Genomic DNA, 57,671 nt, shown 5'->3' with positions numbered 1-57,671 from the left:
GCAATATCATCGGCAACCAGGTCTTTACCTGGGCATGGCGCTTCAAAGAGTGCCTGTTCGATACGGAACTGAAAGCGGCGCAGGACTACGACATTTTCCTGCGCATGGTAGTGGAATATGGCGAACCCTGGAAAGTGGATGACGCCACGCAAATTCTGCACATCAATCACGGTGAAATGCAGATCACCTCATCGCCGAAAAAATTCTCCGGCTACTTCCACTTCTATCGCAAGCACAAGGACAAGTTCGACCGTGCCAGCCGTAAATATCAGCTGTTTACCCTCTATCAGATCCGCAATAAGCGCATGAACTGGCGCACGCTGCTGACGCTCTTTTCCGTGCGAAACACTAAGCGTCTGGCCGACGGGCTGCGGGGGAAATAATGATTCTGGAAGATTGCCGCGCAAACAGCTGGAGCCTGCGCCCGTGCTGCATGGTTCTGGCGTACCGCATTGCCCATTTCTGCTCCGTCTGGCGCAAGAAAAATGTGCTCAATAACCTGTGGGCAGCGCCGGTTCTGGTGCTGTACCGCATCATCACCGAATGCCTGTTTGGCTATGAAATCCAGGCGGCGGCCACCATCGGACGACGTTTTACCATTCACCACGGCTACGCCATCGTTATCAATAAATTCGTGGTCGCGGGTGATGATTTCACCGTTCGCCACGGCGTCACTATCGGTAACCGTGGCCCGGACAGCCTGGCCTGCCCGGTGATTGGCAACAACGTCGAGCTGGGGGCCAATGTGGTGATGATTGGTGAGATTACCGTTGGCAACAACGTCACCGTTGGCGCGGGGAGCGTGGTGCTGGACAGCATCCCGGATAACGCGCTGGTGGTGGGTGAAAAAGCCCGCGTGAAGGTGTTGAAATGAATATTCTGCAATTTAACGTCCGTCTTGCCGAAGGCGGGGCGGCCGGCGTGGCGCTGGATCTGCATCAGCGTGCGCTGCAAAAAGGGTTCAATTCCCGCTTTGTGTATGGCTACGGCAAGGGCGGTAAAAAAAGCGTCAGCCACGATAACTATCCGCACGTCCTGAAGCAGACCCCGCGTCTGACATCGGTGGCCAACATCGCGCTGTTTCGTCTGTTCAACCGCGATCTGTTCGGCAATCTGAATAACCTCTACCGCACCGTGACGCGCACCCCCGGCCCGGTGGTTCTGCATTTCCACGTTATGCACAGCTACTGGCTGAAACTTGAAGAGGTGGTTGCCTTTTGTGAGAACGTGCAGGCGCACAAGCCGGACACCACGTTTGTCTGGACCCTGCACGATCACTGGAGCGTTACCGGACGCTGCGCGTTCACCGATGGCTGCGAAGGCTGGAAAACGAACTGCCAGAAATGCCCGACACTCAGCAACTATCCGCCGGTGAAAGTGGATCGCGCGCACCAGCTGGTGGCAGGAAAACGTCAGCTGTTCCGCGACATGATGGCCCTCGGCTGCCACTTTATCTCCCCGAGTCAGCACGTGGCGGATGCCTTTAACAGCCTGTATGGCGTCGGGCGCTGCAAGATTATCAATAATGGCATTGATGTGGCGACCGAAGACATTCTGGCGGAACTCACGCCGGTGGCAGTAACGCCGGGTAAGCCGAAAATTGCGGTGGTTGCGCACGATCTGCGCTATGACGGCAAAACCAATCAACAGCTGGTGCGCGACATGATGGCGCTCGGCGACAAAATTGAGCTGCACACCTTCGGCAAATTCTCGCCGTTTGAAGGGCCGAACGTGATTAATCACGGCTTTGAAACGGATAAACGCAAGCTGATGAGCGCCCTGAACGGTATGGACGCGCTGGTGTTTAGTTCTCGCGTGGACAACTACCCACTGATTTTGTGCGAAGCGCTCTCCATCGGCGTGCCGGTGATCGCCACCCACAGCGACGCCGCGCGCGAAGTGCTGGAGAAATCAGGCGGCAAAACCTTCAGCGAGCACGAGGTGCTGCCGCTGGTGCAACGACCAAAAGCCGAGATCGCGCAGGCTGTTTTTAACACCAGCCTGGAATCGTTCCGCAACCGCAGCCGCAAGGCTTACAGCGGTGAACAGATGCTGGAGGAGTATGTCTCGTTCTATCAGAATCTGTAGCTACCTGCTGTTGCCGCTGATCTATCTGCTGGTTAACGTCAAAATTGCCCAGTTGGGCGAAAGCTTCCCGATCACCATCGTGACTTTCTTACCGCTTTTGTTGCTGCTCTATGTCGACAAAATTAGCGTGAAGAAACTGATGATTGCCCTGGGGCTGGGGTTTGGCTTAACGGCATTTAACTACATCTTTGGTCAGTCGCTGGATGCCAGCAAGTACGTCACCTCCACCATGTTATTTGTCTATATCGTCATTATTATTGGCATGGTGTGGAGTATTCGGTTTAAAACTATTTCGCCGCACAATTATCGGAAAATCCTTAGGTTCTTTTATATTGCCGTTGCGTTCATTGTTATGCTTGCCGCCATGGAAATGGCGCAAATTATTTTCACCGGCGGCAGTAGCCTGATGGAGATGATTTCGAAATATCTGATTTACAGTAATAGCTATGTTCTGAACTTCATTAAATTTGGTGGCAAACGCACCACTGCGCTTTATTTTGAACCGGCGTTTTTTGCTCTGGCACTAATCTCAATTTGGCTCAGCATCAAACAGTTTGGTATCAAAACCCCTAAGACCGATGCTATGATTCTTGCAGGGATTGTTCTGTCAGGCTCTTTCTCCGGGGTAATGACATTTATCTTGTTTTACCTGCTGGAGTGGGCCTTTCAGTACCTGAATAAAGACGCGATTAAGAAAAAACTACCCCTGGCTATCATTTCATTAGCCGTATTTTTAGTGGGTATTGTTTTTGCATTCCCCTACATCGCCACGCGTCTCGGTGATTTAGGTACGGAAGGTTCGTCATCATATTATCGTATCATTGGGCCACTGGTGATGGTGGGGTATTCATTAACCCATATTGATGGCGTAGTCAGATTTGGCTCACTTTACGAATATGTTGCATCATTCGGAATCTTTAACGGTGCGGATGTCGGTAAAACCATAGACAATGGGCTGTATCTGTTAATTATTTACTTTTCCTGGTTCGCCGTGCTGTTAACAGCATGGTACCTGTTTAAAGTGTTCAAAATGATGATTAACGCGTTTGGTGATAATCAGAATTTCCGTGTGCAGCTTTATCTTTTTACGCCGGTGTCGCTGTTTTTTACCGGGTCAATATTTAGCCCGGAATATGCATTCTTAATTGTCTGTCCGTTTATTCTGCGCAAAGCGCTTAATATTACGAACGTATGACGAAACGAGGTGGTTTATGTTTCTTAGCGTCATTACAGTCGCTTTTCGCAATCACGAAGGGGTCGTCAAAACCTGGCGTTCGCTGCGCAATCTGGCCCGCGATCCCAGCCTCACGTTTGAATGGATTGTGGTTGACGGCGGCTCTGACGATGGCACAGCGGAGTTTCTGGAAAAACTCAACGGTGAGTTCAACTTACGTTACATCAGCGAGAAAGATAAAGGCATTTACGATGCGATGAATAAAGGCATCGACATGGCGCAAGGGCACTATGCGATCTTCCTCAATTCCGGTGATGTTTTCCACGACGATGTGGCATTGTTTGCCCGTCAGCTGTCGCGCCAGAAAGAAGAAGCCATGTTTATCGGTGATGCGCTGCTCGATTTCGGCGATGGCACAAAAATTCGTCGTAGCGCCAAAAGCGGCTGGTATATCTACCACAGTTTGCCTGCCAGCCATCAGGCGATTTTCTTCCCGACGGCGGGCCTGAAAAAGCACCCGTACGATTTGCAATATAAAGTGTCATCTGATTATGCACTGGCCGCCAGTCTGTATAAATCCGGTTATCCGTTCCGTCGAATTAAAGGGCTGGTATCGGAATTCTCGATGGGGGGTGTGTCAACCTCGAATAATCTGGAATTATGCCAGGATGCTAAAAAAGTCCAGCGCAACATATTGCGCGTACCCGGCTTCTGGGCGGAATTATCCTATTTATTACGTCTGAAAACGACGGGCAAAACGAAAGCCTTATATAACAAAGCCTGAATATAAGGAAAGGTGATGCAGGATCTCAGTGGTTTTACCGTCCCGAAAGGTTTTCGCGGTGGAAATGGAATAAAAGTGCAGCTGTGGTGGGCGGTACAGGCAACATTATTTGCCTGGTCACCGCAGGTGTTGTATCGCTGGCGAGCCTTTTTGCTGCGTTTATTTGGCGCAAAAATTGGCAAAAATGTGGTTATTCGCCCGTCCGTGAAAATTACTTATCCATGGAAATTAACCCTCGGTGATTACGCCTGGGTGGGTGATGACGCGGTGTTATATACCCTGGGCGATATTACGATTGGCGCCCACTCTGTGGTGTCACAAAAGTGTTATTTGTGTACCGGCAGTCACGATTTTATGAGTCAGCATTTCGAGATTAACGCCACGCCTATTGTGATTGGCGAAAAATGCTGGCTGGCGACAGATGTTTTTGTTGCACCTGGTGTTTCTGTTGGCGATGGCACCGTTATTGGCGCCCGCAGCAGCGTTTTTAAATCGCTACCGGCAAATAAGATTTGCCGTGGCAACCCCGCAGTGGTGATACGCGAACGCGTTGAAACTGATTAAATTCGATAAGTAGAGGAATATAAACATGTCTAAAGTCGCTCTCATCACCGGCGTTACCGGGCAGGATGGTTCTTATCTGGCGGAGTTTCTGCTGGAGAAAGGGTATGAAGTTCACGGCATTAAACGCCGCGCTTCTTCGTTCAACACCGAGCGTGTGGACCACATCTATCAGGATCCGCATGCTGCAAACCCGAAATTCCATCTGCATTACGGCGACCTGACCGACAGCTCCAACCTGACCCGTATCCTGCAGGAAGTGCAGCCGGATGAAGTCTACAACCTGGGCGCAATGAGCCACGTGGCTGTCTCCTTCGAATCCCCGGAATACACCGCAGATGTCGATGGCATGGGCACGCTGCGCCTGCTGGAAGCTATCCGCTTCCTGGGTCTGGAAAAGAAAACCCGTTTCTACCAGGCATCCACCTCTGAGCTGTACGGCCTGGTGCAGGAAATCCCACAGAAAGAGACCACGCCGTTCTACCCGCGCTCTCCTTACGCTGTCGCGAAACTCTACGCTTACTGGATCACCGTGAACTACCGCGAATCCTACGGCATGTACGCCTGTAACGGCATTCTGTTCAACCACGAATCCCCACGCCGTGGCGAAACCTTCGTAACCCGTAAAATCACCCGTGCGATCGCTAACATCGCGCAGGGCCTGGAATCCTGCCTGCACCTCGGCAACATGGACTCCCTGCGTGACTGGGGCCATGCGAAAGACTACGTGAAAATGCAGTGGATGATGCTGCAGCAGGACAAACCGGAAGATTTCGTGATTGCCACCGGCGTGCAGTACTCCGTGCGTCAGTTCGTTGAAATGGCAGCCGCACAGCTCGGTATCAAACTGCGCTTTGAAGGCACCGGCGTTGAAGAGCGTGGAGTGGTGGTTTCTGTGACCGGTCACGATGCACCGGGCGTGAAACCGGGCGATGTGATTGTTCAGGTTGACCCGCGTTACTTCCGTCCTGCGGAAGTGGAAACCCTGCTCGGCGACCCAACCAAAGCACACGAAAAACTGGGCTGGAAACCGGAAATCACTCTGCAGGAGATGGTCTCTGAAATGGTTGCCCACGATCTCGAAGCAGCGAAAAAACACTCCCTGCTGAAGTCACATGGCTACGAGGTTGCCATCGCGCTGGAGTCCTGAGTCATGACCAAACAACGTATTTTTGTCGCCGGTCATCGTGGAATGGTGGGATCGGCCATCGTTCGCCAGCTGGAACAGCGCGGCGATGCTGAGCTGATTCTTCGCACCCGCGACGAGCTGAATCTGCTGGACAGCCAGGCGGTGCAGCAGTTCTTTGCTAACGAACGCATTGACCAGGTGTATCTGGCGGCGGCGAAAGTGGGCGGCATTGTCGCCAACAACAGCTACCCGGCGGATTTCATCTACGAAAACATGATGATCGAGAGCAACATCATTCACGCGGCGCATCTGCACAACGTGAATAAGCTGCTGTTCCTCGGCTCATCCTGTATCTACCCGAAGCTGGCCAAACAGCCAATCGCTGAGAGCGAGCTGCTGCAGGGCACGCTGGAAGCGACGAACGAGCCGTATGCCATCGCCAAGATTGCCGGGATCAAACTGTGTGAGTCCTATAACCGCCAGTATGACCGCGACTATCGCTCGGTGATGCCAACCAATCTGTACGGGCCGCACGATAACTTCCACCCGAGCAACTCGCACGTGATCCCGGCGCTGCTGCGCCGCTTCCACGAAGCGACCGCCGCCAACACGCCTGATGTGGTGGTGTGGGGCAGCGGGACGCCGATGCGCGAATTCCTGCATGTGGATGACATGGCTGCCGCCAGCATTCACGTGATGGAACTGGATCGCGAGGTGTGGGCTGAAAACACCCAGCCGATGCTGTCGCACATCAACGTTGGCACCGGCGTGGATTGCACCATTCGCGAACTGGCGCAGACCATCGCCCAGGTGGTGGGCTACAAAGGCCGCGTGGTGTTCGACGCCACTAAGCCCGACGGCACACCGCGTAAATTGCTGGACGTGACGCGTCTGCACCAGCTCGGCTGGTATCATGAAGTGTCGCTCGAACAGGGACTGGCCAGTACGTACCAGTGGTTCCTGGAAAACCAGCATCGCTTCCGGGGGTAATCATGTTTTTAAGTCAGGAAGATTTTGCCACGGTAGTCCGCTCCACTCCGCTGATCTCCATCGATTTGATCGTGGAGAACGAACGCGGTGAGTTTCTGCTCGGTAAACGCACCAATCGCCCGGCACAAGGATTCTGGTTTGTTCCGGGAGGACGCGTGCAAAAGGATGAGACGTTAGACACTGCGTTTGAACGTCTCACCCTGGCGGAGCTGGGGCTGCGTCTGCCGATGGCGGCAGGCCAGTTTTACGGGGTTTGGCAGCACTTCTATGACGATAACTTTTCCGGCACCGATTTTAGCACCCATTACGTGGTGCTCGGTTTTCGCCTGAAGGTGAGTGAGGCAGACCTGCGTCTGCCTGATTCTCAGCACGACGATTACCGCTGGCTGGAACAGGCCGCGCTGCTGGCCAGTGACAACGTTCACGACAACAGTCGCGCCTACTTCCTGGCGGAATGTCAGGCTGAGGTGCCGGGACTATGAAGATTTTGGTCTACGGCATCAACTACTCGCCGGAGCTAACCGGTATCGGTAAGTACACCGGTGAGATGGTCGAATGGATGACCCGTCAGGGTCACGAGGTGCGGGTCATTACGGCCCCGCCTTACTACCCGGAATGGAAAGTTGGCGAGCGTTACTCCAGCTGGCGCTATCGCCGCGAGCAGGGTGACGCGACCGTCTGGCGCTGCCCGCTGTATGTGCCGAAACAGCCCTCGACGCTAAAACGCCTGCTGCATTTGGGAAGCTTTGCTCTGAGCAGTTTCTTCCCGCTGATGGCCCAGCGTCGCTGGAAGCCGGACCGCATTATTGGCGTGGTGCCGACGCTGTTTTGCACGCCAGGCATGCGCCTGCTGGGCAAACTCTCTGGCGCACGCACTCTGCTGCACATTCAGGATTATGAAGTCGACGCGATGCTCGGCCTCGGTATGGCCGGGAAAGGCAAGGGCGGGACAATCGCGAAACTGGCCAGCGCCTTTGAGCGCAGCGGCCTGCATAACGTCGATTACGTCTCAACCATCTCGCGCTCGATGATGAACAAAGCGCAGGAGAAGGGCGTCCCGGCGCAGAAAGTGATCTTTTTCCCGAACTGGTCCGAAGTGGCGCGTTTTCGCGACGTAACGGAGAGCGATGCACTGGCGTTACGCACCCAGCTTGGTCTGCCTTCTGATCAAAAAATCATTCTTTACTCAGGCAACATCGGGGAAAAACAGGGGCTGGAAAGCGTTATCGACGCCGCGCAGCAGCTTCGCAATCACCCGTGGATGTTTGTGATTGTCGGGCAGGGCGGTGGCAAAGCCCGGCTTGAGAAAATGGTCAGCGAACGCGGCCTGAACAATGTGAAATTTTTCCCGCTTCAGTCTTATGAGGCGCTGCCAGCCCTGCTGAAGATGGGCGACTGCCACCTGGTCGTGCAAAAGCGCGGCGCCGCAGATGCGGTTCTGCCCTCCAAGCTGACCAACATTTTAGCCGTCGGTGGCAATGCGGTGATCACCGCCGAGCCGGAGACCGAGTTAGGCCAGCTGTGCGACAGCTATCCGGGGATCGCCGTTTGCGTTGAACCGGAATCGGTAACGGCGCTGGTCGCCGGAATTGAACAGGCTCTCGCGATGCCAAAAGAGAACACGGTGGCACGTGATTATGCCGAACGCACGCTCGAAAAAGAGAACGTGCTTAGCCAATTTATTGCAGATATACGGGGATGAATAATGAGTCAGAATAAATTGTACCCGGTCGTGATGGCGGGTGGCTCCGGTAGTCGTTTGTGGCCGCTGTCCCGCGTGCTCTATCCCAAGCAGTTCCTCTGCCTGAAAGGGGAACTCACCATGCTGCAAACGACGGTGTCTCGTCTGAACGGCGTGGAGTGCGAAAGTCCGGTGGTGATTTGCAACGAGCAGCACCGCTTTATTGTCGCCGAACAGCTGCGTCAGCTGAACAAGCTGACGGAAAATATCATTCTGGAACCGGCAGGCCGTAATACTGCCCCGGCGATCGCCCTGGCGGCACTGGCCGCGCGACGCAGCAGCCCGGATTGCGATCCGCTGATGCTGGTGCTGGCGGCTGACCATGTGATTCAGCAGGAAGACGCCTTCCGTAACGCGGTGCGCGCCGCCATTCCTTACGCCGAAAGCGGCAAACTGGTGACCTTCGGCATCGTGCCGGATCTCCCGGAAACCGGCTACGGCTATATCCGTCGCGGCGATGTAACGACCGGAGAAGGCGACAGCGTGGCCTTTAACGTGGCGCAGTTTGTCGAAAAACCGAATCTGGAAACTGCTCAGGCCTATGTCGGCAGCGGCGAATACTACTGGAACAGCGGGATGTTCCTGTTCCGCGCCGGGCGCTATCTGGAAGAGCTGGAAAAATATCGCCCGGATATTCTCCGCGCCTGCGAAAAAGCGATGGCGGTGGTAGACCCGGATCTCGACTTTATCCGCGTGGATGAAGCGGCGTTCCTCGCCTGCCCGGAAGAGTCCGTGGATTACGCGGTAATGGAACGCACGGCGGACGCGGTGGTGGTGCCGATGGATGCGGGCTGGAGTGATGTCGGCTCCTGGTCCTCTCTGTGGGAAATCAGCGCCCATACGGCGGAAGGCAACGTCCATCATGGCGATGTTATCAGCCATAAAACCGAAAACAGCTATGTCTATGCGGAATCCGGCCTGGTCACCACGGTTGGCGTCAAAGATCTGGTGGTTGTACAGACCAAAGACGCGGTGCTGATTGCCGACCGAAACTCCGTCCAGGACGTCAAAAAAGTCGTTGAGCAGATTAAAGCCGATGGCCGTCATGAGCATCACATTCACCGCGAAGTGTACCGTCCGTGGGGCAAATATGACTCCATCGACGCGGGCGATCGCTATCAGGTGAAGCGCATTACCGTGAAACCGGGCGAGGGGCTTTCTGTGCAGATGCATCATCATCGCGCGGAACACTGGGTGGTGGTCGCGGGGACGGCGAAAGTCACCATTGATGGTGAGATCAAACTGCTTGGCGAAAACGAATCTATCTATATTCCGCTGGGCGCGACGCACTGTCTGGAAAACCCAGGGAAAATTCCTCTCGATCTGATCGAAGTGCGATCCGGCTCCTATCTGGAAGAAGACGATATTGTCCGGTTCCAGGATCGGTACGGGCGGGTTTAGCACCGGTTAACAATGTCCGGTGGCACTGCGCCATCCGGCAAATAACGACAACGATAATTTTTGGCCACTTTCTGGTCAGGGCCGACTGTAGCCTGAAGAAGGGTAAAAACATGAATAAGTTAACCTGTTTCAAAGCCTACGATATTCGCGGCAAATTGGGTGAAGAGCTGAATGAAGATATCGCGTGGCGCATTGGCCGCGCGTACGGCGAATACCTGAAACCGAAAACCATTGTGCTCGGCGGCGATGTGCGTCTCACCAGCGAAGCGCTGAAACTGGCGCTGGCAAAGGGGCTGCAGGACGCCGGTGTGGATGTGCTTGATATCGGCCTGTCCGGCACCGAAGAGATCTATTTCGCCACCTTCCACCTGGGCGTGGACGGCGGCATCGAAGTCACCGCCAGCCATAATCCGATGGATTACAACGGCATGAAGCTGGTGCGCGAAGGCGCGCGTCCGATCAGCGGCGACACTGGGCTTCGCGACGTGCAGCGTCTGGCGGAAGCCAACGACTTCCCGCCGGTGAACGANGCCGCGCGCGGCAGCTATCAGCAGATTGATCTGCGCAACGCGTATATCGACCATCTGCTGGGGTATATCAACGTGGCAAACCTCAAGCCGCTGAAGCTGGTGATTAACTCCGGCAACGGCGCGGCCGGTCCGGTGGTGGACGCCCTTGAAGCCCGCTTTAAGGCGCTGAANGTGCCGGTCACCTTTGTGAAAGTCCACAACACCCCGGATGGCAACTTCCCGAACGGGATCCCGAACCCGCTGCTGCCAGAGTGCCGCGACGATACCCGCAACGCGGTAATCGAGCACGGCGCGGATATGGGGATTGCCTTTGACGGCGATTTCGACCGCTGCTTCCTCTTCGATGAAAAAGGCCAGTTTATCGAGGGCTATTACATTGTCGGCCTGCTGGCTGAAGCCTTCCTTGAGAAAAACCCGGGGGCGAAAATCATTCACGACCCGCGTCTCTCCTGGAACACCGTCGATGTGGTCAGCGCTGCGGGCGGCACGCCGGTGATGTCGAAGACCGGTCACGCGTTCATTAAAGAGCGCATGCGCGAAGAAGACGCCATTTACGGCGGCGAGATGAGCGCCCACCATTACTTCCGTGATTTTGCCTACTGCGACAGCGGGATGATCCCGTGGCTGCTGGTGACCGAGCTGCTGTGCCTCAAGGGGCAAACCCTGGGCGAACTGGTGCGCGACCGCATGGCGGCGTTCCCGGCGAGCGGCGAAATCAACAGCAAACTTGCGGCACCGGCAGAGGCCATTGCCCGTGTGGAAGCGTATTTCGCCCCAAACGCGCAGGAGATTGATCATACAGACGGGATCAGCATGGCATTCCCTGAGTGGAGGTTCAATCTGCGTTCGTCCAATACCGAGCCGGTGGTACGCCTGAACGTCGAATCTCGTGCGGATGTAACGCTAATGCAAGAAAAAACAGAAGAGATTCTGGCATTGCTCAGAAAGTGACAGGTTGAGGCCAAAATAGACGCCTGGTGATCATTTCTGGATTGTGCATTCAGTGTGACATAGATCGACAAAAGCTATTTATTTTGGCCAGTACTGGGTTAACATCATAGACACATTTCAAGCCGCGCATAAGTCGCGGTGACCACACCTGACAGGAGTATGTAATGTCCAAACAACAGATCGGCGTTGTCGGTATGGCAGTGATGGGGCGCAACCTGGCGCTCAACATCGAAAGCCGTGGTTATACCGTCTCCGTTTTCAACCGTTCCCGTGAAAAAACCGAAGAAGTGATTGCCGAGAACCCAGGCAAGAAGCTGGTTCCCTTCTATACGGTGCAGGAGTTTGTTGAATCTCTGGAAACGCCGCGTCGTATCCTGTTAATGGTGAAAGCTGGCGCGGGTACTGATGCTGCTATCGATTCCCTGAAGCCGTATCTGGATAAAGACGACATCATCATTGATGGCGGTAACACCTTCTTCCACGACACCATTCGTCGTAATCGTGAGCTTTCTGCGGAAGGTTTCAACTTCATCGGTACCGGCGTGTCTGGCGGTGAGGAGGGCGCCCTGAAAGGCCCATCTATCATGCCTGGCGGTCAGAAAGAAGCGTATGAGCTGGTCGCGCCTATTCTGACTAAAATTGCCGCTGTTGCAGAAGATGGCGAACCGTGCGTGACGTACATCGGTCCAGACGGTGCGGGTCACTATGTGAAAATGGTTCACAACGGTATTGAATACGGCGACATGCAGCTGATTGCTGAAGCCTACTCGTTGCTGAAAGGCGGCCTGAATCTTTCCAACGAAGAGCTGGCGCAGACTTTCACTGAGTGGAACACCGGCGAGCTTAACAGCTACCTGATCGACATCACCAAAGACATCTTCACCAAGAAAGACGAAGAGGGTAAATACCTGGTTGATGTGATTCTGGACGAAGCGGCGAATAAAGGTACCGGTAAATGGACCAGCCAGAGCTCTCTGGATCTTGGTGAGCCACTGTCTCTCATTACTGAGTCCGTGTTTGCACGTTATATCTCTTCTCTGAAAGAGCAGCGCGTTGCAGCGTCTAAAGTGCTGTCTGGCCCGCAGGCTAAACCTGCCGCTGACAAAGTTGAGTTCATCGAGAAAGTTCGTCGTGCTCTGTACCTGGGCAAAATCGTCTCTTACGCACAGGGCTTCTCTCAGCTGCGTGCTGCATCTGACGAGAATAACTGGGATCTGAACTACGGTGAGATCGCCAAGATCTTCCGCGCCGGTTGCATCATCCGCGCCCAGTTCCTGCAGAAAATCACCGATGCTTACGCGGAAAACGCAGGCATTGCTAACCTGCTGCTGGCACCGTACTTCAAGAAAATTGCTGACGACTACCAGCAAGCACTGCGTGATGTTGTTGCATACGCGGTCCAGAACGGTATTCCGGTTCCGACTTTCTCAGCTGCAGTTGCGTACTACGACAGCTACCGTGCAGCGGTGTTGCCTGCGAACCTGATTCAGGCGCAGCGTGACTACTTCGGTGCACACACGTATAAGCGCACTGACAAAGAAGGTGTGTTCCATACCGAATGGCTGGATTAATCTGATTTAACTCAGTCTGATAGCAAGGCCCGGTTATCGTTACCGGGCTTTTTTATTGTTCCTTTCCCCGTGTCTCCTCGCTTTGCACAGTCTCATGCGAAAATTGCCGAACAATTGACACTGTTATCCCGCTACGGTAGCAAGGTCTTTGCCTTGACAGTGCATAAACATAAGAGGTAAAAACCTCAACAGTTGTTTACAGCGGTGGCACTGTAGAGGCCTCCTGACACTCATACTTGAAGAAGTTGAACGAATGAAAATTACAATCTCCGGAACAGGCTATGTCGGTCTATCTAACGGTATTCTGATCGCACAAAATCATGAAGTGGTGGCGTTGGATATCGTGCAGGCCAAAGTGGATATGCTTAACCAGAAGATCTCCCCGATTGCTGACAAAGAAATCGAGGAATACCTGGCCAACAAGTCGCTCAACTTCCGCGCAACAACCGATAAAGAAGATGCTTATCGCGGTGCAGATTATGTGATTATCGCCACTCCAACGGATTATGATCCTAAGACCAACTACTTCAATACCTCCAGCGTAGAAGCAGTGATCAAAGATGTTGTGGCATTGAATCCTGAAGCCGTGATGATCATCAAATCGACAATACCTGTCGGGTTCACCCAGTCAATTAAAGAGAAACTGGGTATCGATAACGTGATCTTCTCTCCAGAATTTCTGCGTGAAGGCAAGGCTCTTTACGACAACCTCTATCCATCGCGTATTGTTATTGGTGAGCGTTCCGCACGTGCCGAGCGCTTTGCGGCGCTGTTGCAGGAGGGGGCGATCAAGAAAGATATTGATGTGCTGTTCACCGATACCACTGAAGCTGAGGCTATCAAGCTTTTCGCCAATACCTATCTGGCGATGCGTGTGGCCTTCTTCAACGAGCTGGACAGCTACGCGGAAAGCCTGGGACTGAACACCAAACAGATCATTGAAGGTGTCTGTCTGGACCCGCGCATTGGCAACCACTATAACAATCCGTCATTCGGTTACGGCGGTTACTGTCTGCCAAAAGATACCAAGCAGCTGCTCGCAAACTACCAAACGGTGCCAAACAACCTGATTTCCGCGATTGTGGAAGCAAACCGTACGCGTAAAGATTTCATCTCTGACTCCATTCTGGCGCGTCAGCCGAAAGTGGTGGGGGTGTATCGTCTGATCATGAAGAGCGGGTCAGATAACTTCCGCGCATCCTCCATCCAGGGGATCATGAAGCGTATTAAGGCGAAAGGCGTGCAAGTGATTATTTATGAACCGGCGATGAAAGAAGACGAGTTCTTCCATTCACGGGTCATTCGCGATCTGGACGCATTCAAGAAAGATGCCGATGTAATTATTTCAAACCGTATGGCAGAAGAGCTGGCGGATGTGGCAGATAAAGTTTATACCCGCGATCTGTTCGGAAGTGATTAAGCTTTGTTGCTAAACGCATCAAGAAAATGCCCGGCATTGCCGGGCATTGTCGTTTTTAGGCCTTGTAGAAATTACGGTACCAGTCGACGAAATTCTTCACGCCTTCTTTCACAGAGGTCTGAGGTTTAAAGCCAATCACCTCGTACAGCGCTTTGGTATCCGCGCTGGTCTCCAGTACATCACCCGGCTGAATCGGCATCATATTCTTATCTGCTTCAATGCCTAACGCTTCTTCCAGCGCTGTAATGTAATCCATCAGTTCAACAGGCGAGCTATTACCGATGTTGTAGACGCGATAGGGAGCGGAGCTGGTTGCTGGCGTGCCTGCTTCAACGGTCCAGTTTTCATCCGCCTGTGGAATAACATCCTGCAGACGAATAATGGCTTCGGCAATGTCGTCAATGTAGGTGAAATCACGCTTCATCTTGCCGTAGTTGTACACATCAATGCTTTTGCCTTCGAGCATCGCTTTGGTGAACTTAAACAGCGCCATATCCGGACGGCCCCACGGGCCGTACACCGTAAAGAAGCGCAGGCCGGTGGTAGGCAAGTTATAGAGATGCGAATAGGTATGCGACATCAGCTCGTTGGCTTTTTTGGTCGCAGCGTAAAGTGATACCGGATGGTCTACCGAATCATCGGTCGAGAAGGGCATTTTACGGTTAAGGCCATAAACCGAACTCGAGGAGGCGTACAGCAGGTGCTGAACCTTATTATGGCGACAACCTTCCAGTACGTTCAGATGTCCGGTAAGGTTGGCATCAGCATACGCATGCGGGTTTTCCAGCGAGTAACGCACGCCTGCCTGAGCGGCAAGATGGATGACGCGGTCAAACTTCTCGTTGGCAAACAGGGCTGCCATGCCTTCACGGTCGGCCAGATCGAGTTTGTGAAAGCTGAAATTCCCGGATGTCAGCAGATCCAGGCGCGCCTGCTTCAGGTTGACATCGTAGTAGTCGTTGAGATTGTCGATACCGACAACCTGATGCCCGGCGTCCAAAAGACGCTTACTGACGTGTGAGCCGATAAAACCCGCTGCACCAGTGACCAGAAATTTCATATCCATCCTCTTTAGAATCAAAAACTGCTATCTGTTAAGCGTAAAACCTATGACGCACATCATACCTCTAAGCGTGGAGTAAGCAAAACTTCACCAGTCGGCAGATTCTCATCGGATTCTTATAGAAAAATTATCAGTTCACGATAGACTAGCTAGATATTTTTTTGCGCTAATTTTACCGTTAAGGATTGTATGTCTCCGAACAGCAATTACGAGGTCATTCACCGGAATGACCCTGAGCAGATTGATTTCATAGATTTAGTCATGCAGCTTTGGCGTGGGAAGTGGATAATTGCTGCATTTGTTGCTATCGCTATTGTACTCGCTGTCGCTTATTTGACCTTTGCAAAGGAGAAATGGACCTCTACAGCGATTATCACTCAGCCCGATGCAGCGCAAATTGCCAGCTATACCACAGCTCTGAACATTCTTTACGGTGCTGCTGCGCCAACAATGTTAGATACTCAGTTACGTGTAGTGGGTCGTTTCAACTCGGCATTCGCTGCGTTAGCCCAATCTCTTGATAATCAAGAAGATCCTGAGAAGTTAACGATTGACGCGGCAGTGAAAGGTCAGACACTACCACTCAATGTCACGTACGTTGGATCTTCCGCTGAAGCTGCACAGAAACAACTATCTCAGTATATTCAACAGGTTGATGAGCAAACGGCGAAAGAACTGGAAGTCGATCTTAAAGACAACATTAAACAGCAAATTGCTACACTTAACGATTCCCTGCAAAACCAAGAGAAAGTGGCTCAGGAACAAAAAGACCTGCGTATCAAACAGATTGTGGAAGCATTGAAATTTGCTCAAGCGGCCAAAATTACAGCACCACAGATTCAACAAACTCAGGATGTGACTCAAGACACTATGTTCCTGTTGGGTAGCGAAGCGTTGAATTCAATGATTCAGCATGAATCGACCCGCCCTCTGGTCTTTTCTCAAGCCTATTATCAGACTAAACAGAATCTGTTAGATATTCAGAATCTTAATGTTGATCCTTCGACTATTCACGCCTATCGCTATGTGATGAAACCCAATCTACCTCTTTACCGTGACAGCCCGAGGAAATCTATTGCTTTAATTCTGGCTGTTCTGCTGGGCGGCATTATCGGTTCTGGCGTTGTGTTAGGGCGCAACGCGCTGCGCAACTATAAACCAAAAGCTTGATAATCAGATAAAAAAAAAGACCGGGTCTCCCCGGTCTTTTTTTATTTATGCCGTTTTCGCAAATTCTCAATCACCGCCGTTAAATCCAGCTCCTGATCCTGGAGCAACACCAGCAGGTGATACATCAAATCTGAGGCCTCGTTGGTCAGCTCATCGCGATCGTTTACAGTTGCGGCCAGTGCCGTTTCCACGCCTTCTTCACCCACCTTCTGCGCGATACGCTTGGTTCCGCTCGCGTAAAGTTTTGCCGTATACGAGCTTTCCGGATCGGCGGTTTTACGCGCGGCGAGCAGTTGTTCGAGCTGATACAGGAACAGCCATTGATGGCTGGCATCGCCAAAACAGCTGCTGGTGCCCAGATGGCAGGTTGGTCCGATAGGATTTGCCAGTACCAGCAGGGTGTCGTTATCGCAGTCAGGGGTAATGCTCACCACATTGAGGAAATGACCGGACGATTCGCCTTTGGTCCACAGACGCTGTTTAGTGCGCGAGAAAAAGGTGACTTTCCCGCTCTCAAGCGTCGTGCTCAGCGCATCCTGGTTCATATAGCCCAGCATCAGGACTTCGCCTGACACGGCGTGCTGCACAACCACCGGCAATAATCCGTCCGTTTTTTCCCAGTCCAGCTGAGCCCGTTGTTGTTCTGTTAACATACCCTAATCTCCACGCCCTGGTTAATCAGGAACGTTTTTAACTCGCCAATATTGATAATCTGCTTGTGGAACACCGACGCAGCAAGCGCGCCGTCGACATCCGCGTCGCGGAAGGCTTCCAGAAAGTGTTCCATCGTTCCAGCACCACCAGAGGCAATCATCGGCACGCGGCACACGGCACGCACTTTTTTGAGCTGCTCCAGGTCATAGCCATTACGCACGCCATCCTGGTTCATCATGTTCAGTACGATTTCACCTGCGCCGCGTTTTTGCACTTCCTGCACCCAGTCCAGCGTTTCCCATTGCGTCACGCGGGTGCGGTTTTCATCGCCCGTATATTGATTTACGTGATACTTGCCGGTTGCCGCGTCATACCAGGTATCAATCCCCACCACGATACACTGTACGCCAAAGCGATCCGCCAGACGGGTAATCAGCTCTGGATCTGCCAGGGCAGGGGAGTTGATGGAAATTTTGTCTGCGCCGAAGGAGAGGATCTGCGCAGCGTCTTCCGCCGATTTAATTCCGCCCGCCACGCAAAACGGAATATCGATCACTTCCGCTACGCGCTCGACCCAGCTTTTGTCGACCACACGGCCATCGCTGGAGGCGGTGATATCGTAAAAGACCAGTTCGTCTGCGCCTTCATCGGCGTAGCGTTTTGCGAGGGGGACGATGTCGCCGATGATTTCGTGATTGCGGAATTGCACGCCTTTCACCACCTGGCCATCACGCACGTCCAGACACGGGATTATCCGTTTTGCCAGCATTGAATCGCCTCCGTCACAGTAAACTTCTCTTCCAGTAAAGCGCGTCCCACGATAACGCCGCGCACGCCGGTGCCGCGCAGAGCGGCGACATCCGCTAAATCGCCAATACCGCCCGATGACTGGAAAGCCACCTGCGGATAGCGGGCGCACACTTCCTGATACAGCGAGACGTTAGAACCAGCCAGCGTCCCGTCGCGGGAGATATCCGTGCAAAGGACATGTTTCAGCCCTACGGGGAGATAAATTTCAACCAGCTCTTCCAGCGTCACGCCGGAATTTTCCTGCCAGCCGCTGACCGCTACCTGCTTGTTACCCTGCTCATCAATGCGCACATCCAGCGCCAGCACAAGCGCGTCGGGGCCAAAGCGGCGGAACCAGCCTTTAACCAGCTCCGGGTTTTTGACTGCCGTCGAGCCGACCACTACCCGCGCCACACCGGCTTCGAGCAGGGCGGCAACATCCTCTTCAGAACGCACACCACCGCCTACCTGCACTGGAACGTTAACGCCCGCGACCAGGGTTTTCAGCAGTGCGATCTGACGTTTCGCCGGATCTTTTGCGCCCGTGAGATCGACCAGGTGCAACACTTCTGCGCCCTGCGCCGCATAATCCTGCAAACGCGGCAGGGGATCGTTACCGTAGTCGCGCTGCTGGCCGTAATCGCCCTGATGGAGACGGACAACGGTGCCGTCAATTAAATCTAATGCGGGAATAATCATCACATCTCCAGGAAGTTTTTCAGCAACTGCGCACCCGCAGCACCCGAACGTTCCGGGTGGAACTGCACGCCAAAGAAATTATCTTTGTTGACCGCTGCCGTGAATGGCTCGCCGTAATTGCACTGGGCGATGGTGTACGGGTTCAGCGGCATGGCGTAGCTGTGCACAAAGTAGAAATAGGCCCCGTCTTCGATACCGCGAAACAGCCGGTCACCCGCTTTCGGGTAAACGCGGTTCCAGCCCATGTGCGGCAGCGGCAGGCCAAAGTCGGTCATCTTTGGCACATCTTCTTCGATGATGCCCAGCAGGTCCACGCCATTGCTCTCTTCGCTGCGACGCCCCAGGATCTGCATCCCCAGGCAAATGCCCAGCACCGGCTGGGTGCAGGCTTTAATCAGCTCGACCAGCTCACGCTCGTGGATCTGATCCATCGCCGCCTGCGCGGTGCCGACGCCCGGTAAAAAGAGTTTGTCGGCGCGCAGCACGACGTCCGGATCGCGGCTGACCACCGGATCATAGCCGTGGCGCGCGATGGCCGATTTCACCGAGTTGAGATTCGCGCAACCGGTATCCAGAATGACCACGTTCATCACAACACCCCTTTCGATGAAGGCAGCGTATCGCCCTCCACGCGGATCGCCTGGCGCAGCGTGCGGCCAAAGACTTTAAACAGGCTCTCGACGCGGTGGTGATCGTTTTTGCCTTTGGTTTTCAGGTGCAGCGTCACGCCCATGGTGTAGGAGAGCGAGCGGAAGAAGTGCTCAACCATCTCGGTGCTCAGATCGCCGACGCGCTGATAGGTAAAATCGGCTTTATATTCCAGGTGCGGACGGCCGGAGATATCCAGCGCGCAGCGGGCCAGACATTCGTCCATCGGCAGCACGAAGCCAAAACGGTTAATGCCGCGCTTATCGCCGAGCGCCAGCTTCAGGGCTTCGCCCAATGCAAGGCCGGTATCTTCAACGGTGTGGTGATCGTCGATGTACAGATCGCCCTTCACGTTGATCTCCATGCGGAATCCGCCATGGGTCGAAATCTGATCCAGCATGTGATCGAAGAAACCAACGCCGGTGTGAATTTTGCTGCCGCCTTCGCGGTCCAGCCACACTTTTACGTCAATCTGCGTCTCTTTCGTGTTGCGCTCGACGTGGGAGTAACGGTCACGCTTGGTGAGCTGCTCGCCAATCGTCGCCCAGTCCAGCTCATTGCGATTAAAACGCAGCCCCTGAATGCCCATGTTCTCGGCAAGCTGGATATCGGTTGCGCGATCGCCAATCACGTAGCTGTTCGCTTTATCCAGCACGCCATCAGCAAGATAGCGGTCAACCAGCTTCACTTTCGGTTTGCGGCAGTCGCAATTATCCGCTGGCAGGTGCGGGCAGATCAGCACATCGTCGAAGGTAATACCCTGCGAGGTGAGGATCTGCATCATCAGGTTGTGCGGGCCATCGAAATCGGCCTGCGGGAAGCTGTCGGTGCCCAGTCCGTCCTGGTTGGTGATCATCACCAGCTTATAGCCCGCTTTCTGCAGCTTAAGCAGAACCGGGATCACGTCAGCTTCAAAAGCCAGTTTGTCGAATCGATCGACCTGATAATCACTTGGTGGCTCAGCAATAATAGTGCCGTCGCGATCGATAAAAAGGGTCTTCTGGCTCATACTTTCTCCGCTTTCAGGGCGTCAATCACGCGCTGACTCTCTTCCCGGGTGCCCACGGTAATGCGCAGACAGCCGCTCAGGGAGGGTTGTTTGTTTTGGTCTCGTAAGATAATGCCCTGATCCCATAAAGATTTAAATATGGCGCTGGAGGCAGTGAAGCGCACCAGGATGTAATTGGTTTCCGAGTCAAAAACCTGCTCCACGCAGGGCAACGTTTTCAGGGCAGAGACGAGATACTGACGCTCCACCAGAATCTGCGCTACGCGCTCACGCATGGCGTTGATGCCCTGGGGTGCCAGCGCCTGCGCGGCGATATCGGCGACCGGCGTTGACAGCGGGTAAGGGGCGATCACTTTCATCAGCAGATCGATGACCTCTTTATTCGCCAGCGTAAATCCGCAGCGCAGACCGGCCAGTGCGAAGGCTTTCGACAGCGTACGCAGCACCACCAGATTTGGATACTCTTCCAGCCAGCCCGCCAGCGTCGCCTGAGGACAAAATTCGATATAGGCCTCATCGGCAACAACCAGCGCTTTGCCGCGCGTCATCTCAAGCAGGGTGCGGATATCCTGCGGATTAATGAGTTGGCCGGTTGGGTTATTCGGGCTGCAGACGAAAATCACTTTCACGCCGTCAAGATTCTCGGCGATGGTCGGGAGATCAAGCTGCCAGTCATCCAGCGCCAGCACGTTGCGACACGCTACGCCAAACGTTTCGGCGCTAACGCTGTACATGCCGTAAGTCGGCTGGCAATAGAGCACCGCGTCTTTGCCCGGCTCGCAGAAGGCGCGGATCAGCAGTTCGATACCTTCATCAGCCCCACGGCTGACCAGCACCTGCTCCGGCTTCACGCCCGCGTACTGGGCGTAATTCTCAATCACCGCCTTTGGCTGGCACTCCGGATAACGGTTCAGCGTCTGCTGGGAAAGCTCGAACGCGACTGCCGTCGGGAATTCATTGGCGTTCAGCCAGACATCACCATTCCCCCCCAGGCGACGAGCAGATTGATAGGGTGTCAGTCGACGAACGTTTTCGCGGGCTAATTCTTCAATGCTCATGCTTGCTCCTTCAGGGCGGCAACGCGCAGCGTCACGGCGTTTTTGTGGGCGGTCAGACGCTCGGCGGCGGCCAGCGTTTCAATCGTGGAGGCGAGGGCGGCAAAACCTTCGCGGGACAACTCCTGCACGGTCATGCGTTTCTGGAAATCAGCCAGCCCCAGGCTTGAACAGGTTGCGGTGTAGCCGTAGGTTGGCAGCACGTGGTTGGTGCCAGAGGCGTAATCGCCTGCGGATTCAGGCGACCAGTCACCGAGGAACACGGAACCGGCGCTGGTGATGCCATCGACCAGAGAACGGGCGTCGCGGGTTTGAATAATCAGGTGCTCCGGGCCGTACTGGTTAGAGATGGCGATGCACTGCTCGAGCGAATTCGCCACGATCAGGCGGCTGGCAGAGAGCGCCTGGCGTGCCGTGTCGGCTCGCGGCAGCTCTGCGAGTTGGCGTTCAACCGCTTCGCCCACGCGCTGCGCCATGTCGGCGTCCGGCGTCAGCAAAATCACCTGGGAATCGGGACCGTGTTCGGCCTGAGAGAGCAGGTCAGAGGCCACAAAGTCCGGCGTCGCGCCGCTGTCGGCAATCACCAGCACTTCCGACGGGCCCGCAGGCATGTCAATCGCCGCACCGTCCAGACGCTGGCTGACCTGGCGTTTGGCTTCAGTGACGTAGGCATTCCCCGGCCCAAAAATCTTATCGACTTTCGGCACGGATTCGGTGCCAAACGCGAGGGCGGAGATGGCCTGTGCACCGCCTGCTTTAAAGACGTCCTGCACGCCGCACAGTTTTGCCGCGTAGAGGATCTCATCGGCAATCGGCGGCGGCGAGCAGAGCACCACTTTCTGACAACCGGCGATACGCGCCGGCGTGGCGAGCATCAATACGGTGGAAAACAGTGGGGCGGAGCCACCGGGAATGTAGAGTCCGACGGAGGCCACCGGGCGTGTCACCTGCTGGCAGCGCACGCCGGGCAGGGTTTCGACGTCCACCACCTGCAGTTTCTGCGCGGTGTGGAAGGTGTCGATGTTTTTGACCGCCACGGCCATCGCCTGTTTGATGTCATCGCCAAGACGGTTGCAGGCGTCATCAATTTCTTGCGCCGTCACTTTCAGCGCACCGACGTCGGTTTTGTCAAACCTGGCGCTGTATTCACGCAGTGCGTCGTCGCCGCGGGCTTTCACGTTATCCAGGATTTCCGCCACGGTGCGGGTAATGCTGTCCGAAGCCGAAATGGCCGGGCGCGTCAGCAGTTTACGCTGTTGTTCAGTGCTGCAGGTATTCCAGTCGATGATTGTATTAAAGCTCATATCACTTTCCTTTTGCCGGATGCGCGAACGCTGACCGGGCACTGTTCGCGGAATTATTCCATCATCTTCTCAATCGGCAGCACCAGAATGGAGCTGGCACCCAGGGCTTTCAGTTTTTCCATGGTTTCCCAGAACAGGGTTTCGCTGCTGACCATATGCATCGCTACGCGCTGCTGATCGCCCGCCAGCGGCAGAATGGTTGGGCGTTCCGCGCCTGGCAGCAGAGCAATCACTTCATCCAGACGTTCGGTTGGCGCATGCATCATGATGTATTTCGATTCGCGAGCCTGAATCACACCCTGAATACGGGTCAGCAGACGGTCAATCAGCTGCTGCTTGGCATCCGGCATGTCGCCATCGCGCTGGATCAGGCAGGCTTTCGAGCGGTAAATCACTTCCACTTCGCGCAGACCGTTTGCTTCGAGGGTCGCGCCGGTAGAGACCAGGTCACAAATGGCGTCCGCCAGCCCGGCGCGTGGGGCCACTTCGACGGAACCGTTCAACAGACAAGATTTAAACTGCACGCCTTTCTGATCGAGATAGCGTTTCAGCAGGTGAGGATAAGAGGTGGCAATGCGCTTGCCGTTCAGCCCAGCCGGGCCGTCCCAGGCCTCATCCACTGCGGTGGCGAGGGAGAGACGGCAACCGCCAAAGTCCAGACGACGCAGGGTGAAATAGCGCGGGTCTTCGCCCTGCGCGCGGCGGGTCAGCAGCTCTTCTTCCAGCACGTTTTCGCCGATGATGCCAAGGTCAACCACGCCATCCATCACCAGGCCCGGAATATCGTCATCGCGAACGCGCAGGATATCGATCGGCATATTTTCAGCGAGGGCAATCAGGCGCTGCGTGTGCAGGTTAATTTTGATCCCGCAGCGGGAGAGTAATTCGCGTGAATCGTCGCTCAGGCGGCCTGATTTTTGAATAGCTATGCGTAAACGTGAGTTATCTAACATTCTGTTGTCCTTATTACCCTGTCTGGATACGGTCCAAAAAAAAGCCCCCGGAAGATGATCTTCCGGGGGCTCTCTCTTGCGTTCTCGCACCACTGGAAGATCTGAATGTCTTCCAGCACACATCGCCTGAAAGACTAGTCAGGATGATGGTGATGATGGTGGTTTTTAAAAGGAACGCGTGTCATATAAATTCTCTGTGAATGCTTATGCATCTGATGTCTTTTAACCTAAACCACATTCACGGTGTAAAGCAAGGGCTTTTTTTAATCATTAATTCATTTCATATTGATGCTATGAATTGTCAGTTCCTCAGCGCTGGCGTAGCCTTAAGTCAGACGCGTGCAAGCCAGGAGAAAACGCATGAAAAAGGTCGCAATTGTCGGTTTAGGATGGTTAGGCATGCCGCTGGCGATGTCGTTAACGGCGCGAGGCTGGCAGGTGACCGGCAGCAAAACCACGGTGGACGGCGTTGAGGCCGCGCGAATGTGCGGCATTGAGGGCGTCGAGTTACGCCTGGAACCGGAGCTGGTGTGCGATACGGACGATCTCGACAGCTTGATGAATGTGGATGCGCTGGTGATCACGCTGCCCGCACGCCGCAGCGGGCCGGGCGAGGAGTTTTACCGTCAGGCCGTGCAGGAGATTGTCGACAGCGCCCTGGCGCATCACATTCCGCGCATTATTTTCACCAGCTCGACGTCGGTGTACGGCGATGTGGAAGGCACGGTAAAAGAGAGTACCGAGCGCAAGCCCGTCACCGCCAGTGGGCGCGTGCTGAAAGAGCTGGAAGACTGGCTGCACAATTTGCCGGGTACCCAGGTGGACATTTTACGCCTCGCCGGTTTAGTCGGGCCAGAACGTCATCCGGGGCGCTTCTTTGCCGGGAAAACGGCACCGAACGGGCAACATGGCGTCAATCTTGTTCATCTTGAAGACGTGATCGGCGCAATTACGCTCCTGTTACAGGCCCCGAAGGGCGGTCACATCTATAATATATGTGCGCCCTCTCATCCGGCGCGAAGTCAGTTTTATCCCGTGATGGCCCGACAGCTTGGGCTTGAGCCGCCGCAATTTCGCGACGCATCTGGGGAAGGGCAAGGCAAAGTGATTGATGGCAATCGTATTTGTCGTGAACTGGGATTTGAGTATCAATATCCCGATCCGCTGGTGATGCCAATGGAATAACCCTGCCAGCGGGTTTGATCGCACACCGTTTTGGGGGCGACATGAAACCGCTGCTGGATGTTCTCATTATCCTCGATGCACTCGAAAAAGAGGGGAGTTTTGCTGCCGCGTCAGCGAAGCTCTTCAAAACTCCCTCGGCGTTAAGCTACACCGTCCACAAGCTCGAAAGTGACCTTAATATTCAGCTGCTCGATCGCAGCGGTCACCGTGCGCGTTTCACCCGAACAGGGCAGATGCTTCTTGAGAAGGGGCGCGAGGTGCTCCACACGGTGCGCGAGCTGGAAAAACAGGCGGTCAAGTTACATCAGGGCTGGGAAAACGAGCTTATCATCGGCGTGGATGATACGTTTCCCTTCTCGTTACTCTCTCCGCTGATCGAAGCGTTTTATCAGCGTCACAGCGTCACCCGACTCAAATTTATCAACGGCGTGCTGGGCGGCTCCTGGGAGGCACTCACTCAGGGGAGGGCGGATATCATCGTCGGTGCCCTGCGCGATCCACCCCAGTCGAGCGATTTTGGGTTTGCGCGTATCGGTACCCTTGAACAGGTTTTCGTGGTCGCTCCGCATCATCCTCTTGCTCAGGAGCCAGAGCCGATTCCGCGACGCGTCATTAAAGGCTGTCGCGCAATCGTCGTGGGCGACAGCTCGCTGCCCGAGTGCGCCGCCTCTTCGCAACTGCTCGACGATCAGGAAGCGATCACCGTTTTCGACTTTAAAACCAAGCTGGAGCTGCAAATCAGCGGCCTGGGCTGCGGGTATTTACCGCGTTATCTCGCTCAGCGATTCATTGAAAGTGGAGCGCTGGTTGAGAAGCAAGTGCTGGCGCAAACCAACAGCGAATCGGTGTGGGTGGGGTGGAATGAACAGACGGCTGGGCTTGCCAGCGCATGGTGGCGGGATGAGATTTTAGCAAATAGTGCTATCGCTGCCGTTTACACTTTACCTGAGGGCGGAATATCAACCGCTTAGTAAAAAGAAAATCGCGAAGGGGTTCTGAATCTATTGCCTTTTATGCCAAAGATGGGGCAAAATGCGCCGCTGCAAAAAAATGAGATTAACCGACGATATAAAAGGCGTCGGTTATTTTTTTTGCATGTAACAAACGCCATTTAAAAACAAAGAGGCCGGGCTTCGTACCGGATAGATACTTACTAAAATCCGACAGTTGTTGTCGCTGAGGAATCCAGAAAATGGGGCAATCTTTTGCTTACGTGGCGGTTTTCACCGTAAAGGAGAATAACCATGTCGCATAACGCTACTCCAAAAACCTCTCGCGTGGAATTACGTAAAACACTTACGTTGATTCCGGTTGTCATGATGGGCCTCGCCTATATGCAGCCGATGACGCTGTTCGATACGTTTGGTATCGTTTCAGGCCTCACTGACGGTCACGTTGCAACGGCGTACGCCTTTGCGCTGGTCGCTATTCTCTTTACTGCGTTGAGCTACGGTAAACTGGTCCGCCGTTTCCCGTCCGCTGGCTCTGCGTACACCTATGCTCAGAAATCCATTAGCCCGGCTGTTGGCTTTATGGTGGGTTGGTCATCTCTGCTGGACTACCTGTTCATGCCGATGATCAACATTCTGCTGGCAAAAATTTACTTTGAAGCGCTGGTGCCTTCCGTACCGTCGTGGATCTTCGTTGTCGCGCTGGTGGCCTTTATGACCATCTCTAACCTGCGCAGCATCAAGACCGTGGCCAACTTCAATACCCTGATTGTTATTCTGCAGATGGGCATCGTGGCGGTTATCGTCGGCATGATCATCTACGGTGTGGCACACGGTGAAGGCGCAGGTACGCTGACCAGCACCCGTCCGTTCTGGTCTGAAGGCGCACACGTGGTGCCGATGATTACTGGCGCGACAATTTTGTGCTTCTCGTTCCTCGGCTTTGACGGCATCTCTTCTCTGTCTGAAGAGACTAAAGACGCAGAGCGTGTCATTCCGCGCGCAATTCTGCTGACTGCGCTGCTGGGCGGCATGGTATTTATCGGTGCCTCTTACTTCCTGCAGCTGTACTTCCCGGATATCTCTCGCTTTAAAGATCCGGATGCGTCTCAGCCTGAAATCATGCTGTACGTGGCGGGTAAAACCTTCCAGTGGGGCGTGCTGATCTTCTCAAGCGTCACCGTACTGGCCTCCGGCATGGCCGCTCACGCAGGCGTTTCTCGTCTGATGTACGTGATGGGTCGCGACGGCGTGTTCCCGACTCGCTTCTTCGGCTACATTCATCCGAAATGGCGTACCCCGGCATGGAACGTGCTGCTGGTAGGCGCTATCGCGCTGCTGGCGATTAAATTTGACCTGGTAACCGCAACGGCGCTGATTAACTTCGGTGCGCTGGTGGCCTTTACCTTTGTTAACCTCTCCGTGATCTCTCAGTTCTGGATCCGTGAGAAGCGCAACAAAACGCTGAAAGACCACTTCAACTACCTGTTCCTGCCGATGTGTGGCGCGATGACGGTGGGTGCGCTGTGGATTAACCTGGAAGAAAGCTCAATGATTCTGGGCCTGATCTGGGGTGGTATCGGCCTGGTGTACCTGGCTTGCGTGACCAAAAGCTTCCGCAACCCGGTTCCACAGTACGAAGATATCGCCTGATCCTGAGCGATGACGAAAAAAAACCGGAGCATATGTCTCCGGTTTTTTTATGCCTGAAACCCTCAGACAATCTCTTGCGCGTACTGGTACAGCGCTTTAAGCAGCGCCTGTTTCTCCGCGTTCCCTTCATACTGCGTATACAGCATTTCCAGCTCATCGGCGTACTGCTGCAAAAACTCCGGCGTAAAGACGTTACGACGGTGCTGCAACCAGCGCTCCTGCTCGGCTTCATCGAGGGTGCCAGGGAAGTTACGTGCCCGGTAGTTAAACATCAGCTTCTCGATACGCTTATCGGCAAAGGTGATATCCAGCGCCGGTAAATTTTGTGGATCTGTCTGCAATACGATATTCATGGCAGCGCGGTCGGCATCGCTGAAAAAACCGTTATAGAGCTGCGCATCGACGTTATCCGACGGCACAAAAGGCTCGGCTTCAGCAAAGATCGCCACGACTTTTTCACGCACTTGCGGGTTGTCACGCAGCACTTTCAGGTTATCGATGCAACGCTGGCGGTTCACACCCAGCCTGTCGGCATCTTCCGGGCGCAGCGTATTCGCCTGCGCCAGCACCGGGCATTTGTTGATATGCACCAGCTTAACCGGAACGGCGGCGTTATCGCCCAGCTCACTCTTCGGCGTATATAAACGTTCGCGCAGGGCGTCGCTGTCCAGTTCAAGCAGAGGTGAAATATCGCCCGCCAGATCGACCATAATCACCGCATTGCGATTATCAGGGTGCCACGCCAGCGGCGCGACCCAACTGGTATTTCCACGCCATGCGCCGAACATGCCAGAGATATGCACCAGCGGTTTCATCTGCGGGACGTCAATCAGGGTCATCAGTTTTTGCTTGCTGCGATGGCTGAGCAAATAGTCGAACATTTTAGGCTGCGCGGTTTTCACCAGCTTCGCCATGGCGATGGTGGCGTACACATCGGCCATTGCATCGTGCGCATTGCTGTGCTCAATGCCGTTGGCGCGGGTCAGATGCTCAAGACGGAAGCTGGGTAACCCGTCGTCATTCTCAGGCCAGTTGATCCCCTCCGGGCGCAAAGCGTAGCAGGCACGCATCACGTCCAGCAGGTCCCAGCGCGAATTGCGGTTCTGCCAGCTCCAGGCGTACGGATCGTAGAAATTGCGGTAGAGGATATTGCGCGTAACTTCATCATCGAAACGGATGTTGTTATAGCCCACGACGCAGGTATTTGGCACGGTAAACAGGTCATGAACGCGACGGGCAAACTCGGCTTCGTTCACGCCTTTCTCACGCGCTTCCTGTGGCGTAATGCCGGTCACCATCACGGCCCCGGGCTGGGGCAGATAGTCGTCGGGAGGCTTACAGTAAAAAACGTCCGGCTCGCCAATGATGTTGAAATCAGCGTCGGTGCGGATCGCCGCGAACTGCGAAGGCCTGTCCAGCGACGGGCTGGTGCCAAAGGTTTCGTAATCGTGAAAGAGAAATGTGGGAAGCGCGGCGGAATCAGACACCAGTAATACCATCCTGTTAAAAAGTGACACTGCTATGGTAAACGATCGGCGGCGACACGCCGAATAAAAAGCGTTTTTCAGTGCCAGAATTGCGCGCGGCCTTCCGCTAAATCTCTGCGTTACGTCACATTTTTTTGCAATTTAAACAGGTAATGGAGCGAGAACTTCCGTAAAAAGGGCAACGATTTTAAATGACCTGAGGAAATTTCGTTGAAACGCCGTCTGTTTATTGCTGTTTCTTTACTCGCTTCGAGTATTACGTCTGCCCTGGCTGCCGATCCCATGGACTACTCGCCGCAGCCGCCGGCCATTCAGGCAGGCTCCTGGGTGCTGATGGATTACACTACTGGTCAAATTTTAACAGCGGGCAACGAGCACCAACAGCGTAATCCGGCCAGCCTTACCAAGCTAATGACGGGCTACGTGGTCGACCGCGCGATCGACAGCCATCGTATTACGCCCGATGACATCGTGACCGTCGGGCGCGACGCGTGGGCGAAAGGCAATCCGGTGTTCGACGGGTCGTCGCTGATGTTCCTGAAAGCGGGAGATCGCGTCACCGTTCGCGATCTGAGCCGTGGCCTGATTGTGGATTCCGGTAACGACGCCTGTGTCGCGTTAGCCGACCACGTCGCAGGCGGCCAACCGCAGTTCGTCAACATGATGAACGACTACGTGCAAAAGCTGAACCTGCGTGATACGCACTTTGAAACCGTGCACGGCCTGGATGCTCCGGGCCAGCACAGTTCGGCTTACGATCTGGCGGTGCTGTCGCGGGCGATTATTCACGGCGAGCCTGACTTTTACCATATGTACAGTGAAAAGAGTCTCACCTGGAACGGGATCACCCAGCAAAACCGTAACGGGCTGCTGTGGGATAAAACCATGAATGTCGACGGGCTGAAGACCGGGCACACTTCCGGAGCGGGCTTTAACCTGATTGCGTCGGCGGTGGACGGTCAGCGTCGCCTGATTGCCGTGGTGATGGGGGCAGATAGCCCGAAAGGGCGCGAAGAGCAGGCCCGCAAGCTGCTCCACTGGGGCCAGCAAAACTTCGATACCGTGCAGATTCTGCGCAGTGGAAAACAGGTCGGCACGGAGCGCATCTGGTACGGCGATAAAGAGCAGATTTCCCTCGGGACGGATCAGGATTTCTGGCTGGCGCTGCCAAAATCAGAAGTGGCGAACATCAAAGCCAAATATGTACTCGATAAAAAAGAGCTGGAGGCGCCTATCGCCGCGCATCAGCGCGTGGGTGAAATTGAGCTGTATGACCGCGATAAAGTCGTTGCACACTGGCCGCTGGTGACGCTGGAGAAGGTCAACAAGGGCGGTCTTTTCTCACGTCTGAGCGACTATCTGCACCACAAAGCCTGACGGCCCAAAGAGCAGACTGGCACTCCTGCGAGTCTGCTCACATAATAAACATCTCGCATTTGCCGGACATAACGAATCTGCTTTATAGTGTATAAATATACAGTAATAAACGGAGGCAGTATGGACTACAGCATCAAGCAGCAACCGAAACGTAAAATCGCTGGTTTTCATATGGTTGGCCCGTGGGAGCAAACGGTCAAACAGGGTTTTGAACAGCTGGCGATGTGGGTCGATGGCAACCACATCCAGCCCCTCGAATGGGTGGCGGTCTATTACGACAATCCCGATGAAGTCCCCGCCGAAAAACTGCGCTGCGATACGGCGGTGACGGTCCCGGAAGATTTTCAGATCCCCGCGAACAGTGAAGGGGTGATCCTCACGGAAATCGCTGCGGGCGACTATGCTGTCGCCGTTGCGCGTGTCGAAAACCACGATTTTGCCACGCCGTGGTATAGCTTTTTCAACAGTCTTCTTGAAGATCACCATTACCAGATCGCTCCCAAGCCGTGCTTTGAGCGCTACCTGAACGATGGCAATGTCGATGGTTACTGGGATATCGAAATGTACGTCGCGGTGCAAAATAAAGTGGGTTGAGCAGCAATCCTGTTATTTGTGTGGTTTTTCTGTCGGACGTGATGCGTCCGGCAGAAAACACAGTACAATTGTGATTTGCCGTGTAGCTGGAGAGCGGGTGTGCGTCCCGACAAATCATTAACTCCTTTTGAAATCCGTTTATACCGACACTATCGCGTTGTGCATGGTTGTCGTATCGCGCTGGCGTTTATTCTCACTTTCCTGCTGGTGAGACTGCTGCACATCCCTGAAGGGACCTGGCCGTTAATCACGCTGGTGGTGATCATGGGGCCAATCTCTTTTTGGGGAAACGTGGTTCCGCGCGCCTTTGAGCGTATTGGCGGCACCATTTTTGGCTCCGCGCTTGGGTTGATTGCATTAAAACTGGAGCTGATTTCACTTCCCGTGATGTTGCTGTGGTGCGCAGGGGCGATGTTCCTGTGCGGCTGGCTGGCGCTCGGTAAAAAGCCCTATCAGGCGCTGCTGATTGGCATCACCCTTTCGGTGGTCGTTGGCGCCCCGGCGGGGGATATGGCCACTGCGCTCTGGCGAAGCGGCGACGTCATCCTGGGATCGCTTCTGGCGATGCTCTTCACCGGCATCTGGCCGCAGCGTGCATTCCTGCACTGGCGTATTCAGATGGCGAACTACGTGACCGCGGTCAACCGTGTCTATCAGGCGGGATTTTCCCCGAATCTGGTGGAACGCCCACGCCTCGAAAAGCATCTGCAAAAAATTCTCAACGATATCGTCAAAATGCGCGGGATTATTGCTCCCGCCAGCAAAGAGACGCATATTCAAAAGTCTATCTTTGAGGCGATTCAAACGGTCAGTCGTAATCTGGTGTGTATGCTCGAATTGCAGATCAATGCCCACTGGGCGTCGCGCGCCAGCCACTTTGTGCTGCTGAATGCCCATACGCTCAAGGAAACGCAGCAGATGACGCAGCAAACGCTGTTGACTATCGCTCACGCGCTGTATGAGGGGAACCCGCAGCCGATTCTCGCCAACAGCGAGCGGTTGAATGAGATCACCGCCGAGTTAAGAGAGCTGATCAACGAACATCAGGGCGACGGCGTGGCGGAAACGCCTATCCACGGCTATGTATGGTTGAGCATGGAAATGGCGCGGCAACTGGAGCTTTTGTCGCATCTTATCTGCCGGGCGCTGCGCAAATAAAAAGCAGCTATCTCCCGTTGTGACGCCTGCTGCTTCGATTCAGCAGCGATTGGGGTTATGATAGGATCAAACGATATAGTCATTGTCATTCGCAGCGGCTGTCAGTAAGGTTATCTGCACAGTGGTTGCTTAAACGAATCCGAATCTTACATTAGCAGGGGTATCAAAATGGAAACTACTAAGCCTTCGTTCCAGGATGTTCTGGAATTCGTCCGCCTGTTCCGCCGCAAAAACAAACTGCAGCGTGAAATCCAGGACGTTGAGAAGAAGATCCGTGACAACCAGAAACGCGTTCTGCTGCTTGATAACCTGAGCGACTACATCAAGCCAGGTATGAGCGTTGAAGCCATTCAGGGCATTATCGCCAGCATGAAAACCGACTACGAAGATCGCGTAGACGACTACATCATCAAAAATGCTGAGCTGTCCAAAGAGCGTCGTGACATCTCCAAGAAGCTGAAAGTGATTGGCGAAATCAAAAACGGCGAAGCGAAAAGCGAGTAACTGTCGCGAAGATTGATACGGCCTCTCTGCGAAAGCAGGGGGGCTTTTTTTTGGGTTTTTTACAGGCCCAGAAAAGCAAAAAGCCTGCTGTAAAAGCAGGCTTTTCAAATTTGGCTCCTCTGACTGGACTCGAACCAGTGACATACGGATTAACAGTCCGCCGTTCTACCGACTGAACTACAGAGGAATCGGTTAGGAGGCTTATCTTAGCGGCGAAAAAACTTTTGTCAAACCTGATCTTACACTCAATGGCTCAACTGCTGATTCTGTCGACAGTTTGTCGTCATTCTCTACAATTTTTTGTGGAAAATACTTTGCAGGATTAGCGTTTCTCCCTCATTATTTGAAATGGAGTTTCAACTTTCTCTCGTTAAGGTCCATTTTGAACGTCACTTCCGCTCTGCGCCATGCCGTCATGCGTACGCCCTGGTATGCCAAACGTAAAAGCTATCGTGTTCTGTTCTGGCGTGAAATCACCCCTCTTGCTGTGCCTATCTTTCTGGAAAACACCTGCGTCCTGCTGATGGGCGTCCTCAGCACGTTCCTCGTGAGCTGGCTGGGTAAAGAGGCGATGGCGGGCGTGGGTCTTGCGGACAGTTTTAACATGGTCGTGATGTCATTCTTTGCGGCCATCGATCTCGGTACCACGGTGGTGGTGGCCTTTAGTCTCGGTAAACTCGACCCGAAACGCGCGCGCGAGGCGGCGAGACAATCCCTGATGATCATGACCATTTTCTCGATCATCCTGGCGGCGGTGATCCACTATTTCGGTAAAGAAATTATCGATATCGTGGCGGGGGAGGCGACCAGTGAAGTGAAAAGCCTGGCGCTGACGTACCTCGAAATGACGGTGCTGAGCTATCCGGCGGCGGCCATTACGCTGATTGGCAGCGGCGCGCTTCGCGGTGCGGGCAACACCAAAATTCCGCTGCTCATTAACGGCGGGATGAACATCCTCAATATCATCATCAGCAGCATTTTGATTTACGGGCTTTTCTCCTGGGATGGCATGGGATTTGTGGGTGCCGGGCTGGGGCTGACTATCTCCCGCTACATCGGTGCGGCTGCGATTGTTGCGGTGCTGATGATTGGTCTCAATCCCGCGCTGCGTATTTCATTGAAAAGCTACTTCCGCCCGCTGAATTTCGCCATTATCTGGGAAGTGATGGGAATCGGTATTCCTGCCAGCATTGAGTCGGTGCTGTTTAACGGCGGGAAACTGCTGACCCAGATGTTTGTCGCCGGAATGGGCACCGATGTCATCGCCGGTAACTTCATCGCGTTTTCAATCGCCTCGCTGATTAACCTGCCGGGGAACGCCCTCGGTTCGGCTTCGACGATCATCACCGGTAAACGGCTCGGCAAAGGGCAGATTGCTCAGGCGGAGCGCCAGCTGCGCCATGTGTTCTGGCTGTCAACGATTGGCCTGACGATTATCGCCTGGGGAACCGCGCCGTTCGCAGGGCTGATGGCCTCGTTCTACACCCATGAGGATGACGTTAAAGAGGTGGTTAAAATCCTCATCTGGCTGAATGCGGCCTTTATGCCGATTTGGGCGGCCTCCTGGGTGCTTCCTGCGGGGCTGAAAGGGGCGCGTGATGCGCGCTTTGCGATGTGGGTATCGATGCTGGGCATGTGGGGCTGTCGCGTGGTGGCGGGCTATGGACTCGGGATTATGCTCGGGATGGGCGTGGTGGGCGTCTGGCTGGGGATGTTCCTCGACTGGGCGGTGCGCGGCGCACTGTTCTACTGGCGAATGGTCAGCGGCCGCTGGCTATGGAAATATCCACGCATCAAGACCACGAATGCTGCTCCTGACGTGTCAGAACGGATGACAAATGTGCGAACTGAGGAATAAAGCAGCAATCGAACGATTTTCTGCAATCTGTCTTTGACAACGAAAGGTGGCGTCGATAATATGCGCCCCGTTCACACGATTCCTCTGTAGTTCAGTCGGTAGAACGGCGGACTGTTAATCCGTATGTCACTGGTTCGAGTCCAGTCAGAGGAGCCAAATTTGAAAAGCCTGCTTTTACAGCAGGCTTTTTGCTTTTCTGCGTTCAGGAAAATTGCCCGATAGCGACTTCGCTTACCGGGCAACGCGACGCGCTATCGGTTCACGCGAATCGGAGCCGTTGCTTCAAACAGCCACGGACGCGCATCGCTGTTCACCCGTGGCGATAACACGTCCCGCACCTGCTGATGGTACTCATCCAGCCACTGCTTCTCTTGCTCGGTCAGCAGCGCGAGTTCCACCTGGCTCAAATCAATCGGGATCAGTGTCAGCGAGGCAAACTTGCAGAAGCCCGGCATGCTCTCCACGATCTCCACCTGATTCTCAATGCGAATACCGTGACTGTCGGCCTGATAATAACCCGGCTCGATGGTAATGATATTCCCGGCGACCAGCGGCCACGGATTCACTTTTTTGGCGATACGCTGCGGATTTTCATGGATCAGCAACTGATGCCCTACGCCGTGACCGGTACCGTGATCGTAATCCAGCCCCAGCTCCCACAGCGGACGGCGGGCGAATGCATCGAGCTGATGCCCCTGCGTGCCCGACGGGAACTGGAGTGAAATCAGGGATAAAAAACCTTTCAGCACAGCGGTATAGTGCAGGCGCTGCTGCGGGTCCAGCTTGCTGTACGCAAGCGTGCGGGTCGCATCGGTGGTGCCGTTCTGATACTGGCCGCCCGAATCATTCAGGTAGAAATGCCCGCTGGTGATCGCTTTGTTTGATGCTGCGCTGGAGTGGTAATGACACATCGCGGCGTTACTGGCGGAGGCCGAAATCGTCTCGAAGCTCTGCTCGATAAAACCAGGCTGCTGCTCGCGGAAGACCAGCTGCTGCGCCTGCGCTTCCAGCTCGGTCAGCGGCTTGCTTGCGGCCTCGCGCTGAGGGACTTCATGAGACAGCCAGGCGAGGAAATTCACCCAGGCGGCGCCGTCCTGCTGGTGGCATTCGCGATAGCCTTCCAGCTCGACCGGATTTTTATTCGCCTTCATCAGCGTCACCGGATCGGCCTGCCAGAGGATCTCTCCCTGCGGCTCAATCGCAAAACGCAGCGCGACGGGCGCGGAATCCGCATCCAGCCACACGCGCTTGCCTTCACCCAATTGCTTGCAGCGAGTCACAAAATCATCCTGCGGCGAGACGACAATCCCCTCCAGGGCAGAGGCGGGAAGATCGCGGATTTTGTCCCCATTAACGAACCATTCCACGTCGCCCGTGCGGCTCAACAGCGCGAACGAGAGCGGAACCGGGCTGGTGGGGATGTCGCAGCCACGCACGTTCAACAGCCAGGCGATGTTATCCGGCATGGTTACTGCCAGATAATCCGCGCCGTTATCCTGTAGCAACTGCGCCACACGACGACGTTTGTCGGCGCTGCTTTCACCGCTGATTGCCACCGGCATTTCGCGGATCAAGCCTGCCGGAGCGGCAGGGCGGTCGGTCCAGAGCGTGTCGAAAGGCGATGTCTCAAGCGGGACAAATTCACAGGCGGTGGCGGCAAGCTGCTGATACTCGTTGTGGGTCATCAGCAGAGGATCAAAGGCGATGCGCACGCCTGCGCTCGCGTTGTTTTCCAGCCACTGGGCCAGCGGTTCGTTGTGCAGATGATGGATCGCAAAATCATCCATATTGACCTGCACACGGGCCTGCACCTGATAGCGGCCATCGACGAACAGCAGGGCGCGATCTTTAAGGACCAGCGCCAGCCCCGCAGAGCCGTCAAAGCCGGTCAGCCACGCCAGTTTTTCGAAATGTGGTGCGCAGTATTCGCTCTGCCACGCATCCGTGCGCGGCACGATCATGCCGTCGAGGCTGTTTTCCTGTAGCCACTGGCGAAGCGCCGTAAGGGGTGATGAGGTGTGCATGAGAAATCCTTGTTTTTAGCGGAACGGCGGCTCGTTAAAGGTACGCAGTTTGCGCGAATGCAGCTTGTCGCCTTCCGCACGCAGTAAATCAATCGCGCGGATACCGATCTGCAGATGTTCGGAAATCGCCCCCTCGTAGAAGCGGTTAGCCTGGCCCGGAAGTTTAATCTCACCGTGCAGCGGTTTATCGGAAACGCACAGCAGCGTGCCGTAGGGAACGCGGAAACGGTAGCCCTGGGCGGCAATGGTGGCGCTTTCCATGTCGATCGCCACCGCGCGGCTTAAGTTAAAGCGCAGGGAGGAGGCGGAGTAACGCAACTCCCAGTTACGGTCATCGGTCGTCACCACGGTGCCGGTGCGCAGGCGTTGTTTGACCTCTTCACCCGGCATTCCGCTCACCTGTTTGGTGGCGTCGTACAGGGCGCGCTGGACTTCGGCGATGCTTGGAATGGGGATATCTGGCGGCAGCACGGCGTCGAGAACATGATCGTCACGCAGATACGCGTGTGCCAGCACGTAGTCGCCAATCAGCTGGCTTTCACGCAGCCCACCGCAGTGGCCGATCATCAGCCACACGTCCGGGCGCAGCACCGCCAGATGGTCGCAAATGGTTTTAGCATTTGACGGGCCGACGCCGATGTTGATCAGGGTAATCCCCTGGCCGTCAGCGGTGATCAGGTGCCAGGCGGGCATCTGGTGCTTTTTCCACGCCAGATCGGAAATCGCCATTTCAGGCGCTTCGGTCTCGGCGGTGATCCAGATCCCACCCGCGCAGGAGAGCGCCACGTACGGGCTGTCCGGGTCGAGGATCTGGCTGCAGCCCCAGCGCACAAACTCATCTACATAGCGGGTGTAGTTGGTGAACAGCACAAAGGGCTGGAAATGTTCAACCGGGGTCCCGGTGTAGTGACGCAGGCGTGCCAGGGAGAAATCGACGCGTCGGGCATCGAAGTGCGACAGCGGAGAAAACTCCGCAGGATGGTAAATCCCATCGGCGGTCTCATCGCCAATCTGCGACAGCTCAGTGGTTGGGAAATGGCGCGTCAGCCCGGCGCTCATGGAACGGTCCAGCGTCAGCGCTGAGCCGTCGATGACGTACGGGTAAGGAATTTCATGCAGCGACGGCTCTACGGCGATATGGGCGCCGTAATCCTGATACAGCAGCGTCAGTTGCTCTTCCAGATAAGGGCGGAACAGGGAAGGGCGGGTAACGGTGGTGGAGTAGCATCCTGAATGGGTAAAGCGTGCGTAGGCGCGGGTTTTTGGCGTGGTGGTGGTGCCGCCGTCCCAGGTCACCGAAAGCGAGGGATAAACAAAAAGGCCATCGATTCTGGCCTTTTCATCAGGAAGCGTTCCGTTCTCAATATACTCGCTAATGGCGTTGCGCAGGGCGTTAACCGATTGATCGTACAACGCCTCCAGCTTTTCCAGAGCCTGAGCAGGTGTCAGGCTTAAGCCCTTATTATTCATGTCTGTCTCCTTGATCCACAGATGTGCGACGTCACTCGATAGTATGTCACCCACATGTGAAAAAAAAGTCAGGACATCATTCGTGAGACTCTTTCATCAGCAGCGCCGTCATCGCGGAGATCAGGCAGCCCGCCAGCAGATAGACCGCCACGCTCTGCCAGTTTCCGCCGGAGAAGGTCACGAGGGCGGCGGCGATAAATGGCGTGAATCCGCCGCCCACCACGCTCGCCACCTGATAGCCGACGCCCGCACCGCTATAGCGATAGCTTGCGCCAAACATCTCGGTGAACATCGGCTGCTGCACGCACACCACCATGTCATGGGCGACATTGGCCAGCATAATGGCGAAGAACACAATCCAGAACATTGACTGAGCTTCCAGCGCCATAAAGAACGGCCAGGCGCTGAGGCTGCCAATCAGCGCCCCGGTGATGTACACGCGGCGACGACCAAAGCGATCCGCCAGCCAGGCAAAACAGGGGATCGTCAGACAGCTGATTCCGCCGACCAGCAGACCAATATTCAGAAAAAGCTCACGCGGCAGGCCGAGGTTTTGTGTCGAATAATTGAGGGCAAAGGCGGTGACGATATACATCGTCAGCAGTTCGCACAGGCGCAGGGCGATAATTTTCATGAAGGCGCCGGGATGCTGCAGCAACGCTTCCATCACCGGCAGGCGCTTTTTCGCCACCGGCGGTTCGCTCTTCTGCTTTTCAAATTCGGCGGACTCTTCCATGCCGTTGCGGATCCACAGGGCGGCCAGCACCAGCACAATGCTGAACAGGAACGGAATGCGCCAGCCCCAGCTCAGGAACTGCTCGTCGGTGGTGAGCGAGCTTATCAACGACACCAGCCCTGTTGAGAGCAACAGGCCAACGCCATACCCCACCTGCACGCCGCTACTGTAAAAGGCTTTTTTATGTTTCGGCGCACTTTCGACGGACAACAGCGCCGCACCGCCCCATTCGCCGCCCACGGCAAAGCCCTGAATCGCGCGCAGGGTCACGAGCAACACCGGCGCCCACCAGCCGATGGTGTCGAAGGAGGGCAGAATGCCGATCAGTGCGGTGGCGATGCCCATCATCCAGACCGTGAGCATTAACATCCGTTTGCGACCCAGTTTGTCACCGAAGTGGCCGAAAATCACACCGCCTAACGGACGGAACAGGAAGCCGACGCCAAAGGTGGCAAACGCGGCGAGCGTGCCCATCGCCGGGCTGACCTGGGGAAAAAATTCGCGGTTAAACACCAGAGCGGCAGTGATGCCGTAGAGCAGAAAGTCATACCAGTCGACGACGGCACCGGCGAAGCTACCAAGAGCAGCGCGTCGGGCGCGGTTAAGCGATGGTGTCTCCTCGTTGGGGCGTTCGGAGATGAGGGTGGAGTCCATTTTTTGTCCTGTCAGTACCAAATTTCTAATTATTAGTATGCTAAAAGGTTGCTCACATCGTCCCCGTCAGAGAGACGGGAACAATGAGACTACCCCGACAGGCAGCAGGCGAAAACAATTTTATCCGTACTGGGCGGTAAAATTTCCAAAACGCGGCGAAGGAGTTTCCAGAAAGGGGTTACAGTAATACTTATCGCAGAACGATTTTGCTGAGGGAATGATGATGCACCCGATTCGGATTGTCTTACTCATTATGCTGATGTGGTTTGTGGCTCCCCTGTATGCTGAACCGGGCGTTTACGGGGAACAGCGCATTACCGGCTGGTGGAACAATCTTACCAGCGATGTCTCCCAGACGTGGAACGACCCGCAAAACTACGATCTCTATCTGCCCTTTTTGAGCTGGCACGCGCGCTTTATGTACGATAAAGAGAAAACCGATAAATACAATGAAATGCCGTGGGGCGGTGGGTTTGGCGTGTCCCGTTATAACGAAGCGGGGAACTGGAGTTCCCTCTACGCGATGATGTTTAAAGACTCTCATAACGAATGGCAGCCGATTATCGGCTACGGCTGGGAGAAGGGCTGGTATCTCGATAATGCGCGCGATTTTCGCCTCGGACTGGGCGTGACGGCGGGGATCACCGCCCGCCAGGATTTTGCCAACTATGTGCCGCTGCCGATTATTTTGCCGCTGTTCTCGGCCGGGTATAAACAGCTAAACGTGCAGTTCACCTACATTCCCGGGACCTACAACAACGGCAACGTGCTGTTTGCCTGGTTGCGCTACGGGTTTTAGCTGCGAGGCGCAGCGCCACCTCACATTAAAGGGTGATGATTTTTTTCACCACCGAGTTTGACAGGGCCAGCATCGAAATCAGCACCGAGGCGATGAACGTCAGCGCAATCAGCAGCAGTTTGGTGGTGAGCGACGTCACCGGGATCAGCGAGGTGAGCAGATGAAACACAGAGTAGTGAAGAATATACACCCCGGTCATCGTTTTGCTGACGGCGGCTAAAATGGCCTCTTTGAATTCGATATTTTTCCGAAAACGCACGCCGTTGGCGGCAATCACCAGCGCCACAATCAGGATATAAATCTGGGAGCCGGTCAGAATGAACGCGTTTCGATCCGCCTTGAACAGGGCGAAAAAGAAGTGCCGCTCATAAAACCAGGTAAACAGATAAATCACCGGAATGGCTGCAATGGCCGTTTTCACGACGTTACCCTTGCTGATCCAGGCGGAAATAACCGGGTCGAAGAAGATCTGTCCGGTGAGATAGAACAGCAGCCAGGTCCAGAGCCGGTACTGAGGGGGCAGCGAGAGCAAATGTTTGTCCGGGTAGAGTGCCGACAGCAAATCATAGCTATAGGCAAAGATCAGCAGCGCGAAGGCCACGCCAATCAACAGGTTGCGCCGCTGGCTTAGCCACTCGATCAGCGGATGGAAGGTGTAAATCACGATAAAGGTGAAAACAAACCACGGCTGGATTAAATACCCGCGCTGATACGGCTCCCACAGGTAATAGACCGTCATCCAGAACAGAAAAACCATCACCACGGCTTTGATTTTATCGAGCTGCCAGCGCGAGCCGTGGCGCGACTGGGCATCCAGATATCCCGCCACCACAAAAAACAGCGGGGTGGCGATGGTCGAGATAAAGGTGAGAAAGCCAAGGATCCAGTGGTAATCGTAATCGTAGCGATCCCAGGTGTGGTACAGCGTGAAAAACGTCACCGCCGTCATGCATCCCAGCGTTTTAATGATGTTCAGCCCTGTGGGGTTCATTGGGGTCGTTCCCTCTCCGTGGGGTGGAAACAGGCATAAATAACCGGAAGGACCAGCAGGGTCAAGACGGTTGCAAAGCCCAGGCCGAACATAATCACCACCGCCATGCTCTGGAAGAAGACATCGCGCAGCAGCGGAGCGAGCCCCAGCACCGTGGTGAAGGCGGTGAGCAGGATAGGGCGCAAACGTGACGTAGCGGCATCAACAATCGCCTGGTACTGCGCTTTGTGCTCTTTCTGCTGCTCGATCTCTTCCACCAGCACGATGCCGTTACGAATGAGCATCCCGCTCAGACTCAGCAGCCCAATGAGCGCCATAAAGCCAAAGGGAATGCCGGTGAGTAAAAAGCCCGGCGTCACGCCAATCAGCGCCAGCGGCACCGTCAGCCAGATCGCCACCGCGTTTTTCACCGAGCTAAACATCAGAATGGTGATGATAAACATCACCAGGAAACCCAGCGGCAGCGTGGTGAAAATACCCTGCTGCGCCTCGCTGGAGTTTTCCGCGTCGCCGCCCCACTCGATGCTGTAGCCGTGCGGCAACGGCAGGGCGTCAATGTCAGGTTTGACCCGCGCCAGAATATCGCCGGAGGTCTCCTGACTGAGCGGATCGGGATCGGTCTGCACCGTCAGCACCCGGCTGCGGTCCCGGCGCAGGATCAGCGGATCTTCCCACTCAAGGGCAAAGCCGCTCACCACGTTGCTCAGGGGAATATACTGCTGACGGTTTTGACTCCAGACCAGCACGTTATTCAGATGGTTTGCGTCCTGGCGCTCGCTTTCCGGCGGGCGCACGATGACCGGCAGCAGATCGGAGCCTTCCCGATACAGCCCGACGCGGCTGCCGGAGAAATTCATCTCCAGTGCGCTGTCGATATCCTGTTTATCCACCCCCAGCTCGCGCCCGGATGCCGCAACGTACTGCGGGCGAATCACTTTGCTGCGGTTTTGCCAATCATTGCGCACGCTGTCGGTAGCCGGATCGCGGGCGAGAATCGCATCCACCTGGCTTGCGATCAGGCGCAGCCGGTCCGGGTCCGGCCCTTTAATGCGCACTTCGATGGCGCTGTCGCCGGACGGGCCAAACATCACCCGTTTGGTACTGGCGTTAATTTCGGGATAGTGCCGGGCAATATCGTCGTCAACGTGGCGCGTGAGGGCGGCGATATTTCTCTGATCGTCCATGCGCACCATGATCTGCGCGTAATTGCTGTACTGGCGCTGGCCGCTGTAGGTCAGAATAAAACGCATGCTCCCCTGACCAATCGTTGAGACGGTGGTCACCACGCCGGGCTGGCCATTGATCGAGTTTTCAATCTCGCTGGTGATTTTTTCGGTCTGGGCGATATCCGTGCCGTAGGGCAGCCACAGGTCGACAAAGAAGATGGGCGTATTCGACGACGGGAAGAAGTTTTGCCGGACCGCGCCAAACCCCCAGATAGCGGCCGCCAGCAGGACCACCATCAGCGCCAGAGTAATGGCTTTGCGCTGCAGCAGGGCGTTGAGCATATGCTGATACAGGCGGTAAAACCGCTGATTATAGGGATCGGCATCCGCAGGGGCGTCAGCGGTTTTCTGCCCCTTAAACAGCCACCACTTGATCATCACCGGCGTGATGGTGAGCGCCGAGAACCAGCTCAGCAGCAGGGAGATCAGCAGCACCTGGAACAGGGATTTACAGTATTCGCCTGTTGAATCCTGGGATAAGCCAATCGGCGCAAAGGCGAGAATGGCGATCACCGTCGCGCCCAGCAGGGGCAGGGCCGAGCGGCGAATGACGTAGTTAATCGCCGTCATCAGCGTGGAGCCGCGCTGGCGTGCAATCAGCACCCCTTCGACGATCACTATCGCATTATCGACCAGCATACTCAGGGCAATAATCAGCGCGCCCAGGGAAATTCGCTGTAGCTCAATACCCCAGAGGTACATGATCAGCAACGTCCCCAGCACGTTCAGGGCCAGCGAGAGGGCGATAATGATGCCGCTGCGTAATCCCATAAAAATCAGCAGCACGCCGATCACGATTGCCAGCGCCATCAGAAAGTTAATGATAAAACCGTTCACCGAGTGGCCCACTTCGGCGGCCTGATCGTAAAACAGATCGATGTTGATGCCCGCCGGTTTTTCCGCTGACATCTGCTGCAGTTTGGCCTCCAGCGCGTGGCCCACGTCGATCACATTGACGCCCGGAATGAAGGAAACGCCCATGGTCACGGCCTGGCGGCCATTGGCATGGTAAATACTTGACGGCGAAACCGTCAGCCCGCGAGAAAGGGTGGCGATATCGCGCAGACGCGTCGCGGCCCCGACGCCGGGCGGGGTGATAATCATGTCGCCGAGTTCGTCGAGATTTTCAAATTCGCCCGTCGGATGCAGGCGAATGGATTCGCTGCCGGAAATGATCTCCCCGGCGTTGGCGATGCTGTTTACCCGCCCCAGCAGGGTTGAAATCTGCCCGAGAGTGATCCCGCGCGCCGCCATTTTGGGGAGCGAAATGTCGACATTAATTTGCTGCGGAACCGCACCGCCAATCGCCACTTTCCCGACGCCGGGGATGAGCACCAGCTCGCGGCGCAGCTGATCGGCATACTGGGCCAGCTCAGGGTTGGTAAAATTGTCGCCGGAGAGGGCAAAGAAAAAACCAAACACATCGCCGAAGTCGTCATTCACGAACGGTGTCACCACGCCCGGTGGAAACTGACGCGAGGCGTCGCCCACTCGGCGGCGCAGCTCATCCCAGATTTGCGGCAGTTCGTTGGAGTGGTAGCGCGAGGCGATATTCACGGTGATCTGCGACAGCCCGTTTGACGAGATCGAGCTGATGTTATCGAGGTAGGGCAGCTGTTGCAGGGCATTTTCCAGCGGAAGCGTGACCTCTTCTTCCACCTGCTGGGCCGAGGCGCCGGGATAGTGGGTGATGACAACCGCCGTTTTAATAGCAAACGTGGGATCTTCGAGGCGACCGATGTTCAGCAGCGCAAAAATACCGCCGACGCCCAGCAGCAGAACCGTCAGCCAGACGCGAATGGGGTTATCGATAAACTGGCGAGAGATATCCATTACAGGCCTCGCTCGCGGGTCCAGATCCGCACCGGCTGTTGGGCGTGAAGTTCGCCGACGCCCGCAGCCACCACGCGCTCTCCGGCCTTCAGCCCGTCGGTAATGATAATCCCCTGAGCGGTAACTTGTCCGACCGTGACTTTGCGATCTTCCAGCTGCAACGTATCACCCTCGCCTTTGACCACCCACACGTGCGGCTCGTTGCGCGGGCTGTTATCCGGATTGAACACCGCTTCCACCGGCACAACCAGCGCCTTGCGCCCCGCGCCCGCCGGAAGATTCGCCAGATTGACCGTCACGGTGCCGCTAACGCCGCCGACAGCCGGGAAATCATCCGGGCGCGGCATGGTTAAAATCACCTGCCAGGTGAGGGTAATACTGTCACTGCTGCCCGTATGCTCTTTATAGACCGCGCTGAATTCGCGCCCCGGCAGGGCGTTAATTTTCACCAGCGGGCGGTAATCAGCGTTACGGATATCCAGGGTTTTGAACAGGTTTTCGGGAATGCTAAACACCACGTCGAGCAGATCCGTTCGGGTCAAGGTCACGATTGGCTGCCCGGCAGCAACCACCTGATGATTACGTACCTGAACGCTTGCGGCTGTGCCTGCAAAAGGGGCGGTGAGCGTCATCTGACTCAGCTCTTCCTGGGCGATTTTTAGGGCGGCATTGGCGGAATCACGGGTGGCGCGCTGCACGTCCATCTCGGCTTTGGAGATCGCCTGGCGTCCGGCCAGCGTCTGAAAACGATCGAACTGGCGCTGGGCAAGCGTGGCCGAGGTCTGGCGGTCTCTTACCCGCTGCTGGGCTTCGCGCGCATTGAGGCTCGCCAGCTGCTGGCCCTGTTTCACAGGGGTGCCCTGGCGAATATCGAGTGTTTCAATCTGTCCGCCGCGCTTAAAGGAGAGGTCGGTGGCATCGCCGGACTCAATTCTTGCCGGAAAGACGCGCTGTTGCGCCTGGCCGGCATCCATCACCGTGGCGACTTTCACCATTCTCGACTGAGGCGGAACATCTGGTGCTTTTTGATCGCAGGCGGAAATACCAAGAATAAGGGCCGGTATAAGCGAAACGTAACGATTCACACTATTCCCCTAATAAATAAAAACGCCATTTATTACGAATACTTACCTTGAACGGTTTTATTCGGCGAAGGCGGATACCATTAGATACGTAAAGAGTCCTACGGCGGCGCTGGACACAATGGCCAGCACAATAAACAACGCGAGGCGAATCAGGCTATATCCAAACATCATTCCTCCCAGGATCTCAACGCCGGTGAGCCAGGGCGGCTCATGCAGCGTCAGTCGCAGATGTTTAAGCAAAGCATAGCCTGTGAAGCGGGAAAAGGTTAAACAGCGCCTAAAATTGGCAGGCAGATGAAATTGCTACCTTTGAATGAGATATGCGAAAGAACTCAACGTTAATTTATTATTTTTCATGAGATTAGTCAGTCGTCAGAAAATACCGAGTGTCCTGTGCTACGTTTAATAGCATCCCGTTCATTTCTTTGTACCCGGTTGTGGTGCTAATTCCCCTGTGTGTCATGACCCGTAGCGTTATTCATTACATATTCTGTTGGTAATTAAAGGATGCTCACTATGTACAGAAATATTCTGGTCCCGGTCGATGTCTATGAAATCGGGCTGGCCGATAAGGCGCTGGCTCACGCACAGTTTCTCGCCGAGGCGGCTTCCGCTGATATCCATTTACTGCATGTGATTCCAAAATTCTCGCCGGAACTGACGCGCGGGTTTATTTCCGACGCGCGAAAGATGGACGACTATATGATTAATAACGCAAAAGAAAAACTCACTGCTCTGGTGCAGAAAACCGCTTTTGCAGCCGATCGGCTCCATTTTCACGTGCGCAGCGGCAACGTGCGCGATGAGGTCACCAAACTCGCCGACGAGCTGATGGCAGAGGTGATCATTATCGGTTCGCGCAACCCGAATATTCAGACCCATTTGCTCGGCTCGGATGCGGCCAATATTGTTCGCTATGCCCACGTTCCGGTTTTTGTCGTGCGCTGAGAGCGAAAGTGACAGTGTGCGTTTTTCGTTGCAGGACTTGAGGACGGAAGAATGAATACAGAAAAACCGGTCCAGCCCTTTTACCGGCTCTCCGTAGAAGAAACCCTGGCACAAACAAACAGTACCCCAGACGGCATCAGCGGGGCGGACGCAACGGCGCGCCTGTCGCAGTACGGTGAAAATGCCCTGCCGCAGAAACCCGGCAAACCCGCCTGGCTGCGCTTTTTAGCGCACTTTAAAGATGTCCTGATCTATGTCCTGCTGGCGGCGGCGCTGCTGACCGCCGTAATGGGGCATTGGGTTGATACGCTGGTGATTCTGGGCGTGGCGGTAATCAACGCCCTCATCGGTCACATTCAGGAAAGTAATGCGGAAAAATCCCTGCAGAGCATTCGCAATATGCTCTCCAGCGAAGCGGTGGTGGTTCGTCACGGCAATCATGAAACGGTCCCGACCACCGCGCTGGTGCCGGGGGATATCGTGGTGATCCGCGCGGGTGATCGAATTCCTGCCGATTTAAGGCTGCTTGAAGCGCACAACCTGCGGGTGGAGGAGGCGATTCTGACGGGGGAATCTACCGTCGTGGAAAAAAGCACCGAGAGACTGGAAGGGGAGCTGCCGCTGGGGGATCGCACCAATCTGCTGTTCTCCGGGACCACGGTCAGTGCCGGTGGCGGCAAAGGCATTGTGGTGGCGACGGGCGGCGACACGGAGCTGGGCCATATCAACCAGATGATGGCAGATATTGAACAGCACCGCACGCCGCTGCTGGTGCAGATGGATAAGCTCGGCAAAGCCATTTTCATTATTATCCTAGTGATGATGGCGGCGCTGTTCGTCTTCAGCCTGCTGTTCCGCGATATGCCGGTTTCCGAACTCATGCTGTCGCTCATCAGTCTGGCGGTGGCGTCGGTCCCGGAAGGTTTGCCTGCGATTATCTCGATTATTCTCTCCCTGGGCGTGCAGACCATGGCGCGGCAGAAAGCCATTATCCGCAAACTGCCGACGGTCGAAACCCTGGGGGCGATGACGGTAATCTGCTCAGATAAAACCGGCACCCTGACCATGAATGAGATGACGGTGAAAGCGGTGATCACGGCGGAGAAAATCTATCGCGTCGAAGGCGATAGCTATGAGCCGATGGGGAATATTCACCCGATTGACGACCCGACACCGGTGGCGGTGACTCATGGCTCGCTGCTTGAGCGCTATCTGCGCACGATCAATCTCTGCAATGACAGCCAGCTGATGAAAGACGAACAGGGGCTGTGGAAAATCACCGGTGGCCCAACGGAAGGGGCGCTGAAGGTGCTGGCCGCTAAAGTGCCGCTGCCGCCTTTGCAGACAGAGCTGCGCAGCAAAATCCCGTTTGATTCCCAGTATAAATACATGTCGACCCTCCATCGCATCGGCGATGAAGAGATGATCCTGATTACCGGTGCGCCGGACGTGCTGTTCAGGCTGTGCCAGCATCAGCAGACGGAAAGCGGGCTGCAACCGCTGAATCAACCTTACTGGGAAGCGCAGATTGAAGAGTATGCGCGGGAAGGTTTACGTATGGTGGCGGCAGCCTGGAAGCCCGCAGGTGTTGATCAAACGACGCTGGACCATCCGGATTTGCAGCAGGGCGTGATTCTGCTCGGTATCGCCGGAATGATGGACCCGCCGCGTCCGGAAGCCATTACCGCTATTGGCGAATGCCTGCAGGCGGGCATTCGCGTGAAAATGATCACCGGCGACCACCCGCAAACGGCAATGAGCATCGGCAAAATGCTGGGAATTGGCAATGCCGGGAACGCGATTACCGGACGTGAGCTGGAGGTCATGGATGATCAGCAGCTGAGCGAAGCGGCGCAGAGCTATGATATTTTTGCCCGTACCAGCCCGGAGGATAAATTCCGCCTGGTGCAGGCGCTGCAAAGTAAGAAAGAGGTGGTCGGGATGACCGGCGATGGGGTTAACGATGCGCCTGCGCTGAAACAGGCTGACGTCGGTATCGCCATGGGTATCAAAGGGACCGAAGTGACCAAAGAGGCGGCGGATATGGTGCTTACGGATGATAACTTCGCCACCATCGCCAGCGCGGTTCGCGAAGGCCGTCGGGTTTACGATAACCTGAAAAAAACCATTCTCTTTATTATGCCCACCAACCTGGCGCAGGGCTTACTGATTATCATCGCTCTGCTTGCCGGGAACTTAATTCCGCTGACGCCGGTGCTGATCCTGTGGATGAACATGGCGACATCCGCCACGCTGTCGTTTGGCCTGGCGTTTGAGGCGGGCGAGCGGAATATCATGAAACGCCCACCGCGCAACCCGAACCTGCATGTCATGGACGGGTTTGCAATCTGGCGCGTGGTATTTGTCGGCTCGATGATCGCCGTGAGTGCCTTTGTGCTGGAAGCCTGGCTACAACCGCGCGGCTATTCACCGGAGTTTATTCGCACCGTCCTGTTGCAGACTCTGGTGACCGCCCAGTGGTTCTATATGCTGAACTGCCGTGTCTCCGACGGCTTCTCCCTGAGTAAAGGGCTGCTGGCCAATCGCGGGATCTGGATAGTCAGCGGGGTGCTGCTGGTACTTCAACTGCTGATTATCTACGCGCCGTTTATGCAGATGCTGTTCGGCACCGAGTCACTTCCGTTCCGCTATTGGGTCATTACCTTTATTATCGGCTTCGCGATGTTCCTGATTGTCGAAATCGAAAAACCGTTGACTCGCAGGTGGCGGGTGGATGCGACAGGTTAGCCCTGTGGCCGGGTAAGGTGCAGCCGCCGCCCGGTAATTTCCCTGAACGCAGAAAAGCAAAAAGCCTGCTGTAAAAGCAGGCTTTTCAAATTTGGCTCCTCTGACTGGACTCGAACCAGTGACATACGGATTAACAGTCCGCCGTTCTACCGACTGAACTACAGAGGAATCGTGTGAACGGGGCGCATATTATCGACCCCAATAACGCTTGTCAAAGGGGAGATCGATCCCTTGTGATCGTTTGCTGACAAAATCAGCAAAGTGCTTTCTTTCCCGGCAAAATGCACACTTCTGGTGCAGGCTTACCCCTTATGGGGCAGATCGTAAACCGCTGTTTCAGTAATAAAACGGAGCAGGGTGATTAGATTTCCTTATTTTCAGCCGCTTAGCGTACTCATCCGTCCTCTTTTAAAAACTGGCATCCATATTGCAAAAACTCTTTCAACAATGAGCGCCAGTACCGGCACTGTATTTTAACAGGGGGCAAAATGAACTTAAGACGACTGAAATACTTCGTAAAAATCGTCGATATCGGTAGCCTGACCCAGGCCGCGGAAGTGTTGCATATCGCGCAGCCTGCGCTGAGCCAGCAGGTGGCCACTCTGGAAGGTGAACTGGACCAGCAGCTGTTGATCCGCACCAAGCGTGGCGTGACGCCAACGGAAGCCGGTAAGATTCTCTACACCCATGCGCGCACAATTCTGCGCCAGTGCGAACAAGCGCAGCTGGCCGTATGTAACGTCGGACACACCCTGAGCGGACAGGTGTCGATTGGCCTTGCGCCAGGCACCGCCGCGTCTTCCATCACCATGCCGCTGCTGCAGGCCGTTCGCGCCGAGCTGCCGGAGGTGCTGGTCTATCTGCATGAAAACAGCGGGTCGGTTCTTAACGATAAACTGCTCAACGGTCAGCTCGACATGGCGGTACTGTACGATCGCTCACCGATTGCGGGGATCACCAGCCAGCCGTTGCTGAAAGAAGATCTCTACTTGGTGGGGACGCGCGATTGTCCGGGCCAGAGCATTGATTTAACCGCCGTGGCAGAGATGAATCTGTTCCTGCCGCGCGATTACAGCGCCGTGCGTCTGCGCGTCGATGAAGCTTTCTCTCTGCGTCGCCTGACGGCAAAAATCATCGGTGAGATCGACTCTATCTCGACGTTGACCGCCGCGATTGCCAGCGGAATGGGCGTCACGGTGCTGCCGGAATCCGCTGCGCGCTCTCTTTGCAGCGCCGCGAACGGCTGGATGGCGCGGATCACCACGCCATCCATGAGCCTGCCGCTGTCTCTGAATATGTCTGCCCGCGGCTCTCTGTCGCCACAGGCGCAGGCGGTGAAAGAGATCCTAATGTCGCTGGTCAGCCGTCCATCGCTGGAGAATCGTGAACTGCAGCTCGTGAGCTGATATTCCATAAAGGAATAAGATGCTGGTTTTTATTATTTGTTCTGCAGGTCTGCTGACTCTAACAATAGGGCTATGTCAGATGCGCCGGAGTGAATCGTGAATTTCCAGCAACTTAAAATTATCCGTGAGGCGGCCAGGCGGGACTACAACCTGACCGAAGTCGCCAACATGCTTTACACCTCTCAGTCAGGCGTCAGCCGCCACATCCGCGAGCTGGAAGAAGAGCTGGGCATTGAGATTTTCATCCGCCGCGGCAAACGCCTGCTGGGGATGACGGAGCCAGGTAAAGCGTTACTGACCATCGCTGAGCGCATACTCAACGAAGCCAGCAACGTTCGACGCCTGGCGGATCTCTTTACTAACGACGCGTCCGGGGTGCTGACAATCGCCACCACCCATACGCAGGCGCGCTACAGTCTACCGCCGGTGATCAAGGCATTCCGCGAGCTATTTCCGGACGTCCGGCTGGAGCTGATTCAAGGCACACCGCAGGAGATCGAAGTGTTGCTGCAAAACGGCGGGGCGGATATCGGTATCGCCAGTGAACGCCTGAGTAACGATCCACTGCTGGTGGCGTTCCCCTGGTTCCGCTGGCATCACAGCCTGCTATTGCCCGTCGACCATCCACTTCATCAGGTTTCGCCCCTCACGCTCGAAGACATTGTCAAATGGCCGCTGATTACCTATCGGCAGGGCATTACCGGCCGTTCGCGTATCGACGAAGCCTTTAATCGCAAAGGGCTGACGCCGGATATCGTGCTGAGCGCACAGGATTCGGATGTGATCAAAACCTATGTAGAGCTGGGGCTTGGCATCGGCCTGGTGGCGGAACAGTCCGGCGGCGAGCGCGAGCTGGGGGATTTGGTGCGCCTAGACACCCGCCATCTGTTTGATGCCAACACCGTCTGGCTGGGGCTTAAGCGCGGACAGCTGCAACGCAACTATGTCTGGCGCTTTATCGAGCTGTGCAATGCCGGTCTGTCGGTGGATGAAATTAAGCGTCAGGTAATGGAAACGGAAGAAGTGGCGATTGATTATCAGATTTGAGGGTGAAATGCGGAAAAGCAAAAAGCCTGCTGTAAAAGCAGGCTTTTCAAATTTGGCTCCTCTGACTGGACTCGAACCAGTGACATACGGATTAACAGTCCGCCGTTCTACCGACTGAACTACAGAGGAATCGTGTGAACGAGGCGCATGTTAATGGCCTCGCTATTTTGTGTCAACACTAAATTCAACTTGCTGATTCAAATGATTAATTAAGAGCCAACCTGCTGTTTTAGTGTACTTGAGAGGACGAATGTCCACCAGGTCCCGCATTTTCACGTAGACGTTGCAGCGGATCTTGCTGGTAAAAATGGCAAAAACGCTGCCACAGCGCCGGGAAGCGGGGAGCGAACAGTTCGGGTGCGCTGAAGAAATATTCCGACAACACCGCAAAACACTCTGCCGGATCGGTCGCTGCGTAGGCATCAATGCTGGCTGCGCTTTCACCCACCAGATCGATCTCATCCTGGATATTGTTCATTGCCGCATGGAGATCGTGCTCCCAGCTCGCAACTTCCCGCAGAGGGATAAATGGCACGCCGCTGGCGCGATCGCCGTTGCGGGTATCCAGCTTATGGGCGACTTCGTGAATAATCAGATTAAAACCGGAGGCGTCAAAGGAGTCCTGAATATCCAGCCAGTTGAGGATAATCGGGCCTTGCTGCCAGCTTTGTCCGGACTGCACGACGCGCTGATTATGCACCAGCCCAATGTCATCTTCCCATTCGTCGTCCACCACGAAAGGCGCCGGGTAGATCAGCACTTCATGGAAGCCGTCGAGCCACTCAAAGCCCAACTCCAGCACAGGCAAACAGAAGAGCAGGGCGATACGCGCGCTTTTAAGGGCGTCCAGCTCAAAACCCTGAAGCGGGACGAGGCGTTTTTGCTGTAAAAAACGATCGGCTAACTGAACCAGTCGGGTTTGCTCATCGGGGTCGAGACTGGCGAGTACCGGAATAGCCAGCGCCTCTTCCCACGGAAAAGTCGTGTTCGGTGCGGTTTCGTTCGATTTCCAGGGCCACTTAATCATCGCTTCGCTCGCAAACTCATCACTTGAACAAAAATGCAGGATAAGGATCTGTTAAAATGCCAAATTACCTGGCATCATGGCAACCACTATAACGGAGAGATGCCGGAGCGGCTGAACGGACTAGTCTCGAAAACTAGAGTAGGGGCAACTCTACCGGGGGTTCAAATCCCCCTCTCTCCGCCACTTCACTGCTTTATCGTCATCATTACTCATCGGACACCTTCCAGCGCCCTCATTCTGACTGAGGTCAGCATCAAGATGCACCTGAAGTTCGCAGGAGTCTAGCCTTAGTGCTTTTTCAAGTCATTGATGTTTTATGCAACTTGAGAGAGATATCTAGATTTTGGTCTATTTTAGTAATAATTTTTGAAGGCTTCTACCCCCAGCTATACCAAAGCTACCAACTTTAAATTATTTCAGCACGCCACGCCATAGCCTCTGGATAGTGTGATTATGCCGATAACTAACGTGAAGAGCTAAGTGCGCCAGTGTATTTGTTAATGTAAAGATTAAGACTGAGCTGTATTCCATTAATCGTGCTTTTTTCGAAATCATGTCATCGTCAAAGGACTGCTAAGTGGGATGGGTAAAATACCAAGAAGCATTGAACGTTAGAGTTAGCGCCGTTGGTTATCCAGTGAGGTCATACCCGATGCACTTGTTCAGGGGCGGTTACTGCCAGAGCTGTCAGTCGAACAGTGATGGAACTCTATTGAGTCTGATGATATTTAAAACCAAATAGTTGTCGATGGACTCAGCTGACGCTGATGTGGTAGAAGTTTTAACCTTGAGATAGATAAAGAGGTTTTATTATATCGCTCAGTAATAATAAAGATCATGCCTATCTGGTTCAGTCCTTGAAAGAGGATCAGAAAGGATACGATAAAAATATCTCCCTAATTCTGAGGTCAGCTTTATTGAAAATCAGTTCGGGCGGGAAGGAAACTGTGCATTGTTGTTTTAAACGGGAAGTCGCCTCAGGATTTAGGGCTGGTATACTGGCTTTGGATTTAGGAAACACCGCGACGATGAAGTAGCAGACTGAATCAATTTCAGACGGAGAGAAAGGCTATCTCTACTCGTGGGTTCTACCAAGTTAGTCGAATGAAGTGGCAAGGTAAATTGTGCTCAGAAACTGAATGCAAGCCCGAGAATGGCATGGGAGTTGAAATTTTTAACTTATAAGTGAAAAGGAGGCGCTTAGGTCTCAAGAAAATGTAGTTGTGCCCTCCTATACAGATTTCTGTACCTATCAGCTCACAGGGAAGATTGCTGCGAAGACAAATGTGACAGTTAAGTACGAGCGGAGAACTTTACCCTTATCTCAATTTAAGCTTTTCAATCAAAAGGATAGTAATTTTATCAATGACATATCAAGAAATGTTGATTATACCTCCCAAAATGTTTACATTAATCAAATATAAATATTTTCGCTGCGAGTTTTTATGTTGGTTTTTTCACAAAACGTTGTAACCATCTGGATGGTAATCGCAACTCTGTTCGTCATATTACTCTTTAACACTCGTTTTTTTGCATTTCTTGATGCCGAAAACAAAGGGCAGGAAGTTAATCTCGAACTCATTGGTCTGCGTTTTTTTCTCGCTCTAGGAGTTGTATTTCATCATTATATTTTTAGTTATAAATTTAGTGTAAGCGGATTGTGGGAAACTCGAGGTTTTGATCTTAACTGTTTTTTAGGTCCTTTTGGTGTAGGAATGTTCTTTGTAATTTCTGGGTATCTTTTTTACACAAAAATAAGTAGTGACACAAATTGGTCTAAATTATTTTTAAATCGATTTTTCAGAATTGTTCCGCTCTGCTTCGTTTCATCATTAGTCTGTATTATTATTGCGATAGGAATGGGCGGGTGGCATGTTACCGGTGATAATATCAGAGGTATGATTTATTGGTTCGATGGGGGAATATACAATAATAGGCCAAATGTATCATCGTATAAAAATGCGAGCTTGATTAATGCAGGCGTTACATGGACTTTATACTGGGAGTGGTTGTTTTACTTCTCTTTACCTGTTCTAAGTATTATAATTAAAAAAGAGAGCAAGCTACCTCTAGTGATCAGTTTGCTAATATTGTCATATTATATATTGCCTTCCTCTAATTATAATTATGCAATTTACGCCGCATTGTTTTCCTTTGGCTTTTTAGCAAAGGAGCTATCACTTAATATTAACAATAAAATAGTTCTAAACTTTGGTCCTATTGTTATTTTTGGCGGGTTATTATGGTTTTTAGGGCTGAATGTGGTAGATAATAAATTCCTGACTCTCCCGGCACTGCCTTTTATGGCTTTACTCTTTATGATCTTAGTAAATAAAGATAGTTTATTTGGATTGTTAAGGTTTAAGGGAGTTGTAAGGCTTGGTGAAATTAGTTACTCAATCTATCTTTTGCACGGTATTGTATGGTTTTGTTTTAATCAGTTTGTCGATGCGAAAACACTTAATGTAATTACTTATCTTACCGAGTCTACAATGGTATTAATACTGATTATGTTGATAAGTTCATTAACATACAAATATATAGAGATACCCTTTAATAATTATGGGAAAAGATTAAAAGACAAGATCTAATTTGGTGATAAAACACCGCTTTCGCGGTGTTTTATTAGGCGATTTTTCGAAGGTAAGGTATTTTGGATATGATATATGAAAAAACAAAGGCAGACATCAGTGAAAATGACCAAATAATACCTAAACAAAGATATGGTTTACTTTGAATATCAGGTTTAGCAATTTCCATAATCAGGAAGATAAATACCGGATGTACTAAGAATACTCCCATGGATAGCGGCGCTAAAGAATCCCAAAACTGGCTATTGCGAATGATTTTATTAGTTTTTGAAAATAATATAAATACTGCTATTGATAAGATAATTATTAAAGGTGAGGTCGGGTCGTAAAAAAATTCATACTTAGTATTGTTAGAAATGTTTATAATGTATGATCCGAAAATTGTTGTTGCCAATGAAATAAGGCCTACTAATGCTGCGAGATAAGTTGGGATCTTGTTGGAAATAATCAACCTCCCTGCTAAGAAATATGGAGCATAAAGTATAAACCAAGTTATCCAGTATGTATTTCTGATTGGATAAAAATTGATGGCTATTGTGTAAGCGCTTGAAAGTATAAACCACATCGTTATTATGTGGAATTTCTTCTTATCATTATACCTGTCAAATAAAGTATCAAATAACGGTGTTGCGAGATACATTCCTATAAGCATAAATAAAAACCACATGTGTGAATAGGGTCTGCCAGTGACAATTTTATCTATTGCCTCTGAGAGGCCGAAAGAGGGCGCTCCTTTTAATATGGCATATTTAAAAAATAAGACATAAAAAATCGACCATATCAATGTAGGTATTGCTATCCTTGAGGCTCTTTTAAGGTAAAATTCTTTTAAGTTTTGAGTTTTACCTCTTGCCACAATCAAATAACCACTGATCATGATAAAAACAGGAACTGCCCAGCGGGCTGCAGAATTAAAAATGTTTCCAATCCACCACGCTTTACTACCAACAGGGAAAGTATAAAAGTAAAAGCTTGTTGAGTGTATTAATACGATAGCCGCTACTGCCACGACGCGACAAAAATTTACCCAATTCGTCATGAGAAGGTTCCATCAATAAATAAAATCAGTAAATTATACTAATGTATACATTTATGGAAATTATTTTTTGGAGCGAAGACAACTTAATGATGGGGGTGGGAGTAAGGTATGACAACAAAGTAAACAAAAAAATAGGCCAGTTACACACCTGGCCTGACAAGATTTACTCAATCAACGCTGCGCGCAACCCGCGCACTGCTTGTTCTGGATCTGCTGGAAGAAGTCATTCCCTTTGTCATCCACCAGGATAAACGCCGGGAAGTTTTCTACTTCGATTTTCCAGATAGCTTCCATACCCAGTTCAGGCCAGGCGACACACTCCAGACTCTTAATGCTGTTTTGCGCCAGCACCGCTGCCGGGCCGCCGATGCTGCCCAGGTAGAAACCGCCGTGCTTGTGGCAGGCATCCGTGACCTGCTGGCTGCGGTTACCTTTCGCCAGCATGACCATACTTGCACCGTGCGATTGCAGTAAATCCACATACGAGTCCATACGCCCGGCCGTGGTTGGGCCTAACGAGCCAGATGCATACCCCTCCGGTGTCTTGGCCGGGCCAGCGTAATAGATCGGATGATCTTTGACGTACTGCGGCAGTTCTTCACCGTTATCCAGCAGCTCTTTCAGCTTGGCATGGGCGATATCACGCGCCACGATAATGGTGCCGTTCAGGGACAGACGGGTCGAAACCGGGTGGGCTGAGAGCTGTGCCAGGATCTCGTGCATCGGCTGGTTCAGGTTAATGCTGACCACCTCGCCTTCACCCTGTTGACGCAGTGATTCAGGAATGTACTGGCCCGGATTGTGTTCCAGTTTCTCAATCCAGATCCCGTCGCGGTTGATTTTCGCTTTGATGTTACGGTCAGCTGAGCACGACACGCCCATACCGACCGGGCAGGAGGCGCCGTGGCGCGGCAAGCGGATTACGCGAATATCGTGGGCGAAATATTTCCCGCCGAACTGAGCGCCCAGGCCCAGATTTTGCGCTTCCTGCAGCAGTTCCTGCTCCAGCTGAACATCGCGGAACGCCTGGCCGTGTTCGTTACCTTCTGTCGGCAGGCCGTCGTAGTAGCGAGTTGACGCCAGTTTCACGGTTTTCAGGGTGCTTTCAGCAGAGGTTCCGCCAATCACAAAGGCGATATGGTAAGGCGGGCAGGCCGCCGTACCCAGGGAACGCATCTTCTCGACCAGGTAATTTTTCAGTTTAGCCGGGGTGATGAGCGCTTTGGTTTCCTGATACAGATAGGTTTTGTTGGCGGAACCGCCGCCTTTCGCCATGCACAGGAACTTGTACTCATCGCCGTCGACGCTGTAGAGGTCGATCTGCGCGGGCAGGTTGGTGCCGGTATTCACCTCTTTATACATATCCAGCGCGGCGTTCTGGGAGTAGCGCAGGTTATCTTCGATGTAAGTGTTGTAGACACCCTGGCTCAGCGCGGCTTCGTCGCCACCGCCGGTCCAGACACGCTGGCCTTTTTTGCCCATGATGATCGCTGTACCCGTATCCTGGCAGGTCGGCAGGACGCCTTTGGCCGCGATTTCAGAGTTGCGCAGGAACTGTAGGGCGACATATTTATCGTTTTCGCTGGCTTCCGGGTCG

Annotated in this window: 51 protein-coding genes, 5 tRNA genes, 1 pseudogene and 1 other annotated feature (2 of these 58 only partly in view); of the genes and pseudogenes, 33 read left to right on the top strand and 24 right to left on the bottom strand. The window is 53.9% G+C overall.

The features are described from left to right. The 14 genes from wcaA to ugd form a co-directional block, all read left to right on the top strand. A protein-coding gene (wcaA, locus tag C0560_RS13370) for a colanic acid biosynthesis glycosyltransferase WcaA (RefSeq protein ID WP_100779608.1) crosses the window boundary here: on the top strand, positions 1–383 show its 3' end. Its footprint begins 460 nt before the window's first position; the window shows 383 of its 843 coding nt (coding positions 461–843); the start codon falls outside the window, past its left edge; the stop codon is at positions 381–383. Between the two features lie 2 nt (positions 384–385). Further along, the gene (wcaB, locus tag C0560_RS13365; RefSeq protein WP_100780848.1) at positions 386–874 is read left to right on the top strand and encodes a colanic acid biosynthesis acetyltransferase WcaB; all 489 of its coding nucleotides are present in this window, start codon (positions 386–388) and stop codon (positions 872–874) included. Continuing rightward, complete coding sequence (gene wcaC / locus C0560_RS13360; RefSeq protein WP_123427429.1) at positions 871–2,088, top strand: colanic acid biosynthesis glycosyltransferase WcaC; 1,218 nt, start codon at positions 871–873, stop codon at positions 2,086–2,088. The genes wcaB and wcaC overlap by 4 nt, the downstream gene beginning before the upstream one ends. After that, positions 2,063–3,283 (top strand): colanic acid polymerase WcaD, encoded by a 1,221-nt coding sequence (gene wcaD / locus C0560_RS13355; protein WP_123427431.1) that lies wholly within the window; start codon positions 2,063–2,065, stop codon positions 3,281–3,283. Before wcaC ends, wcaD begins: the two co-directional genes overlap by 26 nt. 16 nt (positions 3,284–3,299) lie before the next feature. Continuing rightward, positions 3,300–4,046, top strand: coding sequence for a colanic acid biosynthesis glycosyltransferase WcaE (gene wcaE / locus C0560_RS13350; protein WP_123427433.1), 747 nt, complete (start codon positions 3,300–3,302; stop codon positions 4,044–4,046). A 15-nt stretch (positions 4,047–4,061) separates the two neighbouring features. Beyond that, positions 4,062–4,610, top strand: coding sequence for a colanic acid biosynthesis acetyltransferase WcaF (gene wcaF / locus C0560_RS13345; RefSeq protein ID WP_248858719.1), 549 nt, complete (start codon positions 4,062–4,064; stop codon positions 4,608–4,610). A gap of 25 nt (positions 4,611–4,635) precedes the next feature. Continuing rightward, on the top strand, positions 4,636–5,757 hold the full coding sequence (gene gmd / locus C0560_RS13340) for a GDP-mannose 4,6-dehydratase (RefSeq protein ID WP_100779613.1): 1,122 nt from the start codon (positions 4,636–4,638) through the stop codon (positions 5,755–5,757). Positions 5,758–5,760: 3 nt separating this feature from the next. Further along, positions 5,761–6,726, top strand: a complete 966-nt coding sequence (locus tag C0560_RS13335; RefSeq protein WP_100779614.1) for a GDP-L-fucose synthase — start codon at positions 5,761–5,763, stop codon at positions 6,724–6,726. 2 nt (positions 6,727–6,728) lie between these two features. Next, positions 6,729–7,208: a GDP-mannose mannosyl hydrolase gene (locus C0560_RS13330; RefSeq protein WP_248858716.1), complete on the top strand. Its 480-nt coding sequence runs from the start codon at positions 6,729–6,731 to the stop codon at positions 7,206–7,208. Beyond that, positions 7,205–8,428 (top strand): colanic acid biosynthesis fucosyltransferase WcaI, encoded by a 1,224-nt coding sequence (wcaI, locus tag C0560_RS13325; protein ID WP_248858715.1) that lies wholly within the window; start codon positions 7,205–7,207, stop codon positions 8,426–8,428. The genes C0560_RS13330 and wcaI overlap by 4 nt, the downstream gene beginning before the upstream one ends. A gap of 3 nt (positions 8,429–8,431) precedes the next feature. Beyond that, entirely contained in the window at positions 8,432–9,868 is a 1,437-nt protein-coding gene (cpsB, locus tag C0560_RS13320; protein ID WP_100779617.1) for a mannose-1-phosphate guanyltransferase, read from the top strand. A gap of 110 nt (positions 9,869–9,978) precedes the next feature. Then, positions 9,979–11,349 carry a colanic acid biosynthesis phosphomannomutase CpsG gene (gene cpsG, locus C0560_RS13315; protein WP_248858713.1) on the top strand — a complete coding sequence of 457 codons (1,371 nt, stop codon included), beginning with the start codon at positions 9,979–9,981 and terminating at the stop codon, positions 11,347–11,349. Between the two features lie 164 nt (positions 11,350–11,513). Next, positions 11,514–12,920, top strand: coding sequence for an NADP-dependent phosphogluconate dehydrogenase (gene gndA / locus C0560_RS13310; RefSeq protein WP_248858711.1), 1,407 nt, complete (start codon positions 11,514–11,516; stop codon positions 12,918–12,920). 253 nt (positions 12,921–13,173) lie between these two features. Continuing rightward, on the top strand, positions 13,174–14,340 hold the full coding sequence (ugd, locus tag C0560_RS13305; protein WP_248858709.1) for a UDP-glucose 6-dehydrogenase: 1,167 nt from the start codon (positions 13,174–13,176) through the stop codon (positions 14,338–14,340). A gap of 55 nt (positions 14,341–14,395) precedes the next feature. On the opposite strand, the gene C0560_RS13300 is transcribed toward ugd, so the two are convergent. Next, a complete protein-coding gene (locus C0560_RS13300; RefSeq protein WP_248858707.1) occupies positions 14,396–15,400 on the bottom strand; it encodes an NAD-dependent epimerase in 1,005 nt (334 codons plus the stop codon). Positions 15,401–15,592: 192 nt separating this feature from the next. On the opposite strand from C0560_RS13300, the gene wzzB reads away from it, so the two are divergent. Continuing rightward, positions 15,593–16,573 (top strand): LPS O-antigen chain length determinant protein WzzB, encoded by a 981-nt coding sequence (gene wzzB / locus C0560_RS13295; RefSeq protein ID WP_123427465.1) that lies wholly within the window; start codon positions 15,593–15,595, stop codon positions 16,571–16,573. Between the two features lie 41 nt (positions 16,574–16,614). Here wzzB and hisIE read toward each other — a convergent pair whose 3' ends face one another. From hisIE to hisL, 9 genes are all read right to left on the bottom strand, one after another. Beyond that, positions 16,615–17,226 carry a bifunctional phosphoribosyl-AMP cyclohydrolase/phosphoribosyl-ATP diphosphatase HisIE gene (hisIE, locus tag C0560_RS13290; RefSeq protein ID WP_129035961.1) on the bottom strand — a complete coding sequence of 204 codons (612 nt, stop codon included), beginning with the start codon at positions 17,224–17,226 and terminating at the stop codon, positions 16,615–16,617. Then, positions 17,220–17,996, bottom strand: a complete 777-nt coding sequence (gene hisF, locus C0560_RS13285; RefSeq protein WP_100779643.1) for an imidazole glycerol phosphate synthase subunit HisF — start codon at positions 17,994–17,996, stop codon at positions 17,220–17,222. Before hisF ends, hisIE begins: the two co-directional genes overlap by 7 nt. Next, positions 17,978–18,715: a 1-(5-phosphoribosyl)-5-[(5-phosphoribosylamino)methylideneamino]imidazole-4-carboxamide isomerase gene (gene hisA / locus C0560_RS13280; protein ID WP_248858706.1), complete on the bottom strand. Its 738-nt coding sequence runs from the start codon at positions 18,713–18,715 to the stop codon at positions 17,978–17,980. Before hisA ends, hisF begins: the two co-directional genes overlap by 19 nt. Continuing rightward, entirely contained in the window at positions 18,715–19,305 is a 591-nt protein-coding gene (hisH, locus tag C0560_RS13275) for an imidazole glycerol phosphate synthase subunit HisH (protein WP_107703291.1), read from the bottom strand. Before hisH ends, hisA begins: the two co-directional genes overlap by 1 nt. After that, complete coding sequence (gene hisB / locus C0560_RS13270) at positions 19,305–20,372, bottom strand: bifunctional histidinol-phosphatase/imidazoleglycerol-phosphate dehydratase HisB (RefSeq protein ID WP_248858705.1); 1,068 nt, start codon at positions 20,370–20,372, stop codon at positions 19,305–19,307. Before hisB ends, hisH begins: the two co-directional genes overlap by 1 nt. Then, positions 20,369–21,430 (bottom strand): histidinol-phosphate transaminase, encoded by a 1,062-nt coding sequence (hisC, locus tag C0560_RS13265; protein WP_102104063.1) that lies wholly within the window; start codon positions 21,428–21,430, stop codon positions 20,369–20,371. Before hisC ends, hisB begins: the two co-directional genes overlap by 4 nt. Next, positions 21,427–22,731 (bottom strand): histidinol dehydrogenase, encoded by a 1,305-nt coding sequence (hisD, locus tag C0560_RS13260; RefSeq protein ID WP_248858704.1) that lies wholly within the window; start codon positions 22,729–22,731, stop codon positions 21,427–21,429. Before hisD ends, hisC begins: the two co-directional genes overlap by 4 nt. A gap of 53 nt (positions 22,732–22,784) precedes the next feature. After that, positions 22,785–23,684, bottom strand: coding sequence for an ATP phosphoribosyltransferase (gene hisG, locus C0560_RS13255; RefSeq protein ID WP_100779649.1), 900 nt, complete (start codon positions 23,682–23,684; stop codon positions 22,785–22,787). Positions 23,685–23,719: 35 nt separating this feature from the next. Next, positions 23,720–23,843, bottom strand: a sequence feature (His leader region). Beyond that, positions 23,819–23,869, bottom strand: coding sequence for a his operon leader peptide (gene hisL / locus C0560_RS13250; protein ID WP_099516347.1), 51 nt, complete (start codon positions 23,867–23,869; stop codon positions 23,819–23,821). (Overlaps the previous feature by 25 nt.) 175 nt (positions 23,870–24,044) lie before the next feature. On the opposite strand from hisL, the gene C0560_RS13245 reads away from it, so the two are divergent. From C0560_RS13245 to C0560_RS13235, 4 genes are all read left to right on the top strand, one after another. Then, positions 24,045–24,869, top strand: a complete 825-nt coding sequence (locus C0560_RS13245; protein ID WP_107703296.1) for an SDR family oxidoreductase — start codon at positions 24,045–24,047, stop codon at positions 24,867–24,869. 41 nt (positions 24,870–24,910) lie between these two features. After that, positions 24,911–25,840, top strand: coding sequence for a LysR substrate-binding domain-containing protein (locus tag C0560_RS13240; RefSeq protein WP_248858703.1), 930 nt, complete (start codon positions 24,911–24,913; stop codon positions 25,838–25,840). Between the two features lie 221 nt (positions 25,841–26,061). Next, a complete protein-coding gene (gene yoeI, locus C0560_RS21045; RefSeq protein ID WP_100780850.1) occupies positions 26,062–26,124 on the top strand; it encodes a membrane protein YoeI in 63 nt (20 codons plus the stop codon). Continuing rightward, a complete protein-coding gene (locus C0560_RS13235; RefSeq protein ID WP_181826542.1) occupies positions 26,114–27,472 on the top strand; it encodes an APC family permease in 1,359 nt (452 codons plus the stop codon). The genes yoeI and C0560_RS13235 overlap by 11 nt, the downstream gene beginning before the upstream one ends. 62 nt (positions 27,473–27,534) lie before the next feature. On the opposite strand, the gene sbcB is transcribed toward C0560_RS13235, so the two are convergent. Next, positions 27,535–28,971 (bottom strand): exodeoxyribonuclease I, encoded by a 1,437-nt coding sequence (gene sbcB / locus C0560_RS13230; RefSeq protein ID WP_248858702.1) that lies wholly within the window; start codon positions 28,969–28,971, stop codon positions 27,535–27,537. Positions 28,972–29,169: 198 nt separating this feature from the next. Here sbcB and dacD point away from each other — a divergent pair, with 198 nt between their 5' ends. From dacD to C0560_RS13210, 4 genes are all read left to right on the top strand, one after another. Next, positions 29,170–30,336 carry a serine-type D-Ala-D-Ala carboxypeptidase DacD gene (gene dacD / locus C0560_RS13225; RefSeq protein ID WP_248858701.1) on the top strand — a complete coding sequence of 389 codons (1,167 nt, stop codon included), beginning with the start codon at positions 29,170–29,172 and terminating at the stop codon, positions 30,334–30,336. Between the two features lie 120 nt (positions 30,337–30,456). After that, positions 30,457–30,930 carry a DNA gyrase inhibitor SbmC gene (sbmC, locus tag C0560_RS13220; protein WP_100779655.1) on the top strand — a complete coding sequence of 158 codons (474 nt, stop codon included), beginning with the start codon at positions 30,457–30,459 and terminating at the stop codon, positions 30,928–30,930. A 99-nt stretch (positions 30,931–31,029) separates the two neighbouring features. Beyond that, positions 31,030–32,088 (top strand): FUSC family protein, encoded by a 1,059-nt coding sequence (locus tag C0560_RS13215; protein ID WP_100779656.1) that lies wholly within the window; start codon positions 31,030–31,032, stop codon positions 32,086–32,088. A 168-nt stretch (positions 32,089–32,256) separates the two neighbouring features. After that, positions 32,257–32,592 carry a DUF496 family protein gene (locus C0560_RS13210; RefSeq protein ID WP_095282548.1) on the top strand — a complete coding sequence of 112 codons (336 nt, stop codon included), beginning with the start codon at positions 32,257–32,259 and terminating at the stop codon, positions 32,590–32,592. Positions 32,593–32,703: 111 nt separating this feature from the next. Here the strand turns inward: C0560_RS13210 and C0560_RS13205 are convergent. Next, positions 32,704–32,779: transfer RNA gene (locus C0560_RS13205), tRNA-Asn, on the bottom strand. A 21-nt stretch (positions 32,780–32,800) separates the two neighbouring features. Between C0560_RS13205 and C0560_RS21040 the strand changes: the two are divergent. The 3 genes and pseudogenes from C0560_RS21040 to C0560_RS13195 all read left to right on the top strand — a co-directional run. After that, a pseudogene (locus tag C0560_RS21040) lies at positions 32,801–32,881 on the top strand (DUF5951 family protein); the annotation flags it as partial. Positions 32,882–33,007: 126 nt separating this feature from the next. Beyond that, positions 33,008–34,450: a multidrug efflux MATE transporter EmmdR gene (gene emmdR, locus C0560_RS13200; RefSeq protein ID WP_248860287.1), complete on the top strand. Its 1,443-nt coding sequence runs from the start codon at positions 33,008–33,010 to the stop codon at positions 34,448–34,450. A gap of 80 nt (positions 34,451–34,530) precedes the next feature. Further along, positions 34,531–34,606: transfer RNA gene (locus tag C0560_RS13195), tRNA-Asn, on the top strand. A gap of 95 nt (positions 34,607–34,701) precedes the next feature. Here C0560_RS13195 and C0560_RS13190 read toward each other — a convergent pair. The 3 genes from C0560_RS13190 to shiA form a co-directional block, all read right to left on the bottom strand. After that, positions 34,702–36,474 (bottom strand): aminopeptidase P family protein, encoded by a 1,773-nt coding sequence (locus C0560_RS13190; protein ID WP_248858700.1) that lies wholly within the window; start codon positions 36,472–36,474, stop codon positions 34,702–34,704. 15 nt (positions 36,475–36,489) lie between these two features. Next, positions 36,490–37,944, bottom strand: coding sequence for an AMP nucleosidase (locus tag C0560_RS13185; RefSeq protein ID WP_107703302.1), 1,455 nt, complete (start codon positions 37,942–37,944; stop codon positions 36,490–36,492). A gap of 76 nt (positions 37,945–38,020) precedes the next feature. Further along, positions 38,021–39,334, bottom strand: coding sequence for a shikimate transporter (gene shiA / locus C0560_RS13180; RefSeq protein WP_107703303.1), 1,314 nt, complete (start codon positions 39,332–39,334; stop codon positions 38,021–38,023). A 223-nt stretch (positions 39,335–39,557) separates the two neighbouring features. On the opposite strand from shiA, the gene pagP reads away from it, so the two are divergent. Continuing rightward, positions 39,558–40,133 carry a lipid IV(A) palmitoyltransferase PagP gene (gene pagP, locus C0560_RS13175; protein ID WP_371923349.1) on the top strand — a complete coding sequence of 192 codons (576 nt, stop codon included), beginning with the start codon at positions 39,558–39,560 and terminating at the stop codon, positions 40,131–40,133. Positions 40,134–40,158: 25 nt separating this feature from the next. On the opposite strand, the gene C0560_RS13170 is transcribed toward pagP, so the two are convergent. Genes C0560_RS13170 through C0560_RS13155 form a run of 4 tightly spaced genes read right to left on the bottom strand, consistent with a single transcriptional unit; the run spans position 40,159 to position 45,508 of the window. Beyond that, on the bottom strand, positions 40,159–41,082 hold the full coding sequence (locus C0560_RS13170) for an acyltransferase (RefSeq protein WP_181827959.1): 924 nt from the start codon (positions 41,080–41,082) through the stop codon (positions 40,159–40,161). A gap of 38 nt (positions 41,083–41,120) precedes the next feature. After that, positions 41,121–44,183 (bottom strand): efflux RND transporter permease subunit, encoded by a 3,063-nt coding sequence (locus C0560_RS13165; protein WP_248858698.1) that lies wholly within the window; start codon positions 44,181–44,183, stop codon positions 41,121–41,123. After that, positions 44,183–45,268 (bottom strand): efflux RND transporter periplasmic adaptor subunit, encoded by a 1,086-nt coding sequence (locus C0560_RS13160; protein WP_248858695.1) that lies wholly within the window; start codon positions 45,266–45,268, stop codon positions 44,183–44,185. Before C0560_RS13160 ends, C0560_RS13165 begins: the two co-directional genes overlap by 1 nt. Positions 45,269–45,325: 57 nt before the next feature. After that, on the bottom strand, positions 45,326–45,508 hold the full coding sequence (locus tag C0560_RS13155) for a hypothetical protein (RefSeq protein ID WP_181827987.1): 183 nt from the start codon (positions 45,506–45,508) through the stop codon (positions 45,326–45,328). A 276-nt stretch (positions 45,509–45,784) separates the two neighbouring features. Between C0560_RS13155 and C0560_RS13150 the strand changes: the two genes are divergently transcribed. After that, positions 45,785–46,216 carry a universal stress protein gene (locus C0560_RS13150; protein WP_102104050.1) on the top strand — a complete coding sequence of 144 codons (432 nt, stop codon included), beginning with the start codon at positions 45,785–45,787 and terminating at the stop codon, positions 46,214–46,216. A 51-nt stretch (positions 46,217–46,267) separates the two neighbouring features. Further along, on the top strand, positions 46,268–48,964 hold the full coding sequence (locus C0560_RS13145; protein WP_248858694.1) for a cation-transporting P-type ATPase: 2,697 nt from the start codon (positions 46,268–46,270) through the stop codon (positions 48,962–48,964). 92 nt (positions 48,965–49,056) lie between these two features. On the opposite strand, the gene C0560_RS13140 is transcribed toward C0560_RS13145, so the two are convergent. Beyond that, positions 49,057–49,132, bottom strand: a tRNA-Asn gene (locus tag C0560_RS13140). Between the two features lie 320 nt (positions 49,133–49,452). On the opposite strand from C0560_RS13140, the gene nac reads away from it, so the two are divergent. Together nac and cbl are read left to right on the top strand one after the other, a co-directional pair. Continuing rightward, positions 49,453–50,370 (top strand): nitrogen assimilation transcriptional regulator NAC, encoded by a 918-nt coding sequence (nac, locus tag C0560_RS13135; RefSeq protein WP_095282537.1) that lies wholly within the window; start codon positions 49,453–49,455, stop codon positions 50,368–50,370. A 96-nt stretch (positions 50,371–50,466) separates the two neighbouring features. After that, positions 50,467–51,417: an HTH-type transcriptional regulator Cbl gene (gene cbl / locus C0560_RS13130; protein ID WP_100779667.1), complete on the top strand. Its 951-nt coding sequence runs from the start codon at positions 50,467–50,469 to the stop codon at positions 51,415–51,417. Positions 51,418–51,470: 53 nt separating this feature from the next. On the opposite strand, the gene C0560_RS13125 is transcribed toward cbl, so the two are convergent. Continuing rightward, positions 51,471–51,546: transfer RNA gene (locus C0560_RS13125), tRNA-Asn, on the bottom strand. Between the two features lie 100 nt (positions 51,547–51,646). Next, complete coding sequence (gene mtfA, locus C0560_RS13120; protein WP_107703307.1) at positions 51,647–52,444, bottom strand: DgsA anti-repressor MtfA; 798 nt, start codon at positions 52,442–52,444, stop codon at positions 51,647–51,649. 93 nt (positions 52,445–52,537) lie between these two features. Here mtfA and C0560_RS13115 point away from each other — a divergent pair. Further along, positions 52,538–52,627: transfer RNA gene (locus tag C0560_RS13115), tRNA-Ser, on the top strand. 1,262 nt (positions 52,628–53,889) lie between these two features. Next, positions 53,890–55,035, top strand: coding sequence for an acyltransferase (locus tag C0560_RS13110; protein WP_248858693.1), 1,146 nt, complete (start codon positions 53,890–53,892; stop codon positions 55,033–55,035). A gap of 34 nt (positions 55,036–55,069) precedes the next feature. Here C0560_RS13110 and C0560_RS13105 read toward each other — a convergent pair whose 3' ends face one another. Next, complete coding sequence (locus C0560_RS13105) at positions 55,070–56,074, bottom strand: acyltransferase (protein WP_248858691.1); 1,005 nt, start codon at positions 56,072–56,074, stop codon at positions 55,070–55,072. Between the two features lie 171 nt (positions 56,075–56,245). Then, a protein-coding gene (gene fumA / locus C0560_RS13100) for a class I fumarate hydratase FumA (RefSeq protein WP_123427498.1) crosses the window boundary here: on the bottom strand, positions 56,246–57,671 show its 3' portion. The gene runs 224 nt beyond the window's last position; 1,426 of the gene's 1,650 nt are visible here — the last part of the coding sequence; its start codon lies beyond the right edge, outside the window; the stop codon is at positions 56,246–56,248.

The organism is Lelliottia sp. AC1 (assembly GCF_023278595.1).
Taxonomy (GTDB): domain Bacteria; phylum Pseudomonadota; class Gammaproteobacteria; order Enterobacterales; family Enterobacteriaceae; genus Enterobacter; species Enterobacter nimipressuralis.
The sequence above is the reverse complement of the archived record's forward strand: the minus strand, read 5'-3'. Positions and strand labels throughout refer to the sequence as shown.

Bases quoted from the DNA above. Each gene is read 5' to 3' on its own strand.
- wcaC (WP_123427429.1), top strand. From the start codon at position 871: ATGAATATTCTGCAATTTAACGTCCGTCTTGCCGAAGGCGGGGCGGCC.
- wcaD (WP_123427431.1), top strand. From the start codon at position 2,063: ATGTCTCGTTCTATCAGAATCTGTAGCTACCTGCTGTTGCCGCTGATC.
- wcaE (WP_123427433.1), top strand. From the start codon at position 3,300: ATGTTTCTTAGCGTCATTACAGTCGCTTTTCGCAATCACGAAGGGGTC.
- wcaF (WP_248858719.1), top strand. From the start codon at position 4,062: ATGCAGGATCTCAGTGGTTTTACCGTCCCGAAAGGTTTTCGCGGTGGA.
- gmd (WP_100779613.1), top strand. From the start codon at position 4,636: ATGTCTAAAGTCGCTCTCATCACCGGCGTTACCGGGCAGGATGGTTCT.
- C0560_RS13335 (WP_100779614.1), top strand. From the start codon at position 5,761: ATGACCAAACAACGTATTTTTGTCGCCGGTCATCGTGGAATGGTGGGA.
- C0560_RS13330 (WP_248858716.1), top strand. From the start codon at position 6,729: ATGTTTTTAAGTCAGGAAGATTTTGCCACGGTAGTCCGCTCCACTCCG.
- wcaI (WP_248858715.1), top strand. From the start codon at position 7,205: ATGAAGATTTTGGTCTACGGCATCAACTACTCGCCGGAGCTAACCGGT.
- cpsB (WP_100779617.1), top strand. From the start codon at position 8,432: ATGAGTCAGAATAAATTGTACCCGGTCGTGATGGCGGGTGGCTCCGGT.
- gndA (WP_248858711.1), top strand. From the start codon at position 11,514: ATGTCCAAACAACAGATCGGCGTTGTCGGTATGGCAGTGATGGGGCGC.
- ugd (WP_248858709.1), top strand. From the start codon at position 13,174: ATGAAAATTACAATCTCCGGAACAGGCTATGTCGGTCTATCTAACGGT.
- C0560_RS13300 (WP_248858707.1), bottom strand. From the start codon at position 15,400: ATGAAATTTCTGGTCACTGGTGCAGCGGGTTTTATCGGCTCACACGTC.
- wzzB (WP_123427465.1), top strand. From the start codon at position 15,593: ATGTCTCCGAACAGCAATTACGAGGTCATTCACCGGAATGACCCTGAG.
- hisIE (WP_129035961.1), bottom strand. From the start codon at position 17,226: ATGTTAACAGAACAACAACGGGCTCAGCTGGACTGGGAAAAAACGGAC.
- hisF (WP_100779643.1), bottom strand. From the start codon at position 17,996: ATGCTGGCAAAACGGATAATCCCGTGTCTGGACGTGCGTGATGGCCAG.
- hisA (WP_248858706.1), bottom strand. From the start codon at position 18,715: ATGATTATTCCCGCATTAGATTTAATTGACGGCACCGTTGTCCGTCTC.
- hisH (WP_107703291.1), bottom strand. From the start codon at position 19,305: ATGAACGTGGTCATTCTGGATACCGGTTGCGCGAATCTCAACTCGGTG.
- hisB (WP_248858705.1), bottom strand. From the start codon at position 20,372: ATGAGCCAGAAGACCCTTTTTATCGATCGCGACGGCACTATTATTGCT.
- hisC (WP_102104063.1), bottom strand. From the start codon at position 21,430: ATGAGCATTGAAGAATTAGCCCGCGAAAACGTTCGTCGACTGACACCC.
- hisD (WP_248858704.1), bottom strand. From the start codon at position 22,731: ATGAGCTTTAATACAATCATCGACTGGAATACCTGCAGCACTGAACAA.
- hisG (WP_100779649.1), bottom strand. From the start codon at position 23,684: ATGTTAGATAACTCACGTTTACGCATAGCTATTCAAAAATCAGGCCGC.
- C0560_RS13245 (WP_107703296.1), top strand. From the start codon at position 24,045: ATGAAAAAGGTCGCAATTGTCGGTTTAGGATGGTTAGGCATGCCGCTG.
- C0560_RS13240 (WP_248858703.1), top strand. From the start codon at position 24,911: ATGAAACCGCTGCTGGATGTTCTCATTATCCTCGATGCACTCGAAAAA.
- C0560_RS13235 (WP_181826542.1), top strand. From the start codon at position 26,114: ATGTCGCATAACGCTACTCCAAAAACCTCTCGCGTGGAATTACGTAAA.
- sbcB (WP_248858702.1), bottom strand. From the start codon at position 28,971: ATGGTATTACTGGTGTCTGATTCCGCCGCGCTTCCCACATTTCTCTTT.
- sbmC (WP_100779655.1), top strand. From the start codon at position 30,457: ATGGACTACAGCATCAAGCAGCAACCGAAACGTAAAATCGCTGGTTTT.
- C0560_RS13210 (WP_095282548.1), top strand. From the start codon at position 32,257: ATGGAAACTACTAAGCCTTCGTTCCAGGATGTTCTGGAATTCGTCCGC.
- emmdR (WP_248860287.1), top strand. From the start codon at position 33,008: ATGCGTACGCCCTGGTATGCCAAACGTAAAAGCTATCGTGTTCTGTTC.
- C0560_RS13190 (WP_248858700.1), bottom strand. From the start codon at position 36,474: ATGCACACCTCATCACCCCTTACGGCGCTTCGCCAGTGGCTACAGGAA.
- C0560_RS13185 (WP_107703302.1), bottom strand. From the start codon at position 37,944: ATGAATAATAAGGGCTTAAGCCTGACACCTGCTCAGGCTCTGGAAAAG.
- shiA (WP_107703303.1), bottom strand. From the start codon at position 39,334: ATGGACTCCACCCTCATCTCCGAACGCCCCAACGAGGAGACACCATCG.
- pagP (WP_371923349.1), top strand. From the start codon at position 39,558: ATGCACCCGATTCGGATTGTCTTACTCATTATGCTGATGTGGTTTGTG.
- C0560_RS13170 (WP_181827959.1), bottom strand. From the start codon at position 41,082: ATGACGGCGGTGACGTTTTTCACGCTGTACCACACCTGGGATCGCTAC.
- C0560_RS13165 (WP_248858698.1), bottom strand. From the start codon at position 44,183: ATGGATATCTCTCGCCAGTTTATCGATAACCCCATTCGCGTCTGGCTG.
- C0560_RS13150 (WP_102104050.1), top strand. From the start codon at position 45,785: ATGTACAGAAATATTCTGGTCCCGGTCGATGTCTATGAAATCGGGCTG.
- C0560_RS13145 (WP_248858694.1), top strand. From the start codon at position 46,268: ATGAATACAGAAAAACCGGTCCAGCCCTTTTACCGGCTCTCCGTAGAA.
- nac (WP_095282537.1), top strand. From the start codon at position 49,453: ATGAACTTAAGACGACTGAAATACTTCGTAAAAATCGTCGATATCGGT.
- mtfA (WP_107703307.1), bottom strand. From the start codon at position 52,444: ATGATTAAGTGGCCCTGGAAATCGAACGAAACCGCACCGAACACGACT.
- C0560_RS13110 (WP_248858693.1), top strand. From the start codon at position 53,890: ATGTTGGTTTTTTCACAAAACGTTGTAACCATCTGGATGGTAATCGCA.
- C0560_RS13105 (WP_248858691.1), bottom strand. From the start codon at position 56,074: ATGACGAATTGGGTAAATTTTTGTCGCGTCGTGGCAGTAGCGGCTATC.